A 56,735-nucleotide genomic window follows, 5' to 3' on the forward strand; every position below is an offset into this window, starting at 1 on the left:
TGCTTGTCGATCGGGCCGTGCGACGCCCCGCCGCTCGCGAACGCCTGGCCGAGCGCCTGCGACACCGACTGCTGCGCGCCGCCCATCTGCGACAGCGCGGCCGGCGTCAGCGCATTGCCGCCGCCGAGCAGGCCGGCGGCCTGCTGCGCCTGACCGGCCGCGCCGGTGAGCCCCATCGCCGACGCGAGCGACGACTGCCCGACCAGCACCTGCTGGTTCGCGCCGACGTACGCCTGCATCAACTGCGCGACGCCGCCCTGCGCGGGTGCGGCCTGCTGTTGCCCGCCGCCGAGCAGCGCCGAGCCGATCGACTGGAGGTCGAGTTGTGCACGGGCGGTGCCGTTCACGCCGAGCATGATGCCGAAGGCGATGCCCGCCGATGCCAGGTGCTTGCCCGTCGCGCGAATGTGCTTCATGTGTTTCCCTCGTGCCCGAATATGTTTGAGGCCGATATTGTCGAAGCGCGCCGCGCGCCGCCGCAACGACTGAAACACATCGATACGAAATCGCCCGGCACGACCGTCGCCCGGCGCGCGGATTCATCCGGATTTGCCGCGCGATATAGGGCTGGCGCCGCGATTCGTTCCTGCATCGCGGCAATCCCGGCGACGCCCGGTATGCGCCGGCGCTGCGCCGGTGTCGGCCGGCGCTGTTGTGCGACAGCGTGATGCCCGGCGCACCAATGGCAGGATTAGCCAGCGCGTTTCGAGGTGTGGAAACGAACCGGGCGGCACGCGGCCGCCCGGTTCGTCACTTGCGTTCGGCGTGTGTCACGGGCCCGCCGGCCGTCGCATTACGCAGCCATCCAGCCCGGCAGCCGCCGGCCGACCCAGTCGGCCGCCTGCTCGTAGCCGCGCGCGAGCTGCAGCACGGCGAGATCCGCGCGCGGCCGGCCGATCAGCTGCATCCCCATCGGCAACCCCGCATCGTTGAAGCCCACCGGCACGCTGATCACCGGGCAGCCGGCCAGCGTCCACGGCACGACCGTTTCCATCCAGCGGTGGTAGGTATCCATCGCGCGGCCCGCGATTTCCTTCGGCCAGCGCTGCTCGACGTCGAACGGGAACACCTGCGCGGTCGGCGCGGCGATGAAGTCGTAGCGATCGAAGAAGCCCAGCACGGCCTGGTGCCACGCGGTGCGCTCGACGCTCGCGTCGAACACCTCGGCCCCCTGCATCGCGAGCAGCCCTTCGACCTCGTAGATCGCCTCGGGCTTCAGCAGCGCACGCCGTGCCGGGTCGCGATAGTGCGCGAGCAGCCCGCCGCCGGACAGCAGGTGCCGATGCGCGAGCCACAGCCGCCAGATGCGCTCCGGTGCGAACGCCGGCAGCGCGGCATCGACGTCGCAGCCGATCTCGCGCAGCGTCGCTAGGCCCTGTTCGCACTGCGCGAGCACGCCCGGCTCGGTCGCGAGATAGCCGTTCCAGTCGCCGACCCACGCGATGCGCTTGCCGCGCAGGTCCGTGTCGAGCGGCTTCGCGAACACGGCCGGATCTTCCGCGAGCGACAGCGGATCGTTCGGGTCGTAGCCGGCCTGGATCGCGAGCAGCTGCGCGACGTCGCCGACCGTGCGGCCCATCGGCCCCTCGATGCCGAGCTGCTGCATGAACACGTCGACGCCTGGCCAGCGCGGCACGCGGCCCTGCGACGGACGCAAGCCGTAGATGTTGCAGAACGCGGCCGGATTGCGCAGCGAGCCACCGAAGTCGCTGCCGTCCGCGACCGGCAGCATGCGCGCGGCCAGCGCCGCCGCCGTGCCGCCGCTGCTGCCGCCCGCGCTCTTCGTCAGGTCGTACGGATTGCGCGTCGCGCCGTGGATTTCGTTGAACGTATGCGAGCCGAGGCCGAACTCCGGCGTGTTGGTCTTGCCGATGAAGATCGCGCCCGCCGCGCGCATCCGGCCGACGCCGACCGAATCGGCCTGCGGCACGTGATCGCGGAAGATCGGCGAGCCGTAGGTCGTGCGCAGCCCTTTCGTCATCGCGAGATCCTTCGGCGCCTGCGGCATTCCGTGCAGCCAGCCGTGGTACTCGCCGCGGGCGAGTGCCGCGTCCTTTTCCGCCGCTTCGGCGAGCAGCGTGGCGCGATCGCGCAGCGAAATCAACGCGTTCACCGCGCCGTTCACGCGCTCGATGTGATCGAGATACGCACGCATCGTCTCGACGCACGAGACCGCCTTGCCGCGGATCGCCGACGCGAGTTCGCCGGCCGACAGGCGCACGATCGGGTCGACGGTGATGGAAGCGGGTGCGAGAAGCTGCGGGGCGCCATGCGGCATGCGAGGTCTCCTGGAATCGGAATGGAATGGCGGGCCGCAGCGTGGCGGCGGTCCGTCCCGAACGGCCTGGACAGCCCGGGAGAAGGCCGCGCCGCGGCCGATGCACTACTCTACGCGAGGCCGGATCGCCGACCTCCGATATTTTCCGCCGCGATTCATTGAGGATCCGACTAAATCGGCGTGGTGCGCCACTCGACGGCCCGCCCCGGGCCACCGCGCGGCCGGTCAGTGAAAACGTTTATGCGCATAAACTTAAATTTCTTATATTTCTAATAGGCGCGCCGGACGTTGACGACATTTTTACGCGGCCGCCCGATCTCTTTAGGTCGGGCGATCCGGCGCCGCGCTACGCTGCAAACATCTCGATTCCGGAGCATCTCCCATGCTCAAACTGCTGGTTCCGGTCGGCCATTCGCCGCGTTCGCTGCAGGCGGTCCGCCATGCGACCTTCCTGTATCGCGAACGCTGCGCGTCGGAAATCGTGCTGATCAACGTCCAGCCGCCGCTCGAAGCGACGCGGCTCGAGGCATTTCACTCGCTGTCGCGACTGCGCTCGATCGAGGACCAGTTCGCGTGCGACGATCTGGCGACGGCCGAGCGGGTGCTGCGGGAAGCCGGCGTCCGATACAGCGTCGTGAAGAAGGTCGGGCCGGTGGCCGACACGATCGCGGCCGTTGCGGCCGAGACGGGCTGCGACGAAATCGTCGTGGTCGCGCCGCGGCACGATCCGTTTCATCAGATGCTGTCGATGTTCGGTCGCAGCGTGATGGGCCGCCTCGTGCGGATTTCGAACGTGCCGGTGACGGCGGTCAGATGAGCGGCACGCGGTGCGGCGCTCGCCGCTTACTTGATGACCTTGCGCCAGAACACGAGATAGGTCGCGGCTGACGATGCAACCAGCAGAATCGCCCACATCGGCGCGAGACTGATCAGGACGGACGATACGTTAAGCATTTGGATTCCTCACTAATTCGATAGCGATGTTCAATACGTACCCGCTGCGTTCGGAGCCGCGGCGCCCATCGCCTGCCGCGCATCGCGTTCCGTTGAAACATGCATTCATGCTATCGCTCTGACCGCCGGCACGACCGTCTCGCCCTGCCCGCCGTCTGACATTCGTCAAGCTCGCGTCAATCGCGCGGCGGCGCGTGCGGCCAACGTGCCTTTTCGTCGTCCGCACGGTAAAAACGGGACGCGATCAGCCGGGCTCATCGTCATTTCTGCAGACGTTTACCGGGGGAAGCCCCAAGTGCTTCGAGAATCGTCTCCGCGTTACGCTTGAGCGACGAGGAGACGAACCATGAGACGAGTCGTACACATCGCTTTTTTCGCGCTGCTGGTCTATCTGATCGGCGATCGCGCACTGCTGCACGCGCAAGGCCGCGATGCCAGCCCGACCGCCTGCTCGCAGGGCGCCGAGCAGGTGAAATACGCCGCGCTCGGCAAGGGCTTCGGCAGCGCGGCGGCCGACAGCCAGAGCGAAGCGTTCATGTCGAGCTGCCTCGTGTCCGGGCGCGGTAATCAGGACGTCGCGGTGGCGGCCCGTTGAGGCCGACCGGGCGCCGCGCCGGTCGCATGCGTGTCGCGGCGCCTGGGCGCCAACTGTGATCCGTGGCGCCTTCCGAGGTTCTTTCGCTTGCCACCGGCGGCATTGGCTCGCCGGTAGCGGCAGTACGAATACGCCAACCATCCGAAGATCGCGGCGACCGATGAGCGTTCGCCGCGACACGTCACGCACGTCGCAGCGATAGCGACTTGCGCGAATCGCTCGGCACCGTCCATCGCTTCTCCTACCGGGTTCCCCCGTCACGAGCACGCGAGCACGTCGTGCGCTCCCTTTCGTACCGCCGCTTCCCGCCCGTTAGCCGAGCCGGTTTTCCATCGCGTCAAGTTGCGTTCGGTTGCACCGCGTCTGGCGGCCGCATCCCGTAACCCGCCCGCCCCAGCCGCCCCTTCCTCCTGGGCATGCCAATTGCGACTCGATTGCCCCCTCCCCACGAGTCGCGATCATGAACGACAACGAGCCCCTCGATTCCGCGGAGCAGCGTCCGCGTGCCGCAACGTGGCTCCGCCGCCTCGGGCCGGGCCTCGTCACCGGTGCCGCGGACGACGATCCGTCCGGCATCGGCACGTACTCGCAGGCGGGCGCGCAGTTCGGCTTCGAATTGCTGTGGGCGCTCTTGCTGACGTATCCGCTGATGACGGCGATCCAGCTGGTCAGCGCGCGCATCGGCCGCGTGACGGGCAAGGGCCTCGCGTCGAACATGCGCACGCACTATCCGCCGTGGCTGCTCTACGTCACCGTCGTGCTGCTGATCGTCGCGAACGTGATCAACATCGCGGCCGACCTGTCGGCGATGGGCGCAGCGGTCAAGCTCCTGCTGCACGGCCCGCAAGAACTCTACGTCGTGTGCCTCGGCGGCGCATCGGCCCTGCTGCAGATCCTCGTGCCGTACGACCGCTACGCGCGCCTGCTCAAATGGACCGCGCTGGTCCTGCTCGCCTACGTCGCCGTGGCGCTCATCGTGCCCGTCCCGTGGGGCGAGGTCGGCCGTGCGCTCGTGTTGCCGCGCGTCCAGCTGTCCGCCGCCTACCTGACCACGGTCATCGCCGTGCTCGGCACCACGATCAGCCCGTACCTGTTCTTCTGGCAGGCATCGCAGGAAGTCGAGGAACTGCGCGCGGTGCCGAACCAGCAGTCGTTGCGGCACGCGCCTCACCAGGCCCCCGCGCAGTTGCGCCGGATCAACTTCGATACGTGGGTCGGGATGGGCGTGTCGAACGTCATCGCGTTCTTCATCACGCTGACGGCCGCGGCCACGCTGAACCTGCACCACATCGACGTGAAGACGTCGGCGGATGCCGCGCGGGCGCTCGAGCCGATCGGCGGGCACTTCGCGTACGTGCTGTTCGCGCTCGGAATCATCGGCACCGGCTTGCTGGCGCTGCCGGTCCTCGCGGGGTCAGCCGCCTATGCGGCCGCGGGCACTTTCCGCTGGCGCAGCAGCCTCGCGCTGCAATTCGGCGTCGCGCGCGAATTCTATGCGGTCATCGCACTGGCGATCATCGGCGGCGTCGCGATCACGTTCATGCATTTCGACCCGATCCGCGCGCTCTACTGGAGTGCGGTCATCAACGGCGTGACCGCCGTGCCGATCATGGTCGTGATGATGCTGATGGCCCATAGCACGCGCATCATGGGCAAGTTCGCGATCACCGGCCTGCTGGCCTGGGGCGGCTGGCTCGCGACGTTCGCGATGGCGGTCGCGGCGTTGGGCGTGTTCGTGCCGGGCTGAGCAGGTGGAGCCGCGCCGGCCGGCGCGGCACCGGATACACCGGCGTCACGCGAGCCGGCACACGCACCGGCAACGCATGCCGCGGAACAGAAGGAGAACGCATCGTGGCGAAGAAAGCACCGGGATCGGCACGGCTGCCGTCCAGCGACCAGCGCGCGCAGATTCTCGCGCGCCTGCGCAGCGGCAAGATGGCGCGCTCGATACACACGTATACGCGCGGCAGCGCCGAGCGCTTCTACGCATGGCTCGCGGACCATCGCTCCGGCACCCTGCCCGACGGCCCCGCGGTGTGGATCGGCGGCGACTGCCATCTCGGCAATCTGGGGCCCGTCGCGGCGAAGACGGGCGAGGTTGCCGTGCAGATCCGCGATCTCGACCAGAGCGTGATCGGCAATCCCGTACACGACCTGCTGCGTCTCGGCTTCTCGCTCGCGACCGCGGCGCGCAGCTCCGATCTGCCCGGGATCATCACGTGGCGGATGGTCGAAGCGCTCATCGCCGGATACGAGCAGGCGTTCGACAGCCGGCACCGCGCCGAGACCAGTCACCTGCAACGCCCAACCGCGATCAAGATCGCGATGAAGGCGGCGCTGCACCGATCGTGGCGCAAGCTCGACCGGCAGACGATCCAGAACGTGACGCCGCGCATTCCGCTCGGCAAACGCTTCTGGCCGCTGTCCGAGCGCGAGCGGAGCGCCATCCACGCGCTGTTCGAATCCACCCCGGATTCGCCGATCGGCGCGGCGCTCAGCCGCGCGCCACACCGCGACGCGAGGATGAAGGTGCTCGACGCCGCCTTCTGGGTAAAGGGATGCAGCTCGCTCGGACGGCGCCGCTTCGCGGTCATGCTCGATATCGACGACGCGTGTTCCGACGGCCATCCGCCGTATCTGATCGACATCAAGGAGGCCGCGGCGGCGAAGGCCCCGAAGGATCCCGGCGTGCGCATGCCACGCGATCCCGCGCAACGGGTGCTCGAAGGCGCGCGGCACGTATCGCCGATGCTGGGCAGCCGGATGTGCGCGGCACGCCTCGACGGATGTCCCGTCGTCATACGCGAATTGATGCCGCAGGATCTGAAACTGGACGCGGAACGGATGTCGGAGGCCGATGCGGTCAAAGTCGCGCGCTATCTGGCGCTGGTGATCGGCAACGCGCATGCCGCGCAGATGGACCACGCGACGCAACGCGCGTGGTGCGGCGAGTTGCGGCGCCAGCACCCGAAGACGGCCGACGCGCCGTCATGGCTGTGGCGAAGCATCATCGAACTGATGGCCGCGCACGAAGAGGCGTATCTCGAACATTGCCGGCGCCATGTGGTCGGCAAGACGGTCCGTTGACATCGCCGCCGGTCGTGCGTCGTTGCGATGGACGCACGATCGTGAACGGCTCGGCCCGCGCGATCTCAGTCTTTCGCCGGACGAACCACCAGCTCGTTGAACCCGGTGAGCGCATCGTGCTCGCGGGAAAAACGATGCGCGGCCAACGATACGAGCAGGATCTCGGCGGTCGTGCGCACCACGCAGCCGCTCGCGACGTGGCCGCCCGAGACGCGGCCATGCGCGTCGGACACCGCCATGTGCAGGTGCGCGCCGTCCGGCGAGACCGAGCCGGCAAGCGTCAGGATCTCGAGATCGCCGCGCAGCTCGGTCGGCGCAGCGACGCCGGCATAGCGCAGCTGCGCGACGTTCAGGCTGCCGATGCCCTGGATCACGAATGCTGCATGCGCGTCGAGTCGACGCAGCGCCTGCTCGATCGACGCGCGCAGATCGTCGCCGGGGGAAAGACGCAGAGGATGGGCTTGCATGGGCGGTAACCTGCTGATGGAGTCGGGGGTAGGCAAAGCGTACGTTCGACACGGCAATCCGGCAAGCCGCCAGCCGGATCGGCCGCCGCGCCTGCGTCGCGACTACGGGAACGATGCCGATGCGTCATTCGTTCGCACCGGACACGCCGCATCACCCGCATCACCCGCGACGATCGCGCGCGAGCAACCCGTACAGCGCGCTGTCCGACACCTCGTCGCCGACGATCCAGCGTTCGCGCAGCACGCCTTCCCTGACGAACCCAAGCCGTTCGAGCAGCGCGGCGGATGCGACGTTGCGCGGATCGATGTCGGCCTCGATGCGGTTCAGGCGCAGCGTGCCGAACGCGTGGTCGATGACCGCCGACGCGGCCTCGCGCATATAGCCGCCGCGCCAGTAGCGGCGCCGCAGGCTGAAACCGATTTCCGCGCGCCGGCATTGCTCGTGCGCATGAAACAGCACGCATTCGCCGAGCACGTCGCCGGTGTCCCGGGCTTCGAGCACGCAGACGAGATCCTGGCCGCTGGCGGTCGTTGCGAGGTTGCGCGCGACGCGCTCGGCGGCCTGCCGCCAATCCGTGAGCGGCGCGAACGACGCATAGCGCATCGCCTGCGCATCGGACCAGAGGTCGAAGAACGCGTGAGCGTCCGTGTCGCGAAGCGGACGCAGGACGAGTCGGGACGTATGCAGCGTGACGGGTTCGAACAAGGGCATCGCGGCGGCCGGGGAAAAAACGCAAGCATGAATTAGAACACGCTATCCGGAGGCCGGCCATCGCGTGCGTTCGCGCTGTCCGGCACGCACGATCCGCTGCCCGAAACGAAAAAAGCCCGGACACATCGTCCGGGCCTTCCACATCGCCTTTGCCACGCGCCGCGCTTATGCCTCGAGCGCTTCGAGCACCTTCCCCTTCGTCTCGATCCCGACGAAATGAACGGTCACGGCGGCGATCAGCGGCACGATGCCGATCAGGTAGAACGCCGGCGCGAGATTGCCGCCGATGATCGCGTGCGGCACGATCATCGGCGCCGCGAACGACGCGATCTTCAGCCACGCGCTGCCGAGCCCGCAGCCCGACGCGCGGATGCTCGTCGGATACTGTTCCGGCGTATAGACGTACGCGGTGATGAAGCCCGATGCCATCAGCCCCAGCGACAGCGAGCAAAAGGTCGCGACGACGTACACCGACGACGCGTGGTAGATGCCCGCGAACGCCAGCGACAGCGCGCACAGCACGAACGACCACACGATCACCGGCTTGCGGCCGAGCTTGTCGACCAGCAGCGCGGACGCGAGCGAACCGAGCACGCCCATCACCGAGCCGATCACCGCGAGATTCAGCGCGAGCTGCAGCGGCGCGTGATAGAAGTTCTTGTAGATCGTCGGCAGCCACGTGGACAGCCCGTACTGGATGAACCCGCAGGTCGCCCACAGCGTCGCCACCGCGAGCGTGCGCTTGCGATACGCGGCACTGAACAGGTCGCTCATCCGGCGCTTCGGGTGCTGGCGCACCATCTCGTCGTACGCGGCCACCTGCGTGACCGGCGGCAGTTCGCCGCGCACCGACGCTTCGAACACGCCGACCGCGCGCCCGGCTTCCGGGAGCCGCCCGCGCGACGCGAGCCAGCGCGGCGATTCCGGCACCAGACGCGTGAGCACCAGCGCGAGAATCAGCGGCAGCCCGCCGACGAAATACATGATCTCCCAGCCGAACCGCGGCACGAGCCACGCGCCGAGCGCCATCGATACCAGCAGGCCGATCGGGAACACGATTTCGTACAGCAGCACGAAGCGGCCGCGGCCGTGCGCGCGCGTGATTTCGTTGATGTACGTGGCCGCGACCGGCAGCTCGCCGCCGAGGCCGAGCCCCTGCAGGATCCGCAGCAGCACGAACACCTCGAACGTCGGCGCGAAGCCGCACGCGATGCTGGTGATGCCGATCACCGCGGAACTCCACGCGATCGCCTTCACGCGGCCATGCTTCTCCGCGAGCGCGGGAAACAGGAATGCGCCGATCAGCTGGCCGATCGCGCCGGACGCGATCAGCATGCCGATCTGCGTCGGCGACAGCCCCCACTTGTGAATCAGCAGCGGCAGCGTCGCCGCGATCGTGATCACGTCGAAGCCGTCGAAGAACGTCGCGGTGCCGATCAGCACGCGCGCGCGGATCTGCATCGCGTTGGCCGGAAGCCGCTCGAGCCGCGCGATGATCGCGCCGGGCGTGGAGGCGGCAGCTTCCATCGTGGCCCTGCCGGCCACGACGTTGTCGAAAGTGCTCATGCGGGGTGTCTCCTGGGTCTTTGTACCGGTTTCGCCGGTCAGGCAAGCGCTTGGGTCGTGTCCGCCAGGGCTTCCGTGTTCACTGCCCGGCCCTGGTTCATCCACTTGCGTGCGAGCTTGAGCTCGCGCGCGTTGTTGATGGCGATGACACCTCTCACATGTCCGTCGCCCACGAAAAACAGCGTCGCACGTCGCGCGGCGAGATCGCCGCGCACGACGAGCTGCGCATCGGCCGGCAGATCGCCGAGGATCTGCAGGTTCACGTCGTATTGATCGGACCAGAACCACGGAATCTCGGCGTACGGCGCGCGCACGCCGAGCACGGCCTTCGCGGCCGCGATCGCCTGGTTCTGCGCGTTCGCCCACGATTCGAGCCGCACGCGCCGCTTCAGCCAGCCGTTGTGATGGTTCGCGACGTCGCCGCACGCGAAGATCGCCGGATCGCTGGTCGCGCCGAATTCGTCGACCACGATGCCGTCGTCGACTGCGAGGCCCGCGTCGCTCGCGAGTGTCGCATTCAGCGCAAGGCCGATGCCGGCCACCGCGAAATCGGCGTCGATCGTCGTGCCGTCCGCAAGCGTCGCGCGCACCTTCGATGCGTCGTCCGGCTGCGCGTCGAGCGATGCGAGCGCCGCGCCGAGGCGCACGTCGACACCGTTCGCGCGATGCAGGTCGAGCAGGAAGTCCGACACGACCTGCGGCACCGAGCGGCCGCACAGCCGCGGCGCGCCTTCGACGACCACCGCTTCGACGCCGAGCTTGCGCGCGGTCGCCGCGACCTCCAGGCCGATCCAGCCGCCGCCGATCACGAGCACACGCCGGCTCGCGCGCAGCTTCTCGCCGAGCGCGGCCGCTTCGTCGAGCGTACGCAGGTAATGCAGGTTCGGGGTCCTGACGATCGAGTCAGGCAAGCGACGCGACGTGCCGCCGGTCGCGATCACGAGGCGGTCGTATTCGACTTCGAGACCGCTTTCGATTTTCACCACGCGGCGCGCACGGTCGATCGACACCGCGCGTTCCGGCTGCCATGCCTCGACGTTCAGCGCGGCGAATTCGTCCGGGCGCACGACGCGCACGGTCTCGATGTCCGCGTCACCGGCCAGCACGGCCTTCGACAGCGGCGGACGCTCGTACGGCAGGTGCGGCTCGTCGGCGATCATCACGAGACGGCCCGCGAAGCCCTCCGCGCGCAGCGTCTTCAGCACCCAGCCGGCGGCCTGGCCGCCGCCGATCACGACGACCGTGCGAGGCGCGGCCGGTTCCTGCGAGTTCGTTGCGCTCATGATTTGCGCTCCGTCATGAACTTGCCTTCCGGCGCCTTCGCATTCTTCTGCCGGCGCGTGTTGCCGTCGAGGCCGCCGTCGACGGCCCATTCGGCGAACACGGTCGGGCCCGGTTCGAATTCGCGCGGCTGCCATTCGGGCGTCAGCACGTCTTCGTCCGCGTAGTACTCGATCAGCGCGCCGGCCGGGTTCTGGAAGTACCAGAAATACGCGGACGACACCGGATGACGCCCCGGGCCGAGCTGCGTTTCCCAGCCGCAGCGGTCGATGTGCATGCCGCCGCCGAACACTTCGTGGATGTCGCGCACGGTGAACGCGACGTGGTTCAGGCCGCGCTTGCCATTGGGCAACGCGAGCAGGAACAGGTCGTGGTGGCCGCCGTGCGGCGCGCAGCGCATGAACGCGCCGCGGCCCGGATAGCGGTCCGACGTCTCGAAGCCGAGCAGCTCGTGATAGAACTTCTCCTGCGCGTCGAGGCAGTTCGTGAAGAACACGACGTGGCCGACCTCGACCGGCTCGGCGCGCGCATAGATCGGGCTCGGCTGGTCGACCCGAGCCGTCCGGCCCCACACGTTCGACGGCGAGCCGGTGATGTCGAGTGCGCGCTTGCGCGTCACCTCGATGCGGATCGCCATCCCGTTCGGATCGATGCAGCCGACCGCATCGTCCTGCGTGTAATAGCCGGGCTGGCCGGCCAGCTTCGTGCGCAGTGCGTCGACTTCCTGCTGCGTCGCGACGCCCCACGTGACTTCGCGCAGCGTCGGGCCCGCTTCGAACGCGGGCGGCAGCGACGGATCGTCGGCCTTCACGACCAGCACGGTGCAGCCGTTCAGCGTTTCGAAACGTGCGCGCGTGTCGTCGTGCGCGACTTCCTTCAGGCCCCAGTCGGCAAAGAAGCGCCGGCACGTCGCGAGGTCGTCGACACCGTACGTGATCTGCTCGATACCCAAGATGCTCATTGCGTCATTCCCCTTCGCTCAGTTCGCCCACGGCAGCGGCGCGTCGTTCAAGCCCCAGTAGAGGCTCTTCTGCTGCATGTACTCGCGGATGCCGAGACGGCCCTTCTCGCGGCCCATCCCGCTCTCCTTCCAGCCCGAGAACGGCGTGGAGATCGAAAACAGCTTGTACGTGTTGATCCAGACGGTGCCCGTCTCCAGCGCCCGCGCGATGCGCCATGCGCGCTTGTAGTCGCGGGTCCAGATGCCGGCGGCGAGGCCGAACACGCTGTCGTTCGCCTGCGCGATCAGCGACGCTTCGTCGTCGAACGGCATCGCGACCAGCACCGGCCCGAAGATTTCCTCCTGGCAGATGCGCGCGCTGTTCGGCAAGCCTTCGAGAATCGTCGGCTGGTAGAAGAAGCCGTCCTCGCGCCCGTCGCCCGACGGCCGTTCGCCGCCGCACAGCAGGCGGCCGCCTTCCTCCAGCCCGAGCGCGACGTAGCGTTCCACCGATTCACGATGCTTCGCGGTGATCAGCGGGCCCATCTGCGTGTCGGGCCGCGTCGGGTCGCCCACGCGCAGCTTGCGTGCGCCCGCGACCAGGCGCTTCATGAACTCGTCGTATACCGAGCGCTGCACGAACAGCCGCGAACCCGCGATGCACGCTTCGCCCGACGAGCTGAAGATGCCGTACAGCACGCCGTTCACCGCGTGATCGAGATCCGCGTCGTCGCATACGATCGTCGGCGACTTGCCGCCGAGTTCGAGCGATACGGGCATCAGCTTTTCCGCCGCGATGCGCGCGATGCCGCGGCCCACTTCGGTGCCGCCGGTAAACGACACCTTCTTCACGAGCGGATGGCGCACCAGCACGTCGCCGATCACCGAGCCCTTGCCCGGCAGCACACTCAGCACGCCCTTCGGCACGCCGGCTTCCTCGCAGATGCGGGCCAGCGCGAGCGACACGAGCGGCGTCACCTCGGCCGGCTTGAGCACCACCGCGTTGCCGCCGGCGAGCGCGGGCGCGAGCTTCTGTGCGTCGGACGCGATCGGCGAATTCCACGGCGTGATCGCCGCGATCACGCCGATCGGCTCGTGCACGCTCATCGTCAGGTAGTCGCCGCGCGACGGCGTCAGTTCTTCGTCGAGCGTTTCCAGGCACGCCGCGAAATAGCGGAACGTGTTGGCCGCACTCGCCACCAGCACGCGCGTCTCACCGATCGGCTTGCCGTTGTCGCGGCGCTGCAGGTTCGCGAGCGCCTCGTGACGCTGCATGATCAGGTCGGCGATCCGGTACAGCACCAGCGCGCGCTGGTGCGGCTTGAGGCCGGCCCAGTCGGCGCGCCGCCACGCGGCGTCGGCGGCCACGACGGCGTCGGCCGCGTCTTCCGCGTTCGCCGTCGAGACTTCCATGTTCAGCGACTGGTCGGCCGGATAGATGCTCGCGTAAGGCGCGCCGCGGCCGCGCCGCCACTCGCCGCCGATCAGGATATCGCCGTTGGGTACGAGGCTCGTATCGAATGGAGTCATGTCACAAGTCCCACAAATCTGTCTCTGCGCAGCCGCCCGCGCCGTGGCGCCGGCGGCCGTTCAATGGCCCGAATGGCCGCGTCGGCCTGGTTGTCCGGGTTGTCTGCCTGCTCAGATCACGCAGCGGGCCGCGCGGTTGCGCAGCGCGCGGATCGCGCTGTACGCGGTCAACGCGGACGTCTTCGGGTTGTCGGGCAACGGCTTGCCGCTCATTTCGAGCGACATCTCGCCGAACGCGCCGCGCGCGGTGATGCGGTGCACGTTGCGTTCGACCGCCGGATCGGCGATCAGGCGCACGTGCGTCGCGTCGAGGCCGAGGCCCGCGAGCGCGACCGTCGCCGCGACGTTCGCGTTCTTCGGATACAGGCGCGCGGCGTCGCGCGCACTGCCTTCGAAGATCACCTTTTCCCCGGTCATCGCACGCAAGTCGCAGAGCTCCTCGGCGGGCGTGCCGAGCCAGCCGAGCGGCGGCTTGCGGCCAACGTACAGCACTTCGTCGAGGCCGCCCTGCTTCGCGGACGCCAGCGCGTCGATCCCGCCGATCGCGCCGGACAGCAGCGTCACCGTCGTGCCGCCCTCGTCGGCCGCCTGCGACAGCACGTCGAGCAGCGCGAGGTCGGACAGCGCGCCGATCGAGGCGACCGCGCAGTCGGTGCCGGCCTTCAGCAACGGCACGACGTGATCGACGAGCGCGCTGTGACCCGCGCATTCGAGCGCGAACTCGGGGCGACGAGCCAGCGCGTCGACCGACGACACGACCTCCACCGCACCGCCGAGCTCGCGCTGCACCGCGTCGCGCTGATGCTCGGGCACGATCACGTGCGCGACGCGCAACGACGCATCGTGCTCGACCGCGTGATACACGGCGGCACCGATCGCGCCGAAGCCGATCATCGCGACGTCGACGGGCGCATGCCCGTGTCGCTGGCCGTTATGCATACTGGCGCTCCGACGGCGTCTCTTCCTTCTTCACCGGCGGGCCCGCGAACTGCGATGCGAACGAGCCGACCGACAGCATGTCGACTTCGACCATCACCGGCCCTTCCTTCGCGATCCCTTCGCGCACGATCGCTTCCGCCTGGTCGAGCGACGTGATCCGGTAGTGCGTGAGGCCGAAGCTCGCGCAGAACTGCGCGAAATCCGGCTGGTGCAGCTGCACGAAGCAGCGGCGGCCGCCGTAGTGCGCGTCCTGGATGTTGCGGATCACGCCGTAGCACTGGTCGTTCATCAGCACGATCATCACGTTCGCGTTTTCCTGCACGGCCGTCACGAGCTCGCCGACGTTGACCATCAGGCCGCCGTCGCCGACCAGGCAGACCGTCTTCGCCGCCGAGCCGGCCAGCGCCGCGCCGATGCCCATCTGGATGCCCTGGCCGATGCCGCCGCCGAGCGCATGCACGCCCGCGCGCGGTTCGAAGATCTTCAGCAGGCGGTTGCCCCACGTGCTGTTCGAGATCGTCACGTCGCGCACCCAGTTGTAGTCGCGGCCCACCGCGCCCTGCAGCGTATCGACCAGCTGCTTGTACGGCCCGAGGCCTTCCGCCACGCTCGCGACGGCCGCTTCGCGCGCCGCCGCGAGATCGCCCGCGAACTGCGGATCGACCGACAGGCGGCCTTCGAGGCGGTCGGCCAGCTCGGCCAGCACGCGCTTCGAATCGCCGTGCACGAACAGCTCGTTGCGATAGCCGCGGTTGTCGGCGAGTGCATCGGCGTCGACGCGGAACAGCGGCTGCGGCAGCGCGAGCTTGTACTTCAGCGTCTCGTTGCCGCGCAGGCGCGAGCCGACCACGACGAGCGCGTCGCAGGTCTTGTAGAACGCTTCGACCGCCGAATGCACGTTGAACGCGCCGAGCGTCGCCGGGTGATCCTCGGGCAGCACGCCGCGGCCCTGCACGCTCGTCACGACGCCGAAGCCGAGCTTCACCAGGCGTTCGACTTCCGCACGCGCATGACGCGCGCCGCCGCCGAGCCACAGCAGCGGACGGCGCTTGGCCGCCAGCGCGTCGGCGAGCTTCGCGACGCGTGCGTCATCGTGCTCGCGCACCGCGACGTGCGCCGGCGCGAGATCTTCCGGCCATTCGATTTCAGCGGCCTGGATGTCGATCGGGATCTCGACCGACACGGGGCCCGTCGGCGCCGTCTGCGCGATGCGCACGGCTTCGCGGATCGTCGGCAGCACGGTCTCGACCGTGCGCACGCGGAACGCGGCCTTCGAGATCGCATCGAGCATCGTGAGCTGGTCCGGCGCTTCGTGGATGTACGCCAGATCCTGGTCGAGGTACGGCGTCTCGATCTGCCCCGTGATGTGCAGCAGTGCCGTGCCGGCCGTCAGTGCCTCGACCATCGCGCCGGCCGCGTTGCCCGCCGCCGTGCCGGTGCTCGTGAACGCGACACCGAGGCCGCCCGACACGCGGGCCAGCCCGTCGGCCATGTTCACCGCGCCCGCTTCACCGCGCGCGCCGACATACCGGATGTTGCCGCGCGAGTTGATCGCGTCGAGGATCGGCATGTTGTGGATCGAGATGACACCGAATGCGGTTTTGACGTCGCACTGCTCGAGAAAGGCGGCAATCAGCTCGCCAACCGTGGTTTTTTTAGACATGGCGTGCAAAGCCTCCAGAAACGTCGATATGGCTGCCCGTCGTGTAGGACGACAGATGCGTTGCGAGATAAAAAAGTGCCCAGGCTGCCTCGTCGGGCTTGCCGAAGCGGTTCAGCGGAATGTTCTTCTTGCGGGCGAGCGCGCCCGTCCAGTCCTCCCAGCTTTCGCCGGCCGGCGCCTGCGCTTCGTAGCGGCGGCGCCACTGCCCCGACTCGACGATGCCGATCAGGATCGAGTTCACGCGGATGCGCTGCGGCGCGAGTTCGGTCGCGAGCGACTTCACGAGGCTCAGCACGCCCGCCCGCGCCGACGACGTCGCGACCATGTGCGGCTCCGGCTGCAGCGCGAGCAGCGAATTCACGCAGGTGATCGTCGGCGCGGCCGCATCGCGCAACAGCGGCAGGAACGCGCGCGTCGGACGGATGATGCTGAAGTACTTCAGTTCGAGCTCTTCGCGCCACGCGTCGTCGGTCGTGTCGGCGAAAGTCGACACGCGGCCCTGGCCTGCGTTGTTGACGAGCATGTCGGCGCGGCCGAAGCGGTCGGACACCGCCTGCGCGAACGCGGCCACGTCGGCTTCGTCGAGCACGTTGCAGCGCACCGCGAGCAGCGGCGCGCCCGGATATTTCTCGCCGAGCATCGCCTCGGCGCGCGCGAGACGCTCGCCGTCGCGGCCGCAAATCGCGACCGATGCGCCGGCCTGCAGGAACCGTTCGGCAGTCGCGAGGCCGATGCCGGACGAACCGCCCGTCACCACCGCCACCTGCCCGGTCAGATCGATCTGAATCATCGCAGTCCTAAAGCCTTGAGAAACGTGTGCTCGTCATCCGAGCGGTAATTGAGCCGCCGCGACAGTTCCGCCGCCGCGCGCTGCACCTTGTCGATCAGGCCGTCGGCGATCAGCGCCGCGTCGATCTCCGGCCGCGGCACCGTCACCGTGATGCATGCGACGATCCTCTGCGTGTCGTTGCGCACCGGCGCCGTGACCACCGAGATGCCGCGCTCGAACGATGAATTGCTGACGCCGTAGCCGCGCAGCGCATCTTCCCGGATCACTTCGTAGAGCGCGTCGACCGTTTCCGGCGTCGCGCTCGTCATCCGGTTCAGCGTGCCTTCCGGATACAGCGCACGCAACTCCTTCAGCGACAGGTCGCCCATCAGCACGTGGCCGTGGGTCGTCGCATGCGCGGGCAGCCGCGTGCCGACGTTCACGCGAATCGAGCTGAACACCGGCGACTGGCTCTGCGCCTTCGCGACGAACACCACGTCGCGGCCGTCGCGGATCACGATGTGCGTCGTGAAGCCGGTCGCATCGCGCAGGCTCTCGATCACCGGCAGGCCGAGATCGGTCAGCTCGAGCGAGCTCAGGTATTCGAAGCCGAGCCGCAGCACGGCGATGCCGAGCTTGTAGTTGCGATCCTTGTCCGCACGCTCGAGAAAGCCGAGCGATTCGAGCGTCTGCAGCAGACGGAACACCGTCGTGCGCGGAATGCCGAGGCGCTTGGACAGTTCCGGCGCGCCGAGCACCGGCTCGCGCGGCGAGAATTCGGCGAGGATCCGCAAACCGCGTTCGAGGCCCGGCACCACGTAGTTGGCCTCGGACTTCGCGGTATCCGCATCCTGTTGTTGCAACGGTTCGCTCATGATGCCTCCGGTCGGGCCGCCCCAGGGGCACGTTGAAATGCATGTCGGGATCGGGCGGGCTGCGCGCCCCCAAGCGAACGAATGTGAGCGTGGAGGTAGTTCATTCCAGCCCCCGTTGACGGTCGCATTGACGGCAGAACGTATCGATCAGCGACGAATACACGGCCGGCGCTTCCACGTAGCCCGCATGACCGGCCTGCGGAATCACCTGCAGCCCGACGTGCGCGGCAGCGGCGATCCGCTCGCAGGCAGCCGGCGGCGTGATCGCGTCGTTCGCGCCGACCGCCACCGCCGTGCGGCCGCGAAAGCCGGCGAGATCGGACGCGAGATCGGCGTTCGCGAGCAGATGCGTGGCCTGCGCGTAGCCGGCCGGCACGATGCGCGCCATGTTCCAGCGTACCCATGCACGCGCATCCTCGCTCGCGAAACCCGACAGCATGTTGCCGCTGCGCTGTTCGGCGAGTCCGGCCGGGCCGAGTTCGTCGAGCATCGCGAGGCGTGCATCGCGGCGCGTGTCGCGCGTTTCCGCGGGCGCGCTGCCGTAGCCGCCCGCGGGCGAGATCAGCAGCAGGCCGGCGATCCGCGCGGGCATCACGCGGGCCAACCCGCCCGCGACGATCGCGCCGAGCGAATGCCCGACCAGCACGCAGCGTTCGATGCCGAGTGCCTCGAGCCACGCGTTCAGCGACGCCGCGTAATCGGCGGCCGCCGGCGACGCGCCGTGCACGGGTGTCGACACGCCGTAGCCGGGCGCATCCCAAGCGAGCACGCGGCGCGACGAGCCGAGCGAGTCGAGCTGGCACACCCACGATGCGGCGCCCGAGCCGATCCCGTGCAGCAGCACGACGGGCAGCGCGCGGCCCGCATGCTGCGCGCCGGCCTCGCGATAACCGATCGTGCCCGCCGCGCCGGCCGCGCAGCGCTGTTCGGGAAACTGCCCGAGCAGCGCGGCGAACGCCGCGGTGCGGTCGCGTTCACGTTTGTCGATGACACGCATTGCTTGCTCCGCCCCGTCTCAGCGCTTGATCTTCGCGAGCGGCGAATCCGGCGGATACGTCGGCGTGATGGGCTTCGGCGAACCGAGCATCACGCACATCAGCGCGTCTTCCTCGCCGATGTTGATTTCCGTGCGGTACACGCCCGGCGGCACCGAGATCAGGTCGCGCTCGCCGAGGATCGCTTCCCAGGTCTCGCCGTCGCGCTCGCAGATCACCTTCATCTTGCCGCGCAGCACGAAGAAGATTTCTTCCACGTCGATATGGATGTGGCTCGGGCCGATGTTGCCGGCCGGAATGACCATCGTCGAGAACGTGAAGTTGCCGGCCGGCACCGTGTTGACGTCCTTCGCGACGCCCGTGCCGCCCGTGCCGACGTAGCGCATCTGCGCACGGCGGTACTTCGGGTCGTAGTCGGCCTGGAACTTCAGTGCGTCCCAGTCGTAGCGCCGCGTCGCGTAGCGCGCGACGCGCCCTTCCATCCAGTCGTTGAAGCTTGCGCCTTCCGGCTGGTCCCACGACTTGCGTTCGAGATCGGCGTCCGCCATCGTCCTCTCCTTCATCAGAGTGAAAACTTCAAATCAATTCATTACGAAGCCGCCGTTTACCGGCAGCAATTGACCCGCCACGAAGCGCGCGCCGTCCGACAGCAGGAACAGCACGGGGCCCGTCACGTCCTCGGGCACCTGCGCGCGCGTCAGCGCGCGGCCCTGCATGTAGAACGCGTGGCGTTCCGCCGGCACGTAGGCCGTCGCCTCGACTTCGGTGAGCCCCGGCGCGATCGCGTTGACCGTCACGCCGTGCGCACCGAACTCGCGCGCCTGCGCATGCGTCATCGCGATCACGGCGCCCTTGCTGGCGACGTACGCGAGCAGCTTCGGCGCGCCCCACAGCGCGGTGTCCGATGCGAGGTTCACGATCGCGCCGCGGCCCGATTGCGCGAGGTACGGCAGCGCCGCATTGCTCACGAGCCAGACGCCGCGCACGTTCACGTTCATCACGGCATCCCAGGTCGACACGTCGAGCTCCGTCGACAGCTTGCCGCCCGAGTTCGTGATCGCCGCGTTGTTGATCAGTGCGTCGATGCCGCCGAGCGCTTGTGCGCCCTGCGCGACGAAAGCCGTGACGCTCGCCGGATCGGCCAGGTCGAGCGTGAAGAAATGCGCGGTGTGGCCGGCTTGCGTGAGCTGCGCGGCCAGCGCGCGGCCCTCTTCGGCGAGCACGTCGCCGAACGCGACCTGCGCGCCCGCTTCGACGAGCGCCTTCACGAACGCGGCGCCGAGACCGCGCGCGCCGCCCGTGACGAGCACGCGGCGCCCCGGCAGCGACACGACCGGAGCGAACTCAGCCATTCGCGGGCTCCGCCGCGGCGTGCGCCGCGCGATGCGCGTCGAGCGCGGACAGGTGTTCCTGCGCGCGCTGGCGCAGCATCCGGCGCACGCGCGTGATGCCGACGTCGTGCTGGTACAGGTATTCGTGATCGCGCGCGTGCGGCGCGAGGCTTTCGAGAACGTAGCGGTCCTGCTCGAGCACGTCCCAGTGCAGGCCCTCGAGGCGGTTGCGGTACATGAAGCGCCACACGTCGCGCTGCCAGCCGCTGACCTTGCGCGTACGCCAGAAGTAGACCTGGCAGTTGTCGCCGTCGACCGGCGTCGCGAAGCCGATGATCCCGAAGTTGCCGCCCGGGCCGAACTTCTGCTTGTACGGAATCGCGAGGCGCATCCACAGGCAGCCGGTTTCGCCGAGCTCGACCCAGTCGAAGTTCACGTCGCGCTGGCCGATCTTCTCGAACATCAGGCCCGTTTCCGTCTTGCGCACACGCATGTCGGCCTGCTTGTCGCCTTCGGCCATCGAGTGCGACGTCGCGTGCAGGTACGCGCCGTGCATCGGGTCCATCACGTTGTCGATCGCGTACTGGTAATTGCACTTCCAGTTCGACACGCACAGGAAGTGCGCGTATTCGTCGGCGACCAGTTCTTCCGGCAGGTTCAGCGGCGCCGGCTCGCCGTGCGCTTCGTCGCCGAACCACAGGAAGATCGCGCCGGCCTTCTCTTCGACCGGATACGACTTCACGCACTTCGTGCCTTCGAGCGGACAGTTCGATACGGCCGGCACGCGGTTGACCGTGCCGCCGCCGTCGACTTCGATGCCGTGATACCAGCACGCGATGCTGCCGCCGAGGTTCCAGCCGAGCGACAGGCGCGCGCCGCGGTGCGGACAGCGATCTTCCAGCGCGTGGACCTTCCCTTCGTGATCGCGCCACAGCACGATCTGCTCGGACAGGCGCGTGAGGCCGACCGGCGCGTTCGACACCTGCCAGCTCGGGGCGACGGGATACCAGTAGTTCTTGATGCCGCGGTCGAGGTAGTCGCGGACCGGGTCGTGTTGTGTTTCGTGTTGTGCGGGGGACGTCATCAGTGTGCTCCGGATGCGGTTGTCGGGTCGGCGCTCAGGCGTGCGGCGCGGTCGGTGCGCTCATTCCGCCAGCGAGGCCAATTCGGCGCGGAAGCGCTCGGGCGTCCACGCCGTGCCGTCCGGCGCGCGGAAGCCGATGCGGTTCAGGCCCGCGACAACCTCGTCCAGCTCGGTCGCGCCGCTCTCGAACACGCGTTCGAGCGCATCGCCCAGATCGTTCTCGTACTGCGTCGGCTCGGCCTTGCGGTTTTGCCAGATGCGGTTCTCGACCTGGCCCGGGATCTCGATCTGCCCCTTGCCGGCGACGTTGTTCGGCTGCGGCGCCACCCACGGCTTCAGGAACGGATTGAAGTTGACGGTCGCTTCTTTCATCGGTTACTCCACCTTGATCTGGATTTCCTCGCCAGCCAGGCGCACCGCGTACTGCTTCAGCGCGCGCCCGCCCGGGCCCTTCAGGCATTCGCCCGTCTTGATGTCGAACACGGCCTCGTGCAGCGGACATTCGACCGTGCCTTCGTCGACGAACCCCTGCGTCAGCAGCGCGTAGGCATGCGGGCACACGTTCTCAAGCGCATACACCTCGTCGCCGACGCGGTAGATCCCGATTTCGACGCCGTCGGTCCGCTTGAACTCGATCGGCGTGTCTTCCGACAGCGCGCCGGCGTGCCCGGCACAAACCCATTGTTCAGACATCTCACACCCTTCCTTCTGATCGACTCTCGGTTCGCCCCGGGTTTGTTCCATACCCGGAACAGCAGTTTATGGATGGTGATTATAGGAGTGACTTCCCACGAGTAAAACAAAAAGCTGCACGTCCTAGGGAAAACACCGACCGCCGGGTCGACGATCGCCGCCACTCATCTTGAAAAAGGTGATTTTTTGCTTTGTGGCGGGGATTTAAGTCCTTTTTTCAGGACGCTCGGTCCCGTGTTGCGGATCGTCACCACCCGCATCCGGCCCGATAAATTTATTTTTGATCCGGCGCGCGACACCTCTATACTTCATTCCATCAGAGGCACATTGTTCCTTATATGGAACATTAAAAATGCCCGCCCGGTGGTGAAGAACGCGCGACGGCCGGCCGTCCCCCGCGCCCGCCGCCACGGCACGTTTCTCATCAGGTTTGGAGAGTCAGGAGATCAAATGGTCAAGCAAGCGGTAGCAGCAGCAATCGTCGGAATGGGCGCGATGTCGGGCGCCTGGGCACAAAGCAGCGTGGTGCTGTACGGCAGCCTGGATGCCGGCGTCGCCTATGTGAACAACGTCGGCGGCCACGCGAAGTGGGCGATGATCCAGGGCAACACGCAACCCGACCGGTGGGGCCTGAAAGGCAAGGAAGACCTCGGCAGCGGCCTGTCGGCGATCTTCCAGCTCGAAAACGGCTTCTATACGAACAACGGCCAGTTCGCGACCGCGAACACGATCTGGAACCGCGCGGCCTTCGTCGGCCTCAGCTCCGACCGCTACGGCACGCTGACGCTCGGCCGCCAGACGCCGCTGACGTTCGACTATCTCGATCCGCTCAGCACCGCGTATCTCGCGCTGAGCTGGTATGCGTTCCATCCGGGCAACATCGACGGGCTCGCCGCGACCGGCAACGTGCCGTACAACAACGCGGTCAAGTACCGTTCGCCGAGCTTCGCCGGCTTCTCGGCCGCGGCGGCGATGGCGCTCGGCAACACGACGAACTTCTCGACCGGCAAGTCGGTCGGGGTCGCGCTGAACTACGCGAACGGGCCGTTCAAGGCGTCGGCCGTCTACTCGAACGAGCACGACCGCTCGATCCTGATCAGCCAGACGGGTATCACGTCGTTCCAGGGGCAGAACACCGCGACCGGCTACATCGCGAACAAGGTCGAGAACATCGGCGCGGGCGCGTCCTACCAGATCGGCGACTTCCTCGTGCACGGCCTCTATACGCGCGTGAAGATGCAGTCGAACGGGTTTTCCGACACGTTCCAGAGCTACGACGCGGGCGTGAACTACCGCAGCAGCGCGTTCAACACGATCGCGGGCGGCGCGGCGACCACGACGCTGGCCGGCCGCCGCTGGACGCAGGTGGAGCTCGGCGACATCTATGCGCTGTCGAAGCGCACGCAGCTGTATGCGAACGTGCTGTACGAGCACGGTTCGGGCGGCGCGAAGGCCGCGTTCTTCACGGCCGGCGCGTCGAGCACCGCGAACCAGGTGATCGTGCTGACCGGCATCCATCACTCGTTCTGAGCGGCGGCGGCCGGATGCGCCCGACGGCGGAAACGAAAAGAGCAGCCCGGGGGCTGCTCTTTTTTTGGCTACTTGCGACAGGCTACTGACGAAGCCGCGCGACGCGGCTCATGCCGCGAATCAGAACATCGCGACGCGATGGCGCGCGTGCGCGAACGTCGGGTCGCTTTCGAGCGGCCGGTAGTTCAACCGCTGCGACAGGTCGACCGCCGCGCCGCATACCGCTTCGACGAGCCGTTCCTTCTCGCCGGCCTCGCCGATTTCCGAGCGCGGCACCGTCGCGGTGATCGCCGCGACGATCGCGCCCGAATGGTCGCGCACGGGTGCCGTCACGGCCGAGATGCCGCTCTCGAACGCGGCTTCGCTGACCGCGTAGCCGAGCCGCGCGTAATGACGCACACGCTCGTACAACTCGTCCACCGTGCCCGGCGTGCGCTCGGTGAACTGTTCGAGGCGCTTCTCCGGATACAGCTGGCGCAGCGCGTCGCGCGTGAGGTCGCCCATCAGCACATGGCCGTGCACGGTCGCGTGCGCGGGCAGCCGCGTGCCGACGTGCACCTTCACCGAGCCGAACATCGACGTGTTGCTCTGCGCCTTCGCGACGAACACGACATCGCGCTGGTCGCGGATCAGCAGGTGCGTCGACAGGCCGGTCGCATCGCGCAATCGTTCGAGCACGGGCGTGCCGAGATCGGTCAGTTCCAGCGAATTCAGGTATTCGAAGCCGAGCCGCAGCACGCCGACGCCGAGCCGGAAATAACGGTCGCCGTTCACGCGCTCGAGAAAGCCGAGCGCTTCGAGCGTCTGCAGCAGGCGGAAGGTAGTCGTGCGCGGAATGCCGATGCGCTTTGACAGCTCGGGCGCGCCGAGCACCGGCTCGCGCGCGGAGAATTCGGCGAGGATCCGCAGCCCGCGCTCGAGGCCCGGCACCAGATACGACGACGCGCCGCCCGACGATTCGTCGTCGCCCGCGCCCTGCTTCGACGCGTCGTGGTCGACGTCGTCGCCGGCTGTCGCGCGCGGCGCGCTTGCCGGCTTCGCCGGCGGTTTCGATGCGCCGCTCATCGTTGGATTGATCCTGTGCACATGGACGGAATGGAAGCGTTCACGAATGACCCGCAATGCTTGATTATGGAATTTCGACCGGACCGGATCAACACGATCCGGCGCAGGCGGCCGATGGCCCGGCGCGCCCGATCGGGTAGCCGGACTCATATAGCCTGATGCGATCGAAAGGATAACAGCGATAGACAAGACTGCCCATCGGAACGTCGCCTTAGGCAAGGCGGGCCGCCGGCCCTGCTCATCCGCGATCGGGATGCCTCACGTGCGGTACCGGCCGGCACGATCACGGCCGATGTGCGACTAGAAAACGAAAGGGGGAAGAAACGCGAGGAAACAAATGACCGCACCGATCCGCGAGCGGGATCGGCGCGACGCGACGTCAGGCCGTCACGGCAGCGTCGTACTCGGCACGGGCGAGCTGGCCAGCGGCGTATGCGTCGGCTTCACCGCGAAAGCCGTCCGTGCTGAATGCGACGACTTTCACACCGACACCCGACGCCCGCTTCACCGTCAGCGCCCATTGCCATCCACCGTCTTGTTCGAAGACGTGCAGCGAGGGTTCGAGGGATGAGTCCAGTACGGTCACGGGTTTTATGCTCCTGCACTGCGCATCACGTCGGCGACGCGTCAGGCATGTCGAAAAAGTGCGCCGGCGTCCGGCGCGTTTCAGCCATTCGACAGTCTAGTCAATGAATGTTGCGACGCACCATCAGGGCTTACACCTGCCTATCAGAACCGGACGGTCAATCAAAACCACCTGAAACCCTTATGGGACGGGCCTCGCAGGCCGGTTCAAGCCGCCCCGGACACCTGCGTGCGGCAACGTGCCGCATCGACGGCGGCTTGCCTCGCCTGGATGAAAAACGGGGTGCGACCGGCACGCGTGCGCCGGACCACCACCTTCGTCGGCTCGTGGCGCCCGCCGGTCGGCATCTCCGGCCGCTACCGGCCGCTTCCCGCCGACACCACCCGCCGGAACGTCAGGTTGACGCGCTCACCCTGCACGGCCGGCGCCTTCGGCACGCGGTGCTGCCATTCGGCCTGCGTGCGGCCGCGCATCACGAGCAGGCTGCCGTGTGTCAGCCGGTACGCGTGCACGACGCCGGTCGCACGATGACGCAGGTCGAACACGCGCATCGCGCCGAGGCTCACCGACGCGATGACCGGCGCGTCGCCGAGCTCCGGCTCGTTGTCGGCATGCCAGCCGAGACTGTCCTGCCCGTTGCGATAGCGATTGAGCAGCACGCTGTTGAATCGCGCGCCGCAGGTCGCCTCGACCGCGCGCTTCAGGTCGAGCACGGCCGGCGTCCACGGCGCGGGCACGTTGCGGATCCCCGAATACACGTAGACGGCGTCGGGCTCGCCCTGCCACGCGGTGAGCCGCGGCAGCGGAATGCGACCGCGCGGCGTGCGGATCGTGTCCTGCCGCCACGCGACCTCGTCGATCAGCGCGGCCAGCACGCGATCGGCGTCGGCCGGCGCGAGCCAGTCCGGGTACCAGTCCACGTCGGGCACGGGCGAATCGGCGAAAAGATCGGGCGTCGACATGTCGCGATCAGGCAGCAAATGAACGGTGCGGGGAAACCACGTCTGCATGGTAGCCAACGGCGACGCGCGACGCCATGCGCTGTCATTCCGGCGCGCTAGCGGCCGCGGGTCAACCGGATCAGCGTGATCTCGGACGGCACGCCGAAGCGGTTCGGCGGCCCCCAGTAGCCGGTGCCGCGGCTGGTATAGAGCCACATCGTGCCGAACCGGTTCAGCCCGCCGATCACGGGCTGCTGCAGGCGCACGAACGGCGGCCACGGCAGGAACTGCCCGCCGTGCGTATGGCCGGACAGCTGCACGGTGAAACCGGCGCGGCTCGCCGCTTCCGCGCTGCGCGGCTGGTGCGCGAGCAGGATCTTCGTGGCGACGTCGTGCGGCGCGCCCGCCAGCGCCTGCTCGGGATCGCTGCGATGCGCGGGATCGAACCCGCCCGCCGTGAAATCGGTGACGCCGGCGAGCACCGCGCGCGCACCGTCGTGTTCAATCAGCACGTGTTCGTTGAGCAGCACCGTCAACCCGATCCGCCGGAACTCGTCGATCCATGCGTGCGCGCCGGCGTAGTACTCGTGGTTGCCCGTCACGAGGAAGCTGCCGTGCCGCGACTGCATGCGGCCGAGCGGCGCCGTGTGCTCGCGCAGCCGCTTGACCGAGCCGTCGACCACGTCGCCCGTCACGACGACGAGATCGGCCTCGAGCGCATTGACCGCGCGCACGATCCGCTCGATATACGGGCGCTTGATCGTCGGCCCGACGTGAATGTCCGAAAGTTGCACGATCGTCAGGCCGTCGAGCGCGGCCGGCAGCCCGTCGACGGGAATCGACACGCGCTTGACCGCGGCCGTGCGGCGCGCGCCGACGAATCCGAGCGCGCTGACCAGCACCGCGCCCGCCAGCACGCCGAGCGCCGTGTCGGATGCCGCGCCGCTCCAGGCACCGTCGTGCCCCAGATGCCGCCAGACGACGACGCCGAGCAGCACCAGCTCGCGCAGGAATGTCAGCACCAGCAGCGACGAGAAGAAACCCATCGCGATCGAACCCAGCCAGCCGACCAGCGTCGCGGCCCAGCCTTCGTCGAAGCGGCGCGAGAACATGCCGACCGGAATCAGCACGACGAAGCTCGCCAGCACGAGCGCCGCGATCGTGCGCGCGAGCGGCGACGTGAAGGCGTCGGGAATGATCCGCAGCCCGACATACAAATGGAACACCACGCCGATTGCGATGAACCGGACAAAGAAACTTCGCATGGAATACTCGTCCTCGTTGCGATACCGCTTCCGCGCCGCGCGTCGGACGGGACCGTGCCGTCAAGCCTCTTCACGCGTCGCGCTCTTCGCACGATGGTACACAGATACCGGCCGGCACGACGGTCACGGCCACGGCGGACGCACCGCGCGGGCCCGAACGCGGATTCATCCGCGACTGCGCGTCAATTCCGCATTCGGCTCGCCGATTCCCGCTTCATCGGCAGACAAACGGCATCGGCCCGGTTTCGTCTGACTATCCTTTACAGTCCGTCAGCAACCCTGCCAGTGCATGCGCTGGCAGAATCGCGAACCGCCATCGATCGCACCGAAGCGCCCACCGGGCAGCCCCGTGCGTGCGGCAGGCACGCCGGGCATCGCTGGCGGTCTACATCGCGCTGATTTATTATCGGCTCCGTATCGCGGAATCGTCGTCGCGACGACGAACCGCCTTGCGCCGCGCCCGGCATCCACCCCCAACGTCGAGCTCGTCACACCATGAGAAAAACAACGCCGCGCGCGCCGCTGCGTGTCGCCGCCGTCCTCGCGCCCGCCCTGCCGCTCGCGGGCTGCACGTCGCGCGGCGCACCGTCGTACGTCCTGTTCGGCGCGTATTTCCCGCTCTGGCTCGTCAGCGCGATCGTCGGCATCGTCGGCGCGATCGTCGCGCACCGCGTGTTCGTCGCGACCGGCTGGGCCGCCACGGTGCCCTACCAGCTCGCCGTCTGCACCGCGATCGGGCTCGTGGTCGCCGTGATCGTGTGGCTCACCGGCACGGGGCCGTTCGCATGAAGGCCGCCGGCACCGCCCGCCCGTCCACGAAAGGCCGCGTGATCGCGCTGGCGATCGTCGCGCTCGGCATCGCCGCGCTCGCATACGCGTACCACCGCACGACGGCCTACCCGTCCACCGACGACGCGTCGATCGACGCGGACGTCGTGCACGTCGCATCGCCCGTCGGCGGCCGCATCGTGCAGCTTGCCGTGCACGAGAACCAGCGCGTTGCAAAAGGCGACCTGCTGTATCAGATCGATCCGGTGCCGTACCGGCTGACGGTCGCGCAGGCGCAGGCCGACCTCGAACTCGCGCGCGCGTCGCTCGACACGCGCCGCCGGTCGCTGATCGGCGAGCGCTCGAACGCAGCCGTCGCCGCCGAGCAGGTCAAGCGCGCGTCGCAGAATCACGATCTCGCGACGCGCGACGTGAACCGGCTCGCGCCGCTCGCGGCGCAGGGCTACGTCAGCGCACAGCAGTTCGACCAGGCGAAGGTCCGGCAGCGCGACGCGGCCGTGTCGCTCGCGCAGGCGCAGGAACAACAGCGAGCGTCCGCGCAGACGATCGGCGACGACGCCGACGCGATCGCCACGCTCCATGCACGCGAAGCCGCACTCGCCCGCGCGCAGCACGCGCTCGACGACACGGTGGTGCGCGCGCCGCACGACGGGCTCGTGACGGGCCTGACCGTGCTCGCTGGCGAAACCCTCGCGCCGAACCAGTCGATCTTCACGCTGATCGATGCGAGCGAATGGTTCGCCGTCGGCAATTTCCGCGAAACGTCGTTGAACCGCATCACGGTCGGCGACTGCGCGACCGTCTATTCGATGATCGACCGCAGCCGGCCGCTGTCGGGCAAGGTCGTCGGCATCGGCGCGGGCATCGCGGACAGCGACCGCATCAACCTGCCGCGCGCACTGCCGATCGTGCAGCGCTCGGTGAACTGGGTACATGTCGCACAGCGCTTCCCGGTGCGTGTGAAGCTCGACGAACCCGACGGCAAGCTCGTGCGCGTCGGCGCGAGCGCGATCGTCGAGGTCCGGCATGGTTCAGCCTGCCGCTGAAGTCCGCGCCCCCGGCCCGCGCGAAGTCCTGCGACTGCTCGCGCCGTTTCCGGGGCGCGCCGCGATGGCCGCGCGGGTCGCGCTGATCTGCGCGCTCGTCGTGCTCGTGACGAGCGGCTACGGTACGCCGGAAGCCGCGATCTCCGCGTACGTCGTGTTCTTCCTGAACCGCGCCGACCGCGTGACGAGCGTCGTGCTCGCGGTCGCGATGCTGCTGCTCATCACGCTCGTGATCGCGCTCGTGATCGGCGTCGCGATCTTCAGCATCGACTATTCGGTGCTGCGCGTCGCGTGCATGGCCGTGCTGTCGGCCGGGTTGCTGTACCTCACGTCGGCGAGCAAGCTGCGCCCGGTCGGCGCGATCCTCGCGATGATCGTCGGCTTCGGGCTCGACCAGCTCGGCCTCGCGCCGGTCGGCGAAGCCGCGACGCGTGCGCTGCTCTACGCATGGCTGATGGTCGCGATTCCGGTCGGCGTCGCGATCGTCGTCAACCTGCTGATCGCGCCTTCGCCGCGCAAGCTCGCGCTCGCGCAGCTCGCGAAACGGCTGCGGCTCGCCGCGCAGCGGCTGCGCGGCGACGAGGATGCGCGCACGGCCTTCGACGCGAGCCTGCGCGAAGGCGACAAGCAGCTCCTCACGTGGCTCAAACTGTCGACGCTCGAAGGGTCGACGCCCACCGCCGACGCACCCGCGATACGGCAAGCCATCGCGTCGAGCACCGCGCTGCTCGTCGCGGTCTCGCTCGCCGACCGCGAGCCGGACGCGCGGCTGCCCGCCGCGTTCGCGCAACCGGCTGCGGCGACACTCGACGAGATGGCCGGCATCCTCGAGCAAGGCGGTTATCCGGTCGACGTGACGCTGGGGCTGCCGCCGGCCGATACGCTGCCGCCGCTCGCGCGCGTCGTCGCAACCGATCTGCACACGGCCATCACGCAGTTCGCCGAGCCGGCCACACCTGCTGAATCGACTGCACCGGCCGCATCGGCCGCACCTGCTGCCGCCGCCGCATCTGCCGCACCGACGGCGACTCCGCCCGACGCATCGGCTGCAACCGCCAACGCACCCGCCGCGCCGCGCGGCGGCTTCTTCCTGCCGGACGCCCGCACCAACCCCGACCACATCCGCTACGCGCTGAAGACGACCGTCGCGGCGATGTTCTGCTACCTGCTGTACTCGCAGCTCGACTGGTCGGGCATCCATACCTGCTTCATCACCTGCTACATGGTGTCGCTCGGCTCGACGGCCGAAACGGTCGAGAAGCTCACGCTGCGGATCGCCGGCTGCATCGTCGGCGCGCTGATCGGCACCGCGGCGCTCGTGTTCGTCGTGCCGGCGCTGTCGTCGATCGGCGAGCTGATGGCGCTCGTGTTCGTCGGCGCGTGGCTGTCCGCGTGGGTCGCGTTCGGTTCGCCGCGCATTGCGTACGCTGGCTTCCAGGTCGCGTTCGCGTTCTTCCTGTGCGTGATCCAGGGCGCGGGCCCCGGCTTCGACCTGACGCTCGCGCGCGATCGCACGATCGGCATCCTGCTCGGCAACGTCGTCGTGTATCTCGTGTTCACGCGCATCTGGCCCGTCAGCATCGGCAAGCAGATCGACGTCGCGTTCGCGGCGCTGCTCGATCAATGGCGCCGTATCGCGCAGGTCGTGCAGCCGGCCGAACGCCGCACGCTCGCCGCCGAAGCGTTCGCGCGCCACGGCGCGATCGCGCAGGAGCTCGGCCTGATCCACTACGAACCGTCGTGGGTACGGCCGGCCGCCACGTGGCTCGCCACCCGGCGACGCGCGCTCGCGGAACTCGGCGCGCTCGAAGGCCCGCTGTTCCTGCTCGCCGACCGCACGCCGGGCGATGCGGCGATCGGCGCGCACCTCGCGCGCGTGGTCGAACTGCGCGACGACGCCCCGACCGCCGACGCCGCTTCGGCGCCGCCGTCGTCGACGGCAGGCGCGGCAGCCGAGCCGGCCCCGCCGCCGGCCGCCACCTCCACCGACCCTGCACGCGACGCGCTGCTGAACCTGATCGACACGCGGCTCGCGCACATCGCCGACGCCGCGCGCCCAGACACCCCGAAGGAGCCTGCCCCTCATGCGCGTCCCTGAACCGCCGGCCGCATCGATCGCCGCCGCCGCGCTCGCGACCGCCATCGCGCTGACCGGTTGCGCCACGTCGTCGGTCGATCTCGCGCCGCAGGCCCCCGACCGTCCGTGGCAGCCGCAAACGTCGGCCGCCGGCGACATCGTGCCGGCGCCACCGCTTGCATCCGCGCAGCGTGCGCCGCACGACTACACGCTGCCGGCCTCGCCCGCGCTCGCATCGGTGTCGCCGCCGGCCGCGCTCGATGCCGCGCATCCGTACACGCTGCCCGAGCTGATCGATCTCGCCGAATCGACGAACCCGCTGACCCGCATCGCGTGGAACGACGCGCGCAACGCGGCGCTCGCGGTCGGCATCGCGAAGGCCGCATACCTGCCGAACCTGTCCGCGACCGCGATGGGCGCGTACCAGGCGAGTCACGGCTCGACGTCGACGATCCTCGGCGACTCGTCGAGCAATACGACCGTGCACGGCACGATCTCGGCGCTGTCGCTGCAATGGCTGCTGTTCGATTTCGGCGGCCGCGCGGCGCGCGTCGAGGCGGCCGAACAGGCGTCGGTCGCGTCGAACGTCGCGTTCACGGCCGTGCATCAGCAGGTGATCCACGACGTGACCGTCGCGTATTACCGTTACGAAGCCGCCCGCTCGCGCGCGGTCAGCGCGCAGCAGGGCCTGGCGAACGCGGACGCGATTCTCGCGGCGTCGCGCGCACGGCTCAGGCAAGGCGTCGGCACCGTCGTCGAACTCGCGCAGGCGACGCAGAATCGCGCACAGGCGAACCTCGCGCTGGTCCAGGCGAACGGCACGGAAAGCGACGGCTACCTCGCGCTGGTTTCCGCGCTCGGCATCTCGCCGCTGTCGAAACCGTCGATCGCCGCGCTGCCCAGGCGAGCGCTGCCGCCCGCGCTCGCGTCGTCGGTCGACGCGATCGTGTCGGACGCGATCGCGCGCCGCCCCGACCTGCAGGGCGCCTATGCGCTCGAGCAGGCCAACCGCGCGAAGATCAAGGCCGCTCAAGCCGCGTTCATGCCGAAGATATTCCTGTCGGCGTCGACGTCCTACGCCAGCGGCGGCACGGCGATCACCGCGCTGCCCGCGATCGGCGACCAGGCCCCGACCGTGAACCTGAACGGCAGCCACTACGGCGGCGGCGTGTTCCTCGGCGTGACGATTCCGCTGTACGACGGCGGCCTGCGCTCGGCGGTGCTGATGCAGGCGCGCAACGATGCGCAGAGCGCATCCGCGCGCCTCACGCGGACCAAGGAGGAAGCCGTCCGCCAGGTCGTCGCCGCGCAGAACGCGGTGCAGACGAGCCTCGCGTCGCACGACGCGGCGAAGGCGCTCGTCGATGCCGCGCAGACGAGCTACGACGCGGCGCTGACCGCGTACCGCAACGGCGTCGGCTCGGTCACCGATGCGACGATCGCGCAAAGCCAGCTGCTCGCGGCCCGCAACGCGGAGGTCGACAGCTACGCCGGCGCGCTGTCGGCCGCCGCCGCGCTCGCGCTCGCGACGGGGACGATCGGCGCGTCGCAGTCACCGTCGCAGTGACCACCGGCCGTTCGCGGCCGGCCGCCAGACGGGTTGACGCCTGCGCGCGCGGCCCACTAGAATGCCGCCCATTCTTCCTTCAGGAACCATCGTGGACAGTTGCAGCACTCCGTTGCGTGCGCCGCTTGCCGCCTGAACGCCTGTCCGACGCAGTTCTCCTGCCGCGGCTCGCGTTCCGCGAGCCCGCACGCCATCCGTTTCACATTGAATGACGCATCCGCGCGGTACAGTACCGCGCGATGACGGCCATCGTGCCGCGTTCGGCTTCGCGCCGCCGCGCCGCGGGCCGGCATGCGCACTTGGCACGGCAGGACCATCATGACTCTCGATTTCGCACTCCGTCTTTTCACTGCGTTCGCCTGCGGCGTCGCGATCGGCCTCGAACGCCAGATGCGGCAACGCACGGCGGGGCTGCGCACGATCACGCTCGTCGCGAGCGGCGCCTGCCTGTTCGTCACGCTCGGCGTGCTGACCGGCAACGGCGTGGCCGGCGTCACGCAGATCGCCGCTTACGTCGTGTCAGGCGTCGGCTTTCTCGGCGGCGGCGTGATCATGCGCGACAAGGGTTCGATCCAGGGCATCAACACGGCCGCGACGCTGTGGTGTTCGGCCGCCGTCGGCGTGCTGGCCGGCTCCGGCCACTACGTGCCGGCCCTGGCCGGCACGGGCGTCGTGCTGCTCACCAACACGGTGCTGCGCGGCGTCAGCCAGGCGATCAACGCGACACCCGTGTCGAATGCCGACCTCGTGCGCGAATACCAGATCACCGTGATCTGCCTCGCCGCCGACGAAGTGCACATCCGCACGCTGCTGTCGAATGCGATGTATGCGAAACCGCTGTCGTTCCAGAGCCTGACGAGCGAGGACGTGCCCGAGCAGCCGGACCGGCTGAAGGTGACCGCGACGCTGAAGCTGCATCCGAAGGATCAGCAGAAGCTCGAGCAGATCGCGAGCCGGATGAGCATGGAGAAGAGCATTTCCAGCGTGAGCTGGACCGCGAAGGAAGCGGAGCCGATGATGGAGTGAGCGCAAAGGCGGCCGGCTCGGCACGACCGCCCCGCCGCCAGTTTTGCGTCAGGGCGTATCGATGAGCCCGGCCGAGATCGCCTTGACCACCGCCTGGACCTTGTTGGTCGCGGCGAGCTTCTCGAGGATGTTGTTCACGTGGAAGTTGACCGTGCGCTCCGAGATGCTGAGGATCTGGCCGATCTCGCACGCGGTCTTCCCTTCGGCCGTCCAGCACAGCACCTCGCGCTCGCGCGCGGTCAGCGTGACGCTCGCCTCGGGCGACAGCTTCGGCACCATGAAGCGGCTCATCAGCGAATGCGACAGGTTCGCGAGCCAGTTGGTCTGCAGCGTCAGCATGTTGATCTCGGCCGGCGTGAGCCGGTCCGCATGACGCGCGATGCTCAGCAGCCCGAACGCGCCGCGCGCCGCCCAGCTCGACTGCGCGACGCCCACCGACAGCCCGTGGTCGCGCGCGTCCCGCCAAAGCGGACACGGATCGATCCGGTCGACGTCCGGCCAGACGATCATGTTGGTGCTGAGCGCGCCGTCACGCACCGTCGAGTCGATCTCGATGTAGTTCTGCGCCTGGTAGTGGGCCATCCAGCCGTCCGGATAGGTATCGAAGATCGCGACGGCAGGCTTCGACACGGGCAACGGCACGCGAATGCCGTAACAGCAATATTCGAAGCCGAGGCGTTTAGAATAAGCGGCGATCCGCTGGAAGAGCTGCTGCTCGTCTTCCGCGGCGCTGAATTGTTGGTAGGCATCCTGCCAGCGCAGTTCCATTCATTCTCCGACAACGTTACGCTGTCATACCTGTCAGGTGCCAGCGCCGGTTCGGGGCTGATACATTCCGCGCATGACTTCACCTTTGTTGCACCCGGTCCGCGGCCCGTCTCCGGACGGCTACGTGCGCCTGTCCGAAAGCGCGCTGGCCGCGCTCGCGCTCGACCATGTCGCGAGCGGCCTCGATGCATCGCTGCTCGCGGAACTGCGCGACAGCGCCGTCGACGCGCGTCTGGCCGGCTACACCGAATGGCACCGCCCGGCCAGTGCCGGCCTCGCGTACCTGACGGTCGGCTGGGACTGGTATCTCGAGCGCGCGACGGGCACGTTCGCGATCGCGGGCGGCGACGTCCGCAGCAACATCATGGCCGTCGACGCCACCGGCGCCGACCTCGGCATGTTCCGCACCGCCGCCGTGCTGGCCGCGCGGCTCGCACACGTCGATTGGCCGGCCGCGGTTGCGTCGGCATTGCTCGGTCGCAACGACGTCTATCATGCCGGTCCCGTGCTCCAGTGACAACCGGCCGCGCTTTCGTCTGACATTTCCGCAAGACTGGCGCTCTTTATAAGCAAAAGCCGCCGGTATTTCAATCCCGCCGATCAAGAAACCGTTACCACCGGTCGAATGGTGTCGGCGCGGCCTCACCCTGTAAGAGTTACCAGTTACCGCCTCCTCGGGACGCGCGATGTAATGCGGGCATACCAAAGTACCGATCCGAGGACACCATGCGGACCTTCGTTCACGATGAAGGGCGGTTACCACACGAACTTGCAGCGGATCTCGGGCGCTATCGGCGCCATGTGTTCGTCGAACAGCTCGGTTGGGCGCTCCCGTCGGCGAACGAATGTTTCGAGCGCGACCAGTTCGATCGCGACGATACCGTCTACGTGTTCGCGAGAAACGCCTGCGGCGAAGTGTGCGGATGTGCGCGCCTGTTGCCGACCACCCGCCCGTATCTGCTGAAGTCGCTGTTCGCCGACCTGATCGCCGAGGACGTCGCACTGCCGCAATCCGCTGCCGTCTGGGAGCTGTCGCGGTTCGCGGCGACCGGCAACGACGAAGGCGGTCCCGGCAATGCCGAGTGGGCCGTCCGCCCGATGCTCGCCGCGGTCGTCGAATGCGCGGCGCAACGGGGCGCGCGGCAGCTGATCGGCGTGACGTTCGCGAGCATGGAGCGGCTGTTCCGCCGGATCGGCGTGCACGCGCACCGGGCAGGTCCCCCGAAACAGGTGGACGGTCGTCTGGTTGTCGCGTGCTGGATCGACATCGATCCGCAAACGTTTGCCGCACTAGGAATCGAGCCGGGACGGGCTGCCCGGCAAGCCATCGCCGCCTGAGCCGGAACGCGCGTAGTCCGGCCGGGCGGCACCGTAACGAAGGAGAACCACCGTGGACCAGTCTCAGGTCTTTCGCGCGATGATGCCCGGGTTGACGGGCGCCGGCGGCGCCCGCGTCGCAGTCGCCTACCCGTCGTTTGCGCGGCCGCTGCCGCTCGTGCGGCTCGATCGCCGCGGGCTCGTGTTCCGGGCCGCCGGCGCCGCGCCGCTCGTGTGCGGGCTGCCGCGCACGGCGACGCTGCTGGTGGCGGACGAGCCGCTCTGCTCGCTGCGCCTCGTGATCCGCGACGTCGCCGCTGTCGGCGACGGCCGGCGCGACCTGACGATGCAGCCGTCCGGTGCCGCCGGCGACGAACTGCTGTGGCACGCACTGCGCGACCGCAAACCGTACCGGCAGACCGGGCAGCCGCTTGCGCCCGTCGATGCGGCCATCGCGCCGAACGGCGAGCCGCAGGCCGCGGGCGGCGGCGGCGGCGGCGGCGGCGGCGGCGGCGGCGGCGCGCAGCGTCCGTCGCGTAGTGCGGCGTTCCGTCTGCGCTGCCATAGCGACGCGCTGTTCTTTGCCGACTGGCTCGAATATCACTTCGACGAGCTGCGCGCGCTGTCGCAGCGACACGGGCCGCAACTGCAGCTCAATCAGCTGCAACGGCAAGTCGCCGACGACGAGGTGGGCGTGCGCTTCGTCTACGACATCGACGGACACGCGACGCGGCATGCGCTGACCGACTGCGCGCGCGAGGCCTGCGCGTGGATCGAGACGGAAATGCGCAACAAGTACGCGGTGCCGCTTGCGCAGGAGCGGTTCGGCACGTTTGCCGCGCACGCGCGGGCAGGCGCAATGTAGGAGCGACGGATACGCGGATACGCGACGGCCGCCGCACCGACGGCGCGTCGGCTGTTCGGCAGGACACGGTGGAACGCCCGCGACAGCTGGATGGCGTGCAGCACCAGCCTGGTCAGGACAGCTCGAGGCGCGCTGCGTTGCACAATTACAACTAGGGCTTGCCATCCCTCGGGTTTTCCCTTAAAGTTACATCCGTCTCCTCCATGTCTCCAAACATGGATTCAGCCCGCTCCAGTAGCGGGCTTTTTCTTGCCTGCGACAATTTATCGGGGACACATCAAAGCCCCCTGCGAGCAGCGCGCCCGCGCCTGCCCGGCGGCATCGACGAATCGCTCCCCCCTAGCCGACATCGTCATGCACGCCCACCTGCGCATCGCGCGCCCCGTCGCCGACCTCGCCAGAACCGAGCACATGTACCGCGACGCATTCGAGCCAGCAGTGCTCGCGCGCTTCGACGATCACGACGGTTTCTCCGGCGTGATACTGGGACGCGAAGGACTCGATTACCACTTTGAATTCACGCACTGTCCGGCGCATCCGGTCGCCCCGTCGCCGCCCCGAAGACCTGATCGTCTTCTATCTTCCCGACCGCCCGGCATGGGAAGCCGCGTACGCACGCGCAGTCGCGCACGGCTTCATGCGGGCGACATCGTTCAATCCATATTGGAATGCGTCAGGACAGACGTTCGAGGACGCCGACGGCTACCGGATCGTGCTGCAGAACGCGAGGCGGCATTAACGGCCGCGTGCCCGGGGCGCGTTACGCGCCGACGTAGTCATCCGGACGAACGGGCGTTGCGTGCGCGACAAACACCACATGCGGTCGCAGCGCATGCCCCGGCGGCAACGCAGGATGCTCGAAATCGCGCATCGGTTGCCGCGCCATCCCGAGTTGCTGCGCAACACGCTGCGATCGCTGGTTGGCAGCAGCCGTCCATGCAAAGATCTCGCCGAGCCCCGCCCGGCCGAACCCGTCGACCAATACCGCAGCGGCCGCTTCCGCGACATGGCCATGCCCCCACGATGTGCGGGCCTGGCGCCACATGATCTCGACGCACGGCGCCATCGGATGCTCGTCACGAACTTCACGCGACAACCCGCAGAGCCCGATCAGCGCGCCATCCGCACGGCGCTCGATCGCCCACACACCGAAACCGTGCGCGTCGAAATGCGCTTCGAAGCGTGCGATGACGGCCTCCGCCTCATCGAAGGACATCGGGCCACGCGCCAGCCACGCGGTCACATCGGGATCCGCGTGCATCGCAACCAGCGCACCGGCATCGCCCGGCCGCCAGCGACGCAACGTCAAACGTTCGGTTTCTATCTTCAATGGCGGATCAACCGTGATCGGGAGGTGCAGAAGGCATGGGGTGCGTCGGGCCGCGTACACCGTTCTCGTAACGCAGGAGCGAGCTCGAAGGCGAAGCGGAGGGATGAAGCAATCGCGCTCGTCAGCTGCGCCGGCAACCAGCGGCGACAGTCACGAGAACCGGCGACGGGAATTGAACGCGGCGGGACGCATCGTCCCGTCCGGCGTTCACGGAATGAGCGCGACGCCCGATCGGGCGCCCCCGCGTCGAACGCGATTACTCGTTTTCTTCGAAGTAATGCCCGAACTTGACCTGCTTGGTCCGGATGTAACGCTCGTTTTCCTCGCGCACGGGCACTGCGAGCGCCACGCGTTCACACACGGGAATGCCGTGCTTCACGAGCGTGTCGAACTTCTTCGGGTTGTTGCTCATCAGCCGCACCGACGTCACGCCGAGGATCCGCAGGATCGCGGCGGCCGAATCGTATTCGCGCGCGTCATCGGGCAGGCCGAGGTCGAGATTCGCCTCGACGGTGTCGCGCCCCTGCTCCTGCAGCGCATATGCGCGGATCTTGTTGCTCAGGCCGATGCCGCGCCCCTCGTGGCCGCGCAGATACAGCAGCACGCCGCGATCTTCCGCCGCGATGTAGCGCAGCGCGAGATCGAGCTGCTCGCCGCAATCGCAGCGGAAGGAGCCGAACACGTCGCCGGTCAGGCACTCGGAATGCAGCCGCGTGAGCACGGACTGCTCGCCGGTGACGTCGCCCATCACGAGCGCGAGATGTTCGGCATCGCTGCCCGATACGCGGAAAGCGTACGACGTGAACGTACCGTAGCGCGTGGGCAGCGACGCGGTGGCGACGAGCGTCACGCACTCGTCTGCCTGGCCATTGCCCTGCGTGGGCGATTGGGGACGCGAAGACATCATGAATTCAATCGAAACGATCTGGAATGTAGGAGTTGTGTGGATAGTGCGTGACCGGAGTTTACCGCTAATCTGGAAACGTCACGCGACTGCCGCAGCAGGCCCGGCTATACTGGGCCCGTCGGGTGCCGCGCATCACGCCCTGCCTTCCCTGCATCGTCCCGCACACGGAGAAAGCAAATGAGCACGACTGTCGCGCAAATTCTCAAAGCCAAGCCGGATTCCGGCCGCACGATCTACACCGTCAAGAAAGCCGATTTCGTCTATGACGCCATCAAGCTGATGGCGGAAAAGGGAATCGGCGCATTGCTGGTCATGGACGGCGACGACATCGCGGGCATCGTCACCGAGCGCGACTACGCGCGCAAGGTCGTGCTGCAGGACCGTTCGTCGAAAGCCACCCGCGTCGAGGAAATCATGACGGCCAAGGTGCGCTACGTCGAACCGTCCCAATCCACCGACGAGTGCATGGCACTGATGACCGAGCACCGGATGCGCCACCTGCCCGTCATCCAGGACGGCAAGCTGATCGGCCTGATCTCGATCGGCGACCTCGTGAAGAGCGTGATTGCCGACCAGCAATTCACGATCAGCCAACTGGAACACTATATCCACGGCACCCCGACGGTCACGTCCGCCTGATCCGTCCCAGCGAAAAAGGCCCAAACGCGCGAGCGTCTGGGCAGAAAAGCCGCCGGAATGCGGCGACGGAGGTTCTGCTCTGCTGACGCAGACGCGCGCAAGCGGCGCGCGTCCCGTCGGTCACATGCTGTGTTCGGGCAGACCCGGGAATGTTCAGTTGCCGAAGTAGACGGAGTTCACGGGATTCGCGGCTTCATGCGTCATGCGGCGGCCCGACTGGCCTGCGCCCGTCGCCACCGCACCATAACCGCTCGTATCGGCCTGGGCGAGCATCGGCTGGTTCGGCTGGATCCGTTGTTCCGCGGCCTGGATGTTGTCCGGATATTGCGAATCGCTCGCGAGCGGCTTGTAGCCGTTCTGTTCGAGTTGCACGAGCTCGGCCCGAACCTGGTCGCGAGTCAAGCCCTGCTCGGACTGTGCGAACGATGCGATCGGGGCGGCAAGAACGGATGCAGCGATCGCTGCGTAGATGATCGACTTCATGGTGGACCTCCGAAATATGTTCTCTTTTGACGTCGCTCCCGGCGGGACTGTCTGAAGCGATGGATCAAGTGTAGTGCTGGCGATACCAAGGGGAAACCCTTAGTTTGAACATACAGCGTTGCATTTTCGGAAAAAATCGACCGCTGTCACCGTGCGCGATCGCTATTACTTAAATCATTTTCACAACAATGCCTGACGAAAGGCCGACAGCCGAAGCACCGATCCGGAAGGTTGTGTTGTAGAATCGTAAGGTTTTATTCACCTCTCGACACCCCATTCACCATGCACGCGCCCATGCTCGCTTCGGTTTCGCCGCCTGGCCCGGTCGGCGTGCGCGTGCGCGCCGGCCAGCCGGCGCATCCCCTCGCTCGACGCACGGCCCAGGCGCCGCTCGCGCCTGCCCGGCGCCTGATCTGACGGCTCGGTCTCCTTCCCGGAGCCAGGTCAGACAGGCTCCGGGCGATCCCCATAGGCACGCCCCGCCTGCCCCATGCCGATCATTTGGAGAACTGCCATGAAACAACGCCTTTATCAGTTGACCGAACTCGACGTTGCTCGCCTCGAGAAGCACGCCGAACACAACCCGCGCTTCCAGACGATGCTCGACACGCTGCTCGAGCGCGCAGACATCGTGCAACCGGACGCCATCAAGGCAAACGTCGTCACGATGAACTCGCAGATCACACTGCTCGACGAAGCGACCCAGGAACAGGCCACCTGGACGATTGTTTATCCGGACGCCGCCAATCTCGAGCTCGGCCGCCTGAACGTGTTCTCGCCGGTCGGCATGGCGCTGCTCGGCACGCAACGCGGTCAGCTGGTGAAAGTGCTGCAGCCGAGCGGCGCCGAAAGGCTGATGAAGGTCGCCGCGATCGTGTTCCAGCCGGAAGCCAACGGCGAATACACGCGCTGATGCTGCCGGCCGGCAGCGCACACGTCGGCACACCAAGCAAAAAGCGAGGCTCAGCGCCTCGCTTTTTTTGCGGCCGGACGATACGCAGCGTCATCGCAGCCCGCATCGCCGATGCGGCGGGCGAAAAAAAAGGCGCCCGAAGGCGCCTTTTTCGATACTGCGAAGCTGGTTACCCAGCCGTCACGCTTAGAAGCGGTGACGCAGACCAACCGTTGCTGCCGTTTGGTTGATCGACGAGCTCGGCAGCGTGTTGACGTCGCCGTTGTAGATCGATGCGCCAACGCCGTTCTTCGCAGCGCGCTGGTACACAGCTTGTGCGTAGACGTCGGTGCGCTTCGACAGCGAGTAGTCAGCTTGCAGGCCGAACTGGTTCCAGTGCGTGCTTTCGCCAGCAACCTTCGCGTTCGTGTACGTGTACGCTGCGCCCAGGCCCAGAGCCGGCGTCAGGTTGTACTTCGCGTTGACTTCGTAGTTGTCAGCGTGGAACGTAGCCGCGCCGTTAGCTTGGTTGTCGACACGCGATTGCGTCCATGCTGCGCCAACTTGCGCCGGGCCGAATGCGTATGCAGCAGCCGCGCCGTACGTGCGCAGGCGGCCTTGGCCGTTGAACAGAGCCGACGACGAGTCAACTGCGCCCGTGCCGTTGTTGTTCGGGTTGTTCGCTTGCGAGTAAGCTGCACCCAGCTTCAGGCCTTGGTACTGGTACGACACGCCGCCGCTGTAAGCACGGTTGTTGCCGAAGTTCGTGCTGTTCGAGAACGAGTACGTGCCGCCGAATTGCAGGCCAGCGTAGTTCGCGCTTGCGAACTTGATCGTGTTGTTAGCCGAGTAGCCGCCGTTCGTGCTCAGGTTGTCGTTGTTGAACGGGTGAGCGAAGTACGTACCGCCCCACGAGCCCGTTGCGGTCAGCGGTGCCAGGTAGTCCTGGACGGAGTCGTACTGCTTACCCAGCGTAACCGTGCCGTACTGGCTCGACAGGCCGACGAAAGCCTGGCGGTTGAACATGCCGTTGTTGTTCGCGAACTTGCCGTTGCCGATGTTGAAGCCGCTTTCCAACGTGAAGATTGCCTTCAGGCCGCCACCGAGGTCTTCCGAACCACGCAGACCGAAGCGGCTCTGGTCAATGCCCGAACCCATCGACCACAGCGACTTGCCTTGGCCAGCTGCGTTCTGGACGTTGCTTTGGTAGGTGATGCCTGCGTCCAGCACGCCGTACAGCGTGACGCTGCTTTGCGCGTGAGCGACGGTAGCGAACGATGCTGCAGCTGCTGCAACGATCAGAGTCTTGTTCATTCGTGGAGCTCCCTTCTAAAAAGAGGCAGGTCTCGCGACCTTGTTCATAAACGGTCTGCAACCGCCCGGGAGCGCCATCGGTCCTTCTGGCCGCGCCCGGATAGTTGCCCGTTTGGGAACCGTGAGTTTAGGGGTGTACCCTAGGGGCGCGATCTGCAAATAAAGAAATAAGCTTTTCCAGAACTAGAAATAATGAAAGTGGGGACGCGTTATAAGTATTTGTTTTAACGTCTTTTTTTGACCTATTGACGGATGTTTTTTGGAGGCTTTCATCCCACCATTCTTTCGTGTCATCGTCTTGACGGTTGCATAGAAACAACAAACGGAATCGATGGAACCACACGAAAACGGTAATTTTTACCCAAAACAATCTCAAATGTTGGGTCTGGCCGCCTAAAACGCAGCGACTGAACGGTAAACATTCGGCCGCGCGGCCGTAGCCGACCCCATTGGCCGTCGGCGCCAACTGCAACAGGGAGATCGGCGGCGGCACCCTGGGTGCCGCCGGGCCGCCGTGACATGCGGTAACAGCCTTAACGGCCCGCGTAACCCGGCTGCGGGACCGGCAGGCTAATGTAAGGCGGCTCCGACAACATATATAGAGGACCCGCCATGAATCGACGCTCGTTGCTGCGCGCCGTCGGACTGACCGCCGCCTTCGCCGCCACCGGCGGCTGGCTGCGTACCGCCTCGGCCCAGCCCGCCCCACCCGGGTACCGGCCGCCGGGACCGCCTCCCGGCCACGGCAGGCCGCCTTATTCCGATCGCCCGGGCTTCGCGCCGCCTGCACCGCGGCATGATCGCCGGCCGCCGCCTCCACGGCCGCACGGCTATGTCTGGACCGACGGCTACTGGCGCTGGCAGCGCGGCCACTATATATGGGTGTCCGGACGCTGGGTCGCCCGCCGCCCCGGGCGCAGGTGGGTACCTGGATACTGGCGGCGCCAGGGTCAAGTGTGGGTCTACGTCGACGGCACCTGGCGTTAAGTCGTCCGCGGCGGCCGTGGCTCGGCGCGAAGCCGCCGCTTCCGCGCCCTTGCCGATCGACACGCCGCCCTGTCTGCATTCGAGCTGACCGACCGGGCGGATGCCGATCGCGCTCGCCCCGGTCACGACGGTCGTCGGCACCCCTCAAACGCCGATCGCCACGCGTGCGTTGCGCCCTTCGCGACACCGCACGCGAAAGCAGCGCCCTCGAAACGTTCGGATAACGAAATCATCTGTTGCTGCCGCAACGCACGCATCCTGTCGCCGGTCGTCACGCGACCACACGACGCACTCTGCTCAACGCCCGCCGCTTTCCTGCTCGCGCGCGCGGCGACGGGCCGCGCAAATCGCACGATGATGTTCGTCGGCCCAGCGGATCAGCGCGTGCATCGGCGTCAGGAACGAACGCCCGAGGTCCGTCAGCGCATATTCGACGCGCGGCGGCACCTCGGCATACAGCGTGCGGCTGACGAAGCCGTCCTGCTCGAGCCGCTTGAGCGTGCGCGACAGCATCTGCTTCGACACGTCGCCGATCGCACGGGCGAGTTCGTTGAAACGCATCGTGCCGCCGGACAGCGCCTCGAGCACGAGCAGGCTCCACTGGTCGCCGATGCGGTCGAGCACATCGCGGATCGGGCACGGCTGATCGAGTTCGACGGATTCGTCGGCGGACGGAAACGACATGACGGGATTCTCTTTCACGGGCAATGCACGGTCACCGCGGTGTGACCTGTTCACACCGTGGTGACTTCTTGTGACGGGTTCGCGGCAACTGTACCATTCGATCGACTCGATGGCCGAGCGGACTTGCCAGTTCTACGAAGCATACGCACGCGCACCACCGGCACCCCGTCGCCGCCGATGACGACGATCGGCGTCATCCGCAGTCGCACACCACGCACCGCGCGTCCGTCCACGCATCTCCAGACAAGGAACCTGCCGCATGTCATCGCTCCGCTCGCCCGTCCGTACCGTTGCCGCGTTCGTCCTGCTTGCCGCATCGACCGCCGCGCCGGCCGCCGGCCCGGCCGCGCGCGACCTGGCCGCCGAGGAAGCCAACCGCCAGCTCGTGCTGACGTTCTACGACCGCTTCTTCAACAAGCACGAAGCGCTCGAGGCTGCCGCCGTCGTCGCCGACGACTACAAGCAGCACAACCCGCACGTGCCCGACGGCAAGAAGCCGTTCGTGTCGTACTTCGTCGGCGCGTTCCAGAAGAACCCCCAATCGCGCGCGCAGATCGTCCGCAGCGCGACCGACGGCGACCTCGTCTATCTGCACGTGCACGCGACCGAGCGCCCGGGCGATCGCGGCGAAGCGGTGGTCGACATCTTCCGCGTGAAGGATGGCAAGATCGTCGAGCACTGGGACGTGATCCAGCCGGTGCCCGAAAAAGCCGCGAACGGGAACACGATGTTCTGACCGGGCGGGCCGCGCGCCGATGCGCGGCCGACCGCTTCGCACGCTTGAACGCGGCCAGCGCACCGGCCACGCATGCGTCGTGCGACATCGAGCGCGAGCACCTGCCCGGTCGTCAGCACGTCGCCGCACGCGGCCCCGCGCCAGATTGCCGCCGTGGGCTGACCCGTCGTGACCGCGAGGCGCCAGTGTCGGGCCGCGCGGTCACGCGCGACATCGGCCCGCAGGACAACGTCCGACCGGATCGGGCCAACCTGCGCGCAACCGTCTACGACAGCGCGGCCGCGCGCCCGCCGGCCTGCTTGCGCCCGTAGCCCACCATCATCACGAAGCTGAGCAGGAAGCCCACGCCGCCGATCAGCAGCAGCCCGCTCTCGCCGAATACCGGCAGCAGGTTCGTCAGCGCGCCCGTCACGACCCATGCGACGGCCATCACCGAGCCCGCGACGCCGAGCACCCAGCCCTGCCGGTCCTCGCTGACGGCATCGGAAAACGCCGTATACATGGTCGTGTAGGCGACCATGTCGAAACAGCCGACCACCATCGCGAGCGCCCACAGCACCGGCTCGTGCGGAAACAGTGCCGACGCGATCTGGCCGAGGCCCGCGACGAGCAGGCCCGTCTTCGCGATGTCGACCACACGCCACACGCGCAGCATCAGCCGCACGACGAACAGCAGGCCGAACACGAAGCAGATGCCGATCACGCCGCTGAACAGCCCGAGCCGCGCGCTCGTATAGCCGAACTTCGCCTGCAGCAGCAGCATGATGGTCTGCAGGTAGAGTCCATAGCCGACCTGCATCAGGAAGAACACCACCGACAGGAACGCGACGTTGCGCTGACGTGCGGCTTCCCCGATGATCCGCAGCGGCAGCAGCGGATCGATGCGCGTGTCGCTGCGCGGCGCGGCCGTGTCGCGATACGACGCCCAGGTCCAGAACGCGCACACGAGCGACAGCGCGGCGACGAGCACGAACGGCGTGCCGTAGTCGAACAGCGGCGAGATCGTCCGGTCGGACGTGACGCCGCCGAGCACGGGGCCGACGATCACGCCGGCGCTGAACGCGAGCGACATGATGCTCATGTTGTACGCCTTGTTCCCGGGCGTGCTCAGGTCGGTGATGGCCGCCTGCGCGATGCCCTGGCAGCCTGCCATCAAACCGGTGAGCCCGCGGCCGGCCAGCAACAGCGCGACGCTCCCGTGCCACGCGCCGGCGGCCATCAGCGCATAGCCGGCAGCAAGGCCGAGCACGCACAGCAGCAGGGTTCGGCGGCGGCCGTAACGGTCCGACAACTCGCCCATCAGCGACGAGCCGAAGAACATGCAGAGCGGATAGATCCCGTAGCCGACACCGAGGTAGAAATTGCGCGCGTGTTCGCCGGCGTCGGCCGGCAGGATGCCCGCGTGAGGATCGCTGAAGATCGCGGACATCATCGGGTAGACGAGCCCGAACCCCATCGCGTCGATCGCGATGGCGAGCAGGCAGGGGCCGAGCAGCGTGTAGTCGAGCCGGGACATGGCGACCTTCCGGACAGAGTGGATGATCGCGCAAGCGTAACGAGCGGGCGGCGGCCCCGGTAGGCCGCTGTCCGCGATGCTAACCATCGGCGGCGCCGATACGCCGCATGCCGCCCGGGCCGATGGCTGATCGCCCCGAATGGCGAACGACTATTTGGCGCTCAGCGGCTCGCCCGAGAATTGCCGGCGCGCGAGCACGCACGGCGCGCCGTCGTGCATGAACACGCTCGCGGCCAGCCCGAACGATGCGGCGAACAGCATGTACCACGCGGGCGCGACGGGCGACCCGCTCGCACGCGTCAGCCATGTGACGATGAACGGCGCGAAACCGCCGAACACCATCACGGCAACGTTGTACGCGAGCGCGACGCCGGTCGATCTCGTCCGGTTTACGCGCTTCGTCAGCTTCGGCTCCGCCCTGCTTTGCTGCTTTGCTGCTTCCCTGCTTCCCTGCTTCTCCGCTTGCCGCTTGCCGCTTTCCTGCTTCCGCGCTTTCCTCGCCTTCCTCGCCTTCCTCGCCTTCCTCGCTCGTCCTGCCCTGTACGCAAATCCGTCGTCAGCGATGCAGCGCCGAGCGGCGTCCGCATAGCGTGCAGCTAGTCCGTTTGGACGGCACGCCGCGCCGCCTTTGTTGCCATCATGACCGTCACTCATCGCGCGCCGGATGCCGCACGAAACGGCGCCGCGCCCGCCACGGAGACACCATGAACGACCCTATCCTCGGCCCCATCGACCAGATCGGCTATGTGGTCGCCGATCTCGACCGCAGCATCGCGCGCTGGCGCGCCCGCCACGATGTCGGCCCGTGGACCGTGTTCCGCAACGTGCGGCTCGACGGCCGCTGCCTCGGCGAAGCGACGACGGTCACGATGGATGTCGGGCTCGCGTATCGCGCCGATCTGCAGATCGAACTGATCCACGTGACGAACGACGCGCCGTCGCCGTACCGCGATGCGCACGGACAACTGGTCGCGGGCCTGCATCACGTCGCATGGGTGGTCGACGATCTCGATGCCGCCGTCGCGCAACTTACGGCGCGCGGGATGCGCGTGGTGTTCGACGCGCGCAACCCGGCCACGCGCGTGGCCTATCTCGACGACGCCGACGATCCCGGCGTGCGCGTCGAAGTGATCGAAGGTGCAGGCATGCGCGCGATGATCGCGCACGGCATCGCCGAAGCGCATACCTGGGACGGCGCCGATCCGGTCCGCATCATCGACGCGTCGGCCGCCGCCTGAGCGGGCCCGCGCGCGTCCCCCTTCACTCACAGGAGCAAACAGGATGAAACGACTCGAAGGCAAGGTAGCGCTGATCACGGGCGGCGCCCGCGGCCAGGGCGAGGCGGAGGCACGCCGGTTCGTCGCCGAGGGCGCACGCGTGGTGATCGCCGACGTGCTGGACGACGCGGGCCGGCGCGTCGCGGCCGAACTCGGCGACGCCGCGCGCTACCAGCATCTCGACGTGACGAACGAAGGCGACTGGCACACCGCCGTCAATGCGACGCTCGCGCATTTCGGGCGGCTGGACATCCTCGTGAACAACGCGGCGATCCTGAAGCTCGTGCCGATCGAGTCCTGTTCGCTCGACGACTATCGCAAGGTGATCGACGTGAACCAGGTCGGCTGCTGGCTCGGCATGAAATCGGCATTGGCCGCGCTGAAGGATGCGGGTGGCGGCTCGATCGTCAACGTGTCGTCGACGGCCGGGATGGAAGGCGTGGCCGGCGGCAGCGCGTATGTATCGAGCAAGTTCGCGGTGCGCGGGATGACGAAGGCCGCCGCGCTCGAGTTCGGCCGCTACGGGATCCGCGTGAACTCGGTCCATCCGGGCGGCATCGACACCGTGATGGCACGCCCGCCGGAATACGCGGATTTCGATTCGTCATCGATCTACAGCGGGCTGCCGATCGCGCGTATCGGCAAACCCGACGAGGTGGCGAGCCTCGTACTGTTCCTCGCGTCCGACGAATCCGCGTATTGCACGGGTTCGGAATTCATCGTCGACGGCGGGATGCTCGCGGGCAGCACGTTCCACTGATCCGCAGCGGAGTCGACACACGCCCGCCTGCCCGGCGGGTGCTGTCGTTTTCGGCCGCGCGAGGGAGAAGTCAGGAGCGGCCTTCCATACGCGCATACAACCCGGCATCCTGAAACAACCATGCCGCCGGCGGATCTCCCGCGCGGCGGCACCGGTATTTCCAGCGCGCAGCGACGCGCGATGCTGCGCTCAATACCCCTTCGGCTGAATCGCCGGGGCGCCGACACCGCGCGCCGACTGCCTGCCGCCGCGCACGAGGAAACGTCCGCGCGGGCCGTACACGCCCTCCGCTTCCGGATACACCGTCAGCATCACGAAATACAGCAGCCCGCCGACCACCAGCGACACCGGCACGCTGAGATCGAGCCCACCCGCGAGGTTGCCGAGCGGCCCGACGAACTGGCCCGGCAGGTTCACGAACGACAGTCCGATGAAGGCCGCCGGCAGCCACGCGCCCATCGCGCGCAGGTTCCAGCCGTGCGTGAACCAGTAGTGGCCGCCGCGCAGCCCGCGGTTGAACACCTGCAGGTCGTCCGCGAGATAGTAACCGCGGCGCGTCACGTAGCCGATCACCATGATCGCCATCCACGGGCAGCTGAACGTGTCGATCAGCGTCGAGAACGTCGCGACGCTTTCGACGAGGTTGAACCAGAAGCGGCCGACGAAGATGAACGCGATCGCGATCGTGCCGATCAGCAGCGTCGCGCGCACACGGTTCAGGAAGCGCGGGAACATGCTCGACACGTCGAGGCCCGTGCCGTACAGCGCGGTCGTGCCGGTCGACATCCCGCCGATGATCGCGATCAGGCACATCGGCAGCAGGAACCAGCGCGGCGACACGGCGAGCAGCCCGCCGACGTAGTCGTTCGACGCGATGAACGCGGGCGCCTTCGACGCGATGATGGTCGCGGTCGCGAGCCCGAAGAAGAACGGCACGAAGGTCGCGATCTGCGCGGCGAACACGGCGGCCATCACGCGCCGCTTCGGCGTCTGCTGCGGAATGTAGCGCGCCCAGTCGCCGAGCGTCGACGCGAACGACACCGGGTTGCTCAATGCGACCAGCACGGCGCCGACGAACGCGGCCCAGAAGCCTGCGCTGCCCTGGTTCAGCGTGCCCGCGTAGTTCACGTCGAACATCCCCGCGAACGCGAACAGGCCGGTGACGAACAGCAGGCTCGCCGCCCACACGGCGATCTTGTTGACCCACAGCATGAAGCGAAAGCCGTAGATGCAGACGATCAGCACGAGCACCGCGAACACCATGTACGCGGCGCCGAGCGTGAAGCCGTTGACCGGCACGCCGACCATGTCGTGCGCGCCGCCGACGAGCGCATCGCCCGAGCTCCACACCGCGAGCGAGAAGAACGCGATCGACGTGAGCAGCGCGAGGAACGACCCGACGATCCGGCCGTGAATGCCGAAATGCGCGCCGGACGACACAGGGTCGCTCGTGCCATTGCGCGGGCCGAACAGGCTCATCGGCGCGAGGATGCAGGTGCCGGCGAGCACGCCCAGCACGATCGCGCACATGCCGGCCTTGAACGACAGCCCGACCAGCACGGGAAAACTGCCGAGCACCGACGTGGAAAACGTGTTGCAGCCGCCGAACAGCAACCGGAACAGATCGATCGGACGCGCATAGCGCGATACGTCGGGAATACGCTCGAAACCGAACGATTCGACTTGGGTGATCCTGCCTTCAGTCATTTGTCTCCAGCTCCTCTGGTGCATCGGTACGGCCCGCGACTGAGGCCATACGACACATCGTCATCGATTTGCGGCCACTCTAAACCGGATCGGGCAGCGCAAATATCACGCATTCGAGACGTTTACGACGAGGCAGAACAATGTTTCGCGACGGGGAATCGACCGGTTGGCGCGCCGCGCGGGCGGCCCGGGCGATGCAAGGTGCGCCGACCGATGCGCCGGGCCGCCGCCGGCGCGCGAGCCGGCCGGCGATCCGGCCCTGCCGAACGGCCGGCATCGCTACAAGGCAGGCGCACGGAGTGCCATGCCGATCAACGAGACCGGCGCGGCATCGACCGTCGTCAGTCCGTGCGACGCCGTTGCGGGCCGGCAACGACGACGCAGGCGCCTACCCGGCGATGCGAAGTCGATCGCCCGGCGGGCGAACCCGACGTCCCTTCCCGCCGCGCGACCCGCGCCCTCGCCCTACTCCCCCGATCGCGCGAGCGGACCGGGTGCCCGCTGCGCCGTTTCCGACGGCCAGCCGCCCGCGAGCGCCTTGTACAGCGCGACCGTCGATGCCGCGCTGCGCATCCGCCCGTCGGCCGCCGCGTCCTGCGCCTGCAGCAGCGTCCGTTGCGCGTCGAGCACTTCGTAGTAGTCGATCGCACCGGCCGAGAAGCGCGTCTGTGCAAGCTGTGCCGCGCGAGCGCTGTCGTCCGCCGCGCGCACGAGGTGCGCGGTCTCCTCCCGCGTGCGGGCGACACGCAGCAGCGCGTTCTCCGTTTCCTCCAGCGCGCCGAGCACGGTCTGCCGGTACTGCGCGAGCTGGCCGGCCGCGTCCGCGTCGCTCGCCGCGATCCGCGCGCGCGCGCGGCCGACATCGAGGAACGACCAGTCGATGCCGAGCGCGATCAGGTTCGTATCGCTGCCCGCACGGAAGAATCCGTAGCTGCTCGTCGCGCTGCCGAGCAGCCCCGACAGCGTGAAGCGCGGAAACAGGTCGGCTGTCGCGACGCCGACGCGCGCGGTCGCCGCGTGCAGCCGTGCTTCGGCGGCAGCGACATCGGGGCGGCGGCGCAGCAGGTCGCCCGGCGTGCCGGGATCGATGTCGGCTGCAAGCGCCGGCAGCGGTACCGGCGCGCCTTTCGATGCGGCAGCGCTCGGGATGTCGAACCGGCCGATCAGCGCATCCGGCGTCTGCCCGGTCAACACCGCGAGCCGATGCTCGTCGACGCCGATCGCCGCTTCGTACACGGCGATCCGCGACGTCGTCGATTCGTACTGCGCGCGCGCCCGCGCCGCATCGAGTTCGGAGCCGCGTCCCGCGCCGACGCGCGCATTGATCAGCGCGAGCGTCTGCTTCTGGTTGTCGGCGTTCTCGCGTGCGATCCGCAGCCGCTCCTGCGAGCCGCGCAGATCCACGTACGTGCTCGCGACCTCGCCCGCGATCGCGACACGCACCGCGCGCACGTCGGCCGCACTCGCAGCCGTTTCCGCCCGCTGCGACTCGATCGAGCGGCGCACGCGGCCGAACAGGTCGAGTTCCCACGCCGCATTGATCCCGACACTGGAGATCGGCGTATCGCGCTGGCTGCGCGGCGCGCCGAACGCCTGGTCCCTGCTCGTCAGCTGATGGCCGATCCGGCCGCTCGCGGTAATCGTCGGATAGCGGTCGAACGCGGCCTGCGACAGCAGCGCGTTCGATGCGTCGTAGCGCGATACGGCGACCTGCAGGTCCTGATTCGCGGCGAGCGCCGCATCGATCAGCTGCGTGAGCGCCGGGTCGCCGAAGCCGCGCCAGAACGCGGCATCGGCAGCGGCCGACGCAACGGGCGGCGACGCATCGGGCGTGGTCGCATGCGCGTCGCGCGCGAAGCGCGCGGCGCTCGCCGTATCGGGCCGCTTGAAATCGGGGCCGACCGCGCACGCGGCGAGCGTCACCGACAGCGCGAGCGCGGAAAGACGGAATGCAGCGCTCATCGGTTTTCTCCTTCCAGGGTGCCGTGCTGTTCGCTCCACACGGCCGGCGTGCCGCGCGCGAGCTTGCGGATCGCCACGTAGAACACGGGCGTCAGGAACAGCCCGAACAACGTGACGCCGAGCATCCCCGCGAATACGGTGACGCCGGTGGCGGCCCGCACTTCGCTGCCCGCGCCGCCGCCGATCAGGAGCGGCACCGAGCCCGCGATGAACGCGACCGACGTCATCACGATCGGGCGCAGCCGCAGCCTGCATGCCTCGAGCGCCGCCGCGATCGCACCCTTGCCCTGGATTTCGAGTTCGCGCGCGAACTCGACGATCAGGATCGCGTTCTTGCACGCGAGCCCCATCAGCACGACGAGACCGACCTGCACGAACACGTTGTTGTCGCCGCCGGACAGCCACACGCCGAACAGCGCCGCGCACATGCACACCGGCACGATCAGGATCACCGCAAGCGGCAGCGTCCAGCTCTCGTACAGCGACGCGAGCACCAGGAACACGAGCATCACCGCGAGCGGGAACACGACGATCGCCGCGTTGCTCTGTGTGACCTGCTGGTAACTGAGATCGGTCCATTCGAGCGTGATGCCCGGCGGCAGCACGTCCTTCGCGATCTGCTGCAGCTTCGCGATCGCCTGCGACGACGACATCGCCTTCGGATCGGCGTCGCCGATCAGGTCCGCGGCCGGATAGCCGTTGTAGCGGACGACCGGGTCCGGCCCATACGCGGGCGCGACCGTCACCATCGAGCCGATCGGCACCATCTCGCCTTTCGCGTTGCGCGTGCGCAGGTTCGCGATGTCCGCGGCCGTCTGCCGGTGACCGGCGTCGGCCTGCGCCATCACGCGGTACACGCGGCCGAATGCGTTGAAGTCGTTCACGTACATCGAGCCGAGATAGACCTGCAGCGTGTTGAACAGGTCGGTGAGCGCGACGCCTTGCGCCTTCGCCTTCAGCCGGTCGACCTTCACTTCCAGCTGCGGGATGTTCGCCTGGTACGAACTGACGGGATAACTCATCCCCGGCGTCTTCGCGACCGCGGCCTGAAACGCCGTCAGTGCCTTCTGCAATTCACCGTAGCCGAGCCCGCCGCGATCCTCGAGGTAAAGCGAGTAGCCCGAACCGTTGCCGAGGCCCTGGATCGGCGGCGGCATCAGCGCATAGGTGATGCCGCCGCCGATCGCCGCGAAGCGTGCGTTCAGGTCCGCGTTGATCTGCGCGGCGCTGCGGTGACGCTGGTCGAACGGCTTCAGGATCACGTACGAGTTCGTGATGTTCGGCGTGTTCACGCCCTGCAGCGCGTTCAGCCCGGCGAACGCCGGGACCATCTCGACGCCGTCGGTGCCGAGCGCGATCTTCGTCATCTGCTCGGTGACCGCGCTGGTGCGGGCGAGCGACGCGCCCTCCGGCAGCTTCGCGCCGGCGAACAGGTACAGCTTGTCCTGCACGGGGATGAAGCCGCCCGGCACCGCGTTGAACAGCAGCGCGGTCGCGGCGAGCAAGGCCGCATAGACCGCGAACACTGCGCCGCGCCGCTTCAGCGTGCGCGCGACCACGCCGTGATAGCGATCGGAGCTGCGCTCGAAGAAGCGGTTGAACGGATGAAACAGCCAGCCGAATGCGCGGTCGAGCACGCGGGTCAACGCATCCTTCGGCGCGCCGTGCGGACGCAGCAGTTTCGCGGCGAGCGCGGGCGACAGCGTCAGCGAGTTCACCGCGGAGATCACCGTCGAGATCGCGATCGTCACCGCGAACTGCCTGTAGAACTGGCCCGTCACACCCGACATGAACGCCATCGGCACGAACACCGCGCACAGCACGAGCGCGATCGCGACGATCGGCCCCGACACCTCGCGCATCGCCTGGTGCGCGGCGTCGCGCGGGCTCAAACCCTGTGCGATGTTGCGCTCGACGTTCTCGACCACCACGATCGCATCGTCGACGACGATCCCGATCGCGAGCACGAGCCCGAACAACGTCAGCGTGTTGATCGAATAGCCGAGCAGGTAGAGCCACGCGAACGTGCCGACCACCGACACGGGCACCGCGACGAGCGGAATGATCGACGCGCGCCAGGTCTGCAGGAACAGGATCACGACGAGCACGACCAGCACGACGGCCTCGATCAGCGTGTGCTGCACCGCGCGGATCGATTCGCGCACGAACACGGTCGGGTCCCACACCGGACGATAGGCGACGCCCGGCGGGAATCGTTTCGACAGTTCGTCGAGCTTCGCATACACCGCCTTCGCGACGTCGAGCGCGTTCGCGCCAGGCGACAGGAAAATGCCGACCACGGACGAATGCTTATCGTTGAAGTACGAGCGCAGCGTATAGTCGCCCGCGCCGAGCTCGATGCGCGCGACGTCGGACAGCTTCACGACCTGGCCGTCGTCGCCGTTGCGCAGCACGATGTCGCCGAATTCCTGCGCGGTGCGCAGCCGGCCGCGCACGTTGATCGACACGAGGAAGTCGTTTTTCTTCGGCGTCGGCTCCGCGCCGAGCTGGCCGGCCGACACCTGCACGTTCTGCTCGCGCGCCGCGGCGATCACGTCGCTCGCGGTCAGCCCGCGCGACGCCAGCCGGTTCGGGTCGAGCCAGAGCCGCATCGCGTAGTCGCCTGAGCCGTACACGCCGACGTCGCCGATGCCGGTCAGGCGCGACAGCTCGTCCTTCACGTGCAGCGTCAGGTAGTTGCGCAGGTACAGCGAATCGCGGCTGTTGTCCGGCGAATAGAGACTCACGTACATCAGCGGCGTCGGCGACTGCTTCTGCGTGGTCACGCCGTACTGGCGCACCTCCTCCGGCAGGCGCGACAACGCCTGGCTCACGCGGTTCTGCACGCGCACGGCGGCCGTATCGGGATCGACGCCCTGCAGGAACGTGACGACGACCTGCAGGCTGCCGTCCGAACCGGCGACCGACTTCATGTACATGATGCCTTCGACGCCGTTGATCGCCTCTTCCAGCGGTTCGGCGACCGATTCGGCGATTTCCTTCGGGTTCGCGCCCGGGTACGTCGCGCGCACGACGACGCTCGGCGGCACGACTTCCGGATATTCGCCGGCCGGCAGCATCGGGATCGAGATCAGGCCGATCGCGAAGATGACGATCGACAGCACGACCGCGAAAATCGGCCGGTCGATGAAGAAGCGGGAGAAATCCATTGCGGGCCTCCCGTTACCGCGCGGCCGGCGCGCCGGCGTCGGCCACCGCCACCGCTGCGGCCTGCGTGTCGCTGCCCGGGCCGGTGGCGGTGTCCGCATCCGCGCGTGCAGGCAGCACCTTCGGCTTCACCTGCGCGCCCGGATAGTAGATCCGCTGCACGCCGTCGATGACCACGCGATCGCCCGGCTCCAGCCCCTTCTCGACGATCCGCTCGCCGTCCAGCGCACGGCCGATCGTGACGTCGCGACGCAGCGCCTTGTCGCCGGCGCCGATCACGTACACGTACTTGCGGTCCTGGTCGGTGAGCACCGCCTTGTCGTCGACGAGCAGCGCATCCTGGTCGCGACCGCTGACGAGCTGGACGCGCGCATAGAGGCCCGGCGTGAACGCGTGGTCCGCGTTCGGCAGCCGCACGCGCGCACGAATCGTGCCGGTTTGCGGATCGAGCCGGTTGTCGAGGAAATCGACGGTGCCCGCGTGCGGGAAACCCGTCTCGTTCGCGAGCCCCACGCGCACCGGATCGGCGCCGATCGCGCGATGCTTCGGGTCGGCGCGCCGCGCGTTGTAGCGCAGGTAGCTCTGCTCGTCGCAGTCGAAATACACGTAGACGGGGTCTTGCGACACGACGGTCGTGAGCAGCGTGTCGTCGGCGCGCGCGAGGTTTCCGGCGGTCGCGATCGCCCGGCCGACGCGCCCCGCGATCGGCGCACGCACCTCGGTGAAACCGAGATTGAGCTTCGCGTCGGCGACGGCCGCATCGGCCGCCCGCAGGTCGGCGCGCGCCTGCTCGGCGGTCGCGCGCGCGTTGTCGAGTTCCTCCTGGGAAGTTGCATGCGCATCGATCAGTGTCCGCACGCGCTTGAGCTGCACATCGGCGAGGCTCGCGGCCGCGCGCGCCCGCTGCTGCTGTGCGTTGGCGCGGTCGAGCGCGATCCGGTACGGACGCGGATCGATCTCGAACAGCACCGCGCCCTGCGCGACGAGGTCGCCCTCCTTGTACGCGATGCGCTGCAGATAGCCGCTCACGCGCGGCCGCAGCTCGACCGCGTCGACTGCTTCGACGCGTCCGTTGAATTCGTCCGCGAGGCGGATCGTGCGCGGCGCGACGGTCGTCACGCCGACTTCGGGAAGCGGCTGGGCCGCCGTTTCGCCTTTGCCGTCGTGACAGCCCGACAACGCCAGCAGCAGTGCGCAGGCCGCGCCCAAAGGCGAGGTCCTGCGTAGGGATAAGGAGAGCATGATGCCTCGCGACGGGTTAAACTGCCGCGTAGCATAAAAGTTGAAGTTAACTTCAAGTCAAGCTTTCCCGGAGGGCGTCATGGGTATCGACGAAATCCCGCAATGGCCGCTGATGTCGATCCGCGAAGTGGCCGCGCGCAGCGGCGTGCCGGCATCGACGCTGCGTTTCTACGAGACGCGCGGACTCATCAAGTCGCACCGCAACGGCTCGAGCCATCGCCACTATTCGCGCGCGGTGCTGCGGCTGATCGCGTTCATCGTGTTCGCGCAGAAGATCGGCTATTCGCTCGACGAGATCGCCGAACAGCTCGTAAGCCTGCCGGAAGACACCGCGCCGACCAACAAGGACTGGCAGCGGCTGTCGCGCGGCTGGAAACAGCGCGTCGCGAACCGGATCGAGGAACTGCAGCGGCTCTACATCAATCTCGACGAATGCATCGGTTGCGGCTGCCTGTCGCTGAAGCGCTGCAAGCTGACCAATCCCGAGGACCGCGCGGGACGCAACGGGCCGGGCGCACGGCGCTGGCTCG

53 protein-coding genes and 2 pseudogenes (2 of these 55 cut by a window edge) are annotated in these 56,735 nt (G+C 67.8%); 21 read left to right on the forward strand and 34 right to left on the reverse strand.

Annotated features, from left to right (window positions below; all coding sequences use genetic code 11):
• Positions 1-416: the 5' portion of a hypothetical protein gene (locus DID99_RS11650; protein WP_124666735.1), read on the reverse strand. Its footprint begins 277 nt before the window's first position; the window shows 416 of its 693 coding nt (coding positions 1-416); its start codon is at positions 414-416; the stop codon falls past the left edge of the window.
• A gap of 377 nt (positions 417-793) precedes the next feature.
• Complete coding sequence (locus tag DID99_RS11655; RefSeq protein WP_124666736.1) at positions 794-2,278, reverse strand: amidase; 1,485 nt, start codon at positions 2,276-2,278, stop codon at positions 794-796.
• A gap of 382 nt (positions 2,279-2,660) precedes the next feature.
• On the opposite strand from DID99_RS11655, the gene DID99_RS11660 reads away from it, so the two are divergent.
• The 4 genes from DID99_RS11660 to DID99_RS11675 all read left to right on the forward strand — a co-directional run bounded on the left by DID99_RS11660 (position 2,661) and on the right by DID99_RS11675 (position 6,914).
• Complete coding sequence (locus DID99_RS11660) at positions 2,661-3,095, forward strand: universal stress protein (protein ID WP_124666737.1); 435 nt, start codon at positions 2,661-2,663, stop codon at positions 3,093-3,095.
• 483 nt (positions 3,096-3,578) lie between these two features.
• Positions 3,579-3,827, forward strand: a complete 249-nt coding sequence (locus DID99_RS11665; RefSeq protein WP_124520772.1) for an adhesin — start codon at positions 3,579-3,581, stop codon at positions 3,825-3,827.
• Positions 3,828-4,287: 460 nt separating this feature from the next.
• The gene (locus DID99_RS11670; protein WP_124646340.1) at positions 4,288-5,574 is read left to right on the forward strand and encodes an Nramp family divalent metal transporter; all 1,287 of its coding nucleotides are present in this window, start codon (positions 4,288-4,290) and stop codon (positions 5,572-5,574) included.
• 104 nt (positions 5,575-5,678) lie between these two features.
• The gene (locus tag DID99_RS11675) at positions 5,679-6,914 is read left to right on the forward strand and encodes a DUF2252 family protein (protein WP_124666738.1); all 1,236 of its coding nucleotides are present in this window, start codon (positions 5,679-5,681) and stop codon (positions 6,912-6,914) included.
• Positions 6,915-6,979: 65 nt separating this feature from the next.
• Here the strand turns inward: DID99_RS11675 and DID99_RS11680 are convergent, their stop codons facing one another.
• From DID99_RS11680 to DID99_RS11755, 16 genes are all read right to left on the reverse strand, one after another.
• A complete protein-coding gene (locus tag DID99_RS11680; RefSeq protein WP_124666739.1) occupies positions 6,980-7,381 on the reverse strand; it encodes a PPC domain-containing DNA-binding protein in 402 nt (133 codons plus the stop codon).
• Between the two features lie 160 nt (positions 7,382-7,541).
• Positions 7,542-8,093: a GNAT family N-acetyltransferase gene (locus tag DID99_RS11685; RefSeq protein WP_124666740.1), complete on the reverse strand. Its 552-nt coding sequence runs from the start codon at positions 8,091-8,093 to the stop codon at positions 7,542-7,544.
• A 165-nt stretch (positions 8,094-8,258) separates the two neighbouring features.
• The gene (locus DID99_RS11690) at positions 8,259-9,659 is read right to left on the reverse strand and encodes an MFS transporter (RefSeq protein WP_044843182.1); all 1,401 of its coding nucleotides are present in this window, start codon (positions 9,657-9,659) and stop codon (positions 8,259-8,261) included.
• Positions 9,660-9,697: 38 nt separating this feature from the next.
• The gene (locus tag DID99_RS11695) at positions 9,698-10,942 is read right to left on the reverse strand and encodes an NAD(P)/FAD-dependent oxidoreductase (protein WP_044843181.1); all 1,245 of its coding nucleotides are present in this window, start codon (positions 10,940-10,942) and stop codon (positions 9,698-9,700) included.
• Positions 10,939-11,901 (reverse strand): VOC family protein, encoded by a 963-nt coding sequence (locus tag DID99_RS11700; RefSeq protein ID WP_124666741.1) that lies wholly within the window; start codon positions 11,899-11,901, stop codon positions 10,939-10,941. The genes DID99_RS11695 and DID99_RS11700 overlap by 4 nt, the downstream gene beginning before the upstream one ends.
• 18 nt (positions 11,902-11,919) lie before the next feature.
• Positions 11,920-13,410 (reverse strand): aldehyde dehydrogenase, encoded by a 1,491-nt coding sequence (locus DID99_RS11705; protein WP_124488176.1) that lies wholly within the window; start codon positions 13,408-13,410, stop codon positions 11,920-11,922.
• Positions 13,411-13,521: 111 nt separating this feature from the next.
• Positions 13,522-14,349 carry an aspartate dehydrogenase gene (locus DID99_RS11710; RefSeq protein WP_044843178.1) on the reverse strand — a complete coding sequence of 276 codons (828 nt, stop codon included), beginning with the start codon at positions 14,347-14,349 and terminating at the stop codon, positions 13,522-13,524.
• Positions 14,342-16,012, reverse strand: coding sequence for a thiamine pyrophosphate-binding protein (locus tag DID99_RS11715; RefSeq protein ID WP_124666742.1), 1,671 nt, complete (start codon positions 16,010-16,012; stop codon positions 14,342-14,344). Before DID99_RS11715 ends, DID99_RS11710 begins: the two co-directional genes overlap by 8 nt.
• Positions 16,005-16,802 carry an SDR family oxidoreductase gene (locus DID99_RS11720; RefSeq protein WP_124488178.1) on the reverse strand — a complete coding sequence of 266 codons (798 nt, stop codon included), beginning with the start codon at positions 16,800-16,802 and terminating at the stop codon, positions 16,005-16,007. The genes DID99_RS11715 and DID99_RS11720 overlap by 8 nt, the downstream gene beginning before the upstream one ends.
• Positions 16,799-17,656 (reverse strand): IclR family transcriptional regulator, encoded by an 858-nt coding sequence (locus DID99_RS11725; protein ID WP_124488179.1) that lies wholly within the window; start codon positions 17,654-17,656, stop codon positions 16,799-16,801. Before DID99_RS11725 ends, DID99_RS11720 begins: the two co-directional genes overlap by 4 nt.
• Positions 17,657-17,756: 100 nt before the next feature.
• Positions 17,757-18,653 (reverse strand): alpha/beta fold hydrolase, encoded by an 897-nt coding sequence (locus tag DID99_RS11730; RefSeq protein WP_124646344.1) that lies wholly within the window; start codon positions 18,651-18,653, stop codon positions 17,757-17,759.
• A gap of 18 nt (positions 18,654-18,671) precedes the next feature.
• The gene (locus DID99_RS11735; RefSeq protein WP_034180369.1) at positions 18,672-19,199 is read right to left on the reverse strand and encodes a cupin domain-containing protein; all 528 of its coding nucleotides are present in this window, start codon (positions 19,197-19,199) and stop codon (positions 18,672-18,674) included.
• Positions 19,200-19,232: 33 nt separating this feature from the next.
• On the reverse strand, positions 19,233-20,003 hold the full coding sequence (locus DID99_RS11740) for an SDR family oxidoreductase (protein ID WP_124666743.1): 771 nt from the start codon (positions 20,001-20,003) through the stop codon (positions 19,233-19,235).
• Positions 19,996-21,066 carry an aromatic ring-hydroxylating dioxygenase subunit alpha gene (locus DID99_RS11745; RefSeq protein WP_124488182.1) on the reverse strand — a complete coding sequence of 357 codons (1,071 nt, stop codon included), beginning with the start codon at positions 21,064-21,066 and terminating at the stop codon, positions 19,996-19,998. The genes DID99_RS11740 and DID99_RS11745 overlap by 8 nt, the downstream gene beginning before the upstream one ends.
• A gap of 60 nt (positions 21,067-21,126) precedes the next feature.
• On the reverse strand, positions 21,127-21,438 hold the full coding sequence (locus DID99_RS11750) for a recombinase-like helix-turn-helix domain-containing protein (protein WP_124666744.1): 312 nt from the start codon (positions 21,436-21,438) through the stop codon (positions 21,127-21,129).
• A 3-nt stretch (positions 21,439-21,441) separates the two neighbouring features.
• The gene (locus DID99_RS11755; RefSeq protein ID WP_006758060.1) at positions 21,442-21,759 is read right to left on the reverse strand and encodes a non-heme iron oxygenase ferredoxin subunit; all 318 of its coding nucleotides are present in this window, start codon (positions 21,757-21,759) and stop codon (positions 21,442-21,444) included.
• A gap of 450 nt (positions 21,760-22,209) precedes the next feature.
• On the opposite strand from DID99_RS11755, the gene DID99_RS11760 reads away from it, so the two are divergent.
• On the forward strand, positions 22,210-23,289 hold the full coding sequence (locus DID99_RS11760; RefSeq protein WP_124666745.1) for a porin: 1,080 nt from the start codon (positions 22,210-22,212) through the stop codon (positions 23,287-23,289).
• A 120-nt stretch (positions 23,290-23,409) separates the two neighbouring features.
• On the opposite strand, the gene DID99_RS11765 is transcribed toward DID99_RS11760, so the two are convergent.
• The 4 genes from DID99_RS11765 to DID99_RS11780 form a co-directional block, all read right to left on the reverse strand.
• Positions 23,410-24,354, reverse strand: coding sequence for an IclR family transcriptional regulator (locus tag DID99_RS11765; protein WP_124666746.1), 945 nt, complete (start codon positions 24,352-24,354; stop codon positions 23,410-23,412).
• A gap of 379 nt (positions 24,355-24,733) precedes the next feature.
• The gene (locus DID99_RS11770; protein ID WP_044843168.1) at positions 24,734-24,940 is read right to left on the reverse strand and encodes a hypothetical protein; all 207 of its coding nucleotides are present in this window, start codon (positions 24,938-24,940) and stop codon (positions 24,734-24,736) included.
• Positions 24,941-25,296: 356 nt separating this feature from the next.
• Entirely contained in the window at positions 25,297-25,902 is a 606-nt protein-coding gene (locus tag DID99_RS11775) for an alpha-ketoglutarate-dependent dioxygenase AlkB (protein ID WP_044843167.1), read from the reverse strand.
• 95 nt (positions 25,903-25,997) lie between these two features.
• Positions 25,998-27,146: a metallophosphoesterase gene (locus DID99_RS11780; protein WP_124488185.1), complete on the reverse strand. Its 1,149-nt coding sequence runs from the start codon at positions 27,144-27,146 to the stop codon at positions 25,998-26,000.
• Positions 27,147-27,641: 495 nt separating this feature from the next.
• On the opposite strand from DID99_RS11780, the gene DID99_RS11785 reads away from it, so the two are divergent.
• The 5 genes from DID99_RS11785 (at position 27,642) to DID99_RS11810 (ending at position 33,651) form a co-directional block, all read left to right on the forward strand.
• Positions 27,642-27,935: a hypothetical protein gene (locus DID99_RS11785; RefSeq protein ID WP_124488186.1), complete on the forward strand. Its 294-nt coding sequence runs from the start codon at positions 27,642-27,644 to the stop codon at positions 27,933-27,935.
• Positions 27,932-28,981, forward strand: coding sequence for a multidrug transporter subunit MdtN (gene mdtN, locus DID99_RS11790; protein ID WP_124666747.1), 1,050 nt, complete (start codon positions 27,932-27,934; stop codon positions 28,979-28,981). The genes DID99_RS11785 and mdtN overlap by 4 nt, the downstream gene beginning before the upstream one ends.
• Positions 28,962-31,079, forward strand: a complete 2,118-nt coding sequence (locus tag DID99_RS11795) for an FUSC family protein (RefSeq protein WP_124666748.1) — start codon at positions 28,962-28,964, stop codon at positions 31,077-31,079. The genes mdtN and DID99_RS11795 overlap by 20 nt, the downstream gene beginning before the upstream one ends.
• Positions 31,066-32,625, forward strand: a complete 1,560-nt coding sequence (locus DID99_RS11800; protein WP_124666749.1) for a TolC family protein — start codon at positions 31,066-31,068, stop codon at positions 32,623-32,625. The genes DID99_RS11795 and DID99_RS11800 overlap by 14 nt, the downstream gene beginning before the upstream one ends.
• Before the next feature lie 318 nt (positions 32,626-32,943).
• On the forward strand, positions 32,944-33,651 hold the full coding sequence (locus DID99_RS11810; protein ID WP_044843160.1) for an MgtC/SapB family protein: 708 nt from the start codon (positions 32,944-32,946) through the stop codon (positions 33,649-33,651).
• 48 nt (positions 33,652-33,699) lie between these two features.
• Here the strand turns inward: DID99_RS11810 and DID99_RS11815 are convergent, their stop codons facing one another.
• A complete protein-coding gene (locus DID99_RS11815; RefSeq protein ID WP_124488191.1) occupies positions 33,700-34,419 on the reverse strand; it encodes an autoinducer binding domain-containing protein in 720 nt (239 codons plus the stop codon).
• A gap of 73 nt (positions 34,420-34,492) precedes the next feature.
• Between DID99_RS11815 and DID99_RS11820 the strand changes: the two genes are divergently transcribed.
• The 4 genes and pseudogenes from DID99_RS11820 to DID99_RS38350 all read left to right on the forward strand — a co-directional run bounded on the left by DID99_RS11820 (position 34,493) and on the right by DID99_RS38350 (position 37,340).
• Positions 34,493-34,936, forward strand: a complete 444-nt coding sequence (locus tag DID99_RS11820) for a DUF4902 domain-containing protein (RefSeq protein WP_124666750.1) — start codon at positions 34,493-34,495, stop codon at positions 34,934-34,936.
• 209 nt (positions 34,937-35,145) lie between these two features.
• Positions 35,146-35,757, forward strand: coding sequence for an acyl-homoserine-lactone synthase (locus tag DID99_RS11825; RefSeq protein ID WP_124666751.1), 612 nt, complete (start codon positions 35,146-35,148; stop codon positions 35,755-35,757).
• A 52-nt stretch (positions 35,758-35,809) separates the two neighbouring features.
• Positions 35,810-36,601, forward strand: coding sequence for a hypothetical protein (locus DID99_RS11830; RefSeq protein ID WP_124666752.1), 792 nt, complete (start codon positions 35,810-35,812; stop codon positions 36,599-36,601).
• A gap of 354 nt (positions 36,602-36,955) precedes the next feature.
• Positions 36,956-37,340 (forward strand): annotated as a pseudogene (locus DID99_RS38350) (VOC family protein).
• Between the two features lie 21 nt (positions 37,341-37,361).
• Here the strand turns inward: DID99_RS38350 and DID99_RS11840 are convergent.
• Positions 37,362-37,991: a GNAT family N-acetyltransferase gene (locus tag DID99_RS11840; protein ID WP_260444568.1), complete on the reverse strand. Its 630-nt coding sequence runs from the start codon at positions 37,989-37,991 to the stop codon at positions 37,362-37,364.
• A 196-nt stretch (positions 37,992-38,187) separates the two neighbouring features.
• Entirely contained in the window at positions 38,188-38,838 is a 651-nt protein-coding gene (gene ribA / locus DID99_RS11845) for a GTP cyclohydrolase II (RefSeq protein ID WP_044846712.1), read from the reverse strand.
• A 177-nt stretch (positions 38,839-39,015) separates the two neighbouring features.
• Here ribA and DID99_RS11850 point away from each other — a divergent pair, with 177 nt between their 5' ends.
• Positions 39,016-39,477, forward strand: coding sequence for a CBS domain-containing protein (locus DID99_RS11850; RefSeq protein ID WP_044846711.1), 462 nt, complete (start codon positions 39,016-39,018; stop codon positions 39,475-39,477).
• A gap of 153 nt (positions 39,478-39,630) precedes the next feature.
• On the opposite strand, the gene DID99_RS11855 is transcribed toward DID99_RS11850, so the two are convergent.
• Positions 39,631-39,960, reverse strand: coding sequence for a DUF4148 domain-containing protein (locus DID99_RS11855; RefSeq protein ID WP_044846710.1), 330 nt, complete (start codon positions 39,958-39,960; stop codon positions 39,631-39,633).
• A gap of 514 nt (positions 39,961-40,474) precedes the next feature.
• On the opposite strand from DID99_RS11855, the gene DID99_RS11860 reads away from it, so the two are divergent.
• Positions 40,475-40,873 (forward strand): GreA/GreB family elongation factor, encoded by a 399-nt coding sequence (locus DID99_RS11860; RefSeq protein ID WP_044846709.1) that lies wholly within the window; start codon positions 40,475-40,477, stop codon positions 40,871-40,873.
• A gap of 186 nt (positions 40,874-41,059) precedes the next feature.
• Here DID99_RS11860 and DID99_RS11865 read toward each other — a convergent pair whose 3' ends face one another.
• Positions 41,060-42,166 carry a porin gene (locus DID99_RS11865; RefSeq protein WP_044846708.1) on the reverse strand — a complete coding sequence of 369 codons (1,107 nt, stop codon included), beginning with the start codon at positions 42,164-42,166 and terminating at the stop codon, positions 41,060-41,062.
• Positions 42,167-42,778: 612 nt separating this feature from the next.
• Between DID99_RS11865 and DID99_RS11875 the strand changes: the two genes are divergently transcribed.
• The gene (locus tag DID99_RS11875) at positions 42,779-43,153 is read left to right on the forward strand and encodes a YXWGXW repeat-containing protein (RefSeq protein WP_124488197.1); all 375 of its coding nucleotides are present in this window, start codon (positions 42,779-42,781) and stop codon (positions 43,151-43,153) included.
• Positions 43,154-43,450: 297 nt separating this feature from the next.
• Here DID99_RS11875 and DID99_RS11880 read toward each other — a convergent pair whose 3' ends face one another.
• A complete protein-coding gene (locus DID99_RS11880; protein WP_124666754.1) occupies positions 43,451-43,837 on the reverse strand; it encodes a helix-turn-helix domain-containing protein in 387 nt (128 codons plus the stop codon).
• A gap of 259 nt (positions 43,838-44,096) precedes the next feature.
• On the opposite strand from DID99_RS11880, the gene DID99_RS11885 reads away from it, so the two are divergent.
• Entirely contained in the window at positions 44,097-44,573 is a 477-nt protein-coding gene (locus DID99_RS11885) for a nuclear transport factor 2 family protein (protein ID WP_124666755.1), read from the forward strand.
• A 265-nt stretch (positions 44,574-44,838) separates the two neighbouring features.
• On the opposite strand, the gene DID99_RS11890 is transcribed toward DID99_RS11885, so the two are convergent.
• Positions 44,839-46,089 (reverse strand): MFS transporter, encoded by a 1,251-nt coding sequence (locus DID99_RS11890; RefSeq protein WP_124666756.1) that lies wholly within the window; start codon positions 46,087-46,089, stop codon positions 44,839-44,841.
• 150 nt (positions 46,090-46,239) lie between these two features.
• Positions 46,240-46,476 (reverse strand): annotated as a pseudogene (locus tag DID99_RS37820) (MFS transporter); the annotation flags it as partial.
• 317 nt (positions 46,477-46,793) lie between these two features.
• On the opposite strand from DID99_RS37820, the gene DID99_RS11900 reads away from it, so the two are divergent.
• Together DID99_RS11900 and DID99_RS11905 are read left to right on the forward strand one after the other, a co-directional pair.
• A complete protein-coding gene (locus DID99_RS11900; RefSeq protein ID WP_124666757.1) occupies positions 46,794-47,327 on the forward strand; it encodes a VOC family protein in 534 nt (177 codons plus the stop codon).
• A 43-nt stretch (positions 47,328-47,370) separates the two neighbouring features.
• Positions 47,371-48,126: a glucose 1-dehydrogenase gene (locus DID99_RS11905; protein WP_124488201.1), complete on the forward strand. Its 756-nt coding sequence runs from the start codon at positions 47,371-47,373 to the stop codon at positions 48,124-48,126.
• Positions 48,127-48,315: 189 nt separating this feature from the next.
• Here DID99_RS11905 and DID99_RS11910 read toward each other — a convergent pair whose 3' ends face one another.
• From DID99_RS11910 to DID99_RS11925, 4 genes are all read right to left on the reverse strand, one after another.
• Complete coding sequence (locus tag DID99_RS11910; RefSeq protein WP_260444569.1) at positions 48,316-49,833, reverse strand: cytosine permease; 1,518 nt, start codon at positions 49,831-49,833, stop codon at positions 48,316-48,318.
• Positions 49,834-50,298: 465 nt separating this feature from the next.
• On the reverse strand, positions 50,299-51,795 hold the full coding sequence (locus DID99_RS11915; RefSeq protein ID WP_124666759.1) for an efflux transporter outer membrane subunit: 1,497 nt from the start codon (positions 51,793-51,795) through the stop codon (positions 50,299-50,301).
• On the reverse strand, positions 51,792-54,965 hold the full coding sequence (locus tag DID99_RS11920) for an efflux RND transporter permease subunit (protein ID WP_124666760.1): 3,174 nt from the start codon (positions 54,963-54,965) through the stop codon (positions 51,792-51,794). Before DID99_RS11920 ends, DID99_RS11915 begins: the two co-directional genes overlap by 4 nt.
• Positions 54,966-54,978: 13 nt before the next feature.
• Positions 54,979-56,205, reverse strand: a complete 1,227-nt coding sequence (locus DID99_RS11925) for an efflux RND transporter periplasmic adaptor subunit (RefSeq protein WP_124666761.1) — start codon at positions 56,203-56,205, stop codon at positions 54,979-54,981.
• A gap of 79 nt (positions 56,206-56,284) precedes the next feature.
• On the opposite strand from DID99_RS11925, the gene soxR reads away from it, so the two are divergent.
• Positions 56,285-56,735, forward strand: partial view of a redox-sensitive transcriptional activator SoxR gene (soxR, locus tag DID99_RS11930; protein ID WP_044846696.1) — the 5' portion only. Its footprint extends 26 nt past the window's final position; 451 of the gene's 477 nt are visible here — the first part of the coding sequence; it begins with the start codon at positions 56,285-56,287; its stop codon lies off the right edge, out of view.

Source organism: Burkholderia sp. Bp8986, assembly GCF_003854225.1.
Lineage (GTDB): Bacteria > Pseudomonadota > Gammaproteobacteria > Burkholderiales > Burkholderiaceae > Burkholderia.

Coding starts and splice junctions, on each gene's coding strand:
- DID99_RS11655 (WP_124666736.1), bottom strand. CDS start 2,278: ATGCCGCATGGCGCCCCGCAGCTTCTCGCACCCGCTTCCATCACCGTC.
- DID99_RS11660 (WP_124666737.1), top strand. CDS start 2,661: ATGCTCAAACTGCTGGTTCCGGTCGGCCATTCGCCGCGTTCGCTGCAG.
- DID99_RS11665 (WP_124520772.1), top strand. CDS start 3,579: ATGAGACGAGTCGTACACATCGCTTTTTTCGCGCTGCTGGTCTATCTG.
- DID99_RS11670 (WP_124646340.1), top strand. CDS start 4,288: ATGAACGACAACGAGCCCCTCGATTCCGCGGAGCAGCGTCCGCGTGCC.
- DID99_RS11680 (WP_124666739.1), bottom strand. CDS start 7,381: ATGCAAGCCCATCCTCTGCGTCTTTCCCCCGGCGACGATCTGCGCGCG.
- DID99_RS11685 (WP_124666740.1), bottom strand. CDS start 8,093: ATGCCCTTGTTCGAACCCGTCACGCTGCATACGTCCCGACTCGTCCTG.
- DID99_RS11690 (WP_044843182.1), bottom strand. CDS start 9,659: ATGAGCACTTTCGACAACGTCGTGGCCGGCAGGGCCACGATGGAAGCT.
- DID99_RS11695 (WP_044843181.1), bottom strand. CDS start 10,942: ATGAGCGCAACGAACTCGCAGGAACCGGCCGCGCCTCGCACGGTCGTC.
- DID99_RS11700 (WP_124666741.1), bottom strand. CDS start 11,901: ATGAGCATCTTGGGTATCGAGCAGATCACGTACGGTGTCGACGACCTC.
- DID99_RS11705 (WP_124488176.1), bottom strand. CDS start 13,410: ATGACTCCATTCGATACGAGCCTCGTACCCAACGGCGATATCCTGATC.
- DID99_RS11710 (WP_044843178.1), bottom strand. CDS start 14,349: ATGCATAACGGCCAGCGACACGGGCATGCGCCCGTCGACGTCGCGATG.
- DID99_RS11715 (WP_124666742.1), bottom strand. CDS start 16,012: ATGTCTAAAAAAACCACGGTTGGCGAGCTGATTGCCGCCTTTCTCGAG.
- DID99_RS11720 (WP_124488178.1), bottom strand. CDS start 16,802: ATGATTCAGATCGATCTGACCGGGCAGGTGGCGGTGGTGACGGGCGGT.
- DID99_RS11725 (WP_124488179.1), bottom strand. CDS start 17,656: ATGAGCGAACCGTTGCAACAACAGGATGCGGATACCGCGAAGTCCGAG.
- DID99_RS11730 (WP_124646344.1), bottom strand. CDS start 18,653: ATGCGTGTCATCGACAAACGTGAACGCGACCGCACCGCGGCGTTCGCC.
- DID99_RS11735 (WP_034180369.1), bottom strand. CDS start 19,199: ATGGCGGACGCCGATCTCGAACGCAAGTCGTGGGACCAGCCGGAAGGC.
- DID99_RS11740 (WP_124666743.1), bottom strand. CDS start 20,003: ATGGCTGAGTTCGCTCCGGTCGTGTCGCTGCCGGGGCGCCGCGTGCTC.
- DID99_RS11745 (WP_124488182.1), bottom strand. CDS start 21,066: ATGACGTCCCCCGCACAACACGAAACACAACACGACCCGGTCCGCGAC.
- DID99_RS11750 (WP_124666744.1), bottom strand. CDS start 21,438: ATGAAAGAAGCGACCGTCAACTTCAATCCGTTCCTGAAGCCGTGGGTG.
- DID99_RS11755 (WP_006758060.1), bottom strand. CDS start 21,759: ATGTCTGAACAATGGGTTTGTGCCGGGCACGCCGGCGCGCTGTCGGAA.
- DID99_RS11760 (WP_124666745.1), top strand. CDS start 22,210: ATGGTCAAGCAAGCGGTAGCAGCAGCAATCGTCGGAATGGGCGCGATG.
- DID99_RS11765 (WP_124666746.1), bottom strand. CDS start 24,354: ATGAGCGGCGCATCGAAACCGCCGGCGAAGCCGGCAAGCGCGCCGCGC.
- DID99_RS11775 (WP_044843167.1), bottom strand. CDS start 25,902: ATGTCGACGCCCGATCTTTTCGCCGATTCGCCCGTGCCCGACGTGGAC.
- DID99_RS11780 (WP_124488185.1), bottom strand. CDS start 27,146: ATGCGAAGTTTCTTTGTCCGGTTCATCGCAATCGGCGTGGTGTTCCAT.
- DID99_RS11785 (WP_124488186.1), top strand. CDS start 27,642: ATGAGAAAAACAACGCCGCGCGCGCCGCTGCGTGTCGCCGCCGTCCTC.
- mdtN (WP_124666747.1), top strand. CDS start 27,932: ATGAAGGCCGCCGGCACCGCCCGCCCGTCCACGAAAGGCCGCGTGATC.
- DID99_RS11795 (WP_124666748.1), top strand. CDS start 28,962: ATGGTTCAGCCTGCCGCTGAAGTCCGCGCCCCCGGCCCGCGCGAAGTC.
- DID99_RS11800 (WP_124666749.1), top strand. CDS start 31,066: ATGCGCGTCCCTGAACCGCCGGCCGCATCGATCGCCGCCGCCGCGCTC.
- DID99_RS11810 (WP_044843160.1), top strand. CDS start 32,944: ATGACTCTCGATTTCGCACTCCGTCTTTTCACTGCGTTCGCCTGCGGC.
- DID99_RS11815 (WP_124488191.1), bottom strand. CDS start 34,419: ATGGAACTGCGCTGGCAGGATGCCTACCAACAATTCAGCGCCGCGGAA.
- DID99_RS11820 (WP_124666750.1), top strand. CDS start 34,493: ATGACTTCACCTTTGTTGCACCCGGTCCGCGGCCCGTCTCCGGACGGC.
- DID99_RS11825 (WP_124666751.1), top strand. CDS start 35,146: ATGCGGACCTTCGTTCACGATGAAGGGCGGTTACCACACGAACTTGCA.
- ribA (WP_044846712.1), bottom strand. CDS start 38,838: ATGATGTCTTCGCGTCCCCAATCGCCCACGCAGGGCAATGGCCAGGCA.
- DID99_RS11850 (WP_044846711.1), top strand. CDS start 39,016: ATGAGCACGACTGTCGCGCAAATTCTCAAAGCCAAGCCGGATTCCGGC.
- DID99_RS11855 (WP_044846710.1), bottom strand. CDS start 39,960: ATGAAGTCGATCATCTACGCAGCGATCGCTGCATCCGTTCTTGCCGCC.
- DID99_RS11860 (WP_044846709.1), top strand. CDS start 40,475: ATGAAACAACGCCTTTATCAGTTGACCGAACTCGACGTTGCTCGCCTC.
- DID99_RS11865 (WP_044846708.1), bottom strand. CDS start 42,166: ATGAACAAGACTCTGATCGTTGCAGCAGCTGCAGCATCGTTCGCTACC.
- DID99_RS11875 (WP_124488197.1), top strand. CDS start 42,779: ATGAATCGACGCTCGTTGCTGCGCGCCGTCGGACTGACCGCCGCCTTC.
- DID99_RS11880 (WP_124666754.1), bottom strand. CDS start 43,837: ATGTCGTTTCCGTCCGCCGACGAATCCGTCGAACTCGATCAGCCGTGC.
- DID99_RS11885 (WP_124666755.1), top strand. CDS start 44,097: ATGTCATCGCTCCGCTCGCCCGTCCGTACCGTTGCCGCGTTCGTCCTG.
- DID99_RS11890 (WP_124666756.1), bottom strand. CDS start 46,089: ATGTCCCGGCTCGACTACACGCTGCTCGGCCCCTGCCTGCTCGCCATC.
- DID99_RS11900 (WP_124666757.1), top strand. CDS start 46,794: ATGAACGACCCTATCCTCGGCCCCATCGACCAGATCGGCTATGTGGTC.
- DID99_RS11905 (WP_124488201.1), top strand. CDS start 47,371: ATGAAACGACTCGAAGGCAAGGTAGCGCTGATCACGGGCGGCGCCCGC.
- DID99_RS11910 (WP_260444569.1), bottom strand. CDS start 49,833: ATGACTGAAGGCAGGATCACCCAAGTCGAATCGTTCGGTTTCGAGCGT.
- DID99_RS11915 (WP_124666759.1), bottom strand. CDS start 51,795: ATGAGCGCTGCATTCCGTCTTTCCGCGCTCGCGCTGTCGGTGACGCTC.
- DID99_RS11920 (WP_124666760.1), bottom strand. CDS start 54,965: ATGGATTTCTCCCGCTTCTTCATCGACCGGCCGATTTTCGCGGTCGTG.
- DID99_RS11925 (WP_124666761.1), bottom strand. CDS start 56,205: ATGCTCTCCTTATCCCTACGCAGGACCTCGCCTTTGGGCGCGGCCTGC.